Genomic DNA, 56,492 nt, shown 5'->3' with positions numbered 1-56,492 from the left:
CGGCGCCAAGGTGCTGGTCGCGGGCGCGGCGGCTGACAGCATCGCGCAGGCGGCCGGCGGCTGGACGCTGACCTGGCAGGGCGGGCGCGAACTGGGCAACGAAATGTTTCCGGGCGCGACCTCGATCTGGTCCGGCATCGAAGCCGCTTCCAGGGCCAGTGGCGGCGAGGCCATGCTTTCGCCCGATGGCAGCTTCACCGAAAAGCCCGATGTTGCGATCGTGGTGTTCGGAGAGGATGCCTATGCCGAATTCTACGGCGACCGGAAGAACACCGTGTTCCGCGATGCCGAGGGGCTGGACCTGCTCAAGCAGTTCAAGGCGAAGGGCGTGCCGACGGTTGCCGTGTTCCTCTCCGGCCGCCCGCTGTGGGTGAACCGCGAGCTCAACGCCGCTGACGCTTTCGTTGCCAGCTGGCTGCCCGGCGGCGAAGGCGCGGGCGTGGCCGATGTGCTGTTTGGCCAGCACGAGGCAAGCGGGCGGTTGTCATTCAGCTGGCCCGCCGCGTGCAACGGCCATCCGGTCAACGGCCCTGAAGGGGCGTTGTTTGGGCGGGGATATGGCCTTGCCACTGGCCAGGTCGGCGGCATGGCGACGCTCAGCGAGGTGTGCGACTTCCTCGTCGAAGCCCCGGCGAGCGACTGGTTCGCCACAGGCCGTCTCTCTCCGGGCATTACCGCCACCGCCGGTGGCGCCGCGCTGCCGAACCTGCGCGGTGAAGCGAACGGGATCGCGGCCAAGGGACTCGACCGGACGCGGCAGGAAGATGCCCGCGCGATCACTTTCGCCCCCGGCGCTTCGCTGACCCTGACAGGCGACGGCAAGGCCAAGGGCGCGTTCGTTGTGCAATACGATCTCGCCGCCAGCCCGACAGCGCCGGTCACGATCAAGGTCGGCGACACCGTGCTCGACGTAACGGCGAACTTCGCGGTCAGCGGCGGCAAGGGCTGGCGCGAAATGGTGCTGACCGGCGCCTGCGTGCCCGAAGACGCCAATAGCCTGACGATCACATCCGACGGGCCGATCGCGCTGAGCGTGTCGGGCGTTGCCCGCTCGCAGTTGCCGCAAGGGACGGATTGCTCGTTCTGAGCGGTGTGCATTCGAATACAGATGGACGAAACGCACTGACGCGCTAGTCCGGTAGCGCCGCCAACAGAGCGGGAATTTGGGAGGATCAAGGACAATGGCACTGGCACCCGACATTTCGTCGAGCACTGATCCGTATCCGGTCGAAGAGCACGGCACGCCGATCGACGCACCGGGCCTGAACTATTTCGTGTTCGGCCTGTTCTTCATCTTCGGCGGGATCACCTCGCTCAACGACGTGATCATCCCCAAGCTGAAAGAGCTGTTCACGCTGAGCTGGACGGAAGCGATGCTGGTGCAGTTCTGCTTCTTCGCCGCCTATGCGATCATCGGCATTCCCGGCGCCAAGCTGGTCAAGAAGCTGGGCTATATGCGCGGTGCGGTGGCGGGGCTCTGCACCATGATCGCAGGCTGCCTGCTGTTCATCCCGGCGAGCCAGTTGGTCACCTATCCGCTGTTCCTGGGCGCCTTCTTCATTCTCGCCAGCGGCGTGGTGATCGTGCAGGTGGTGGCCAACCCGCTGATCAGCCTGCTTGGCCCGCCCCAGACGGCCCATAGCCGCCTCACTTTCGCGCAGGCATTCAATTCGCTGGGTACAACGATCTTCCCGATTGTCGGGGCAGCGGTGATCCTTGGCAGCCTCGCCAATGTCACCGCCGACCAACTCACCGGCGCAGAGTTGCAGGCCTATCGCGCCGCTGAAAGCGAGGCAATCTGGCAAGGTTATCTCGGCGTTGCCGTGTTGATCGCCTTGGTGGCGGCAGCGGTGTGGATGTTCCGTGACCGGCTCAAGGGCGAAAAGCACGAAGCGTCGAAAGGGCTGGCCGGGCTCGACCTGCTGAAGCGCAGCCGCTTTGGCTTCGGGGCCTTGTGCATCTTCCTTTATGTTGGCGGTGAAGTCGCCATCGGATCGGTCATCATCAACTACCTGTCGGAAGAGCGCGTCCTGGGCCAGCCCGAGAGCGTGATCGGCTGGATGATCGGTCTTTATTGGGGCGGCGCCATGGTCGGTCGCTTTATCGGATCGTATTTCCTGCGCATCATCTCGCCCGGCAAGATCCTCGCTTTCAACGCCATGGGCGCAATCCTGCTGATCCTGGTCTCGACCAACACTTCGGGCCAAATTGCAGCCTATTCGCTGCTGGCCGTTGGCCTGATGAACTCCATCATGTTCCCTACCATCTTCTCGCTGGCATGCGAGAAGCTCGGGCCGCGTGCGGCGGACGGGTCAGGCATCATCAACGTCGCGATCTGCGGCGGGGCGATCGTGCCCCTGCTTTATGGTGTCGTTGCCGACGCAACCGGCGGGAATCTTGCGCTGGCCATGGTTATTCCGGTAATTTGCTACGCCATCATCGCAGGCTTCGGGATCTTCGCGCGCCGACCCGCATAAGGCGATCTTCCAGTCGGCGCTCTGGGGGGAGCGCCGACACAACTGACGCCGGGGCCGCTGGGGGGTGGCTCCGGCGTTTTTGCTTAATCGCCGAACCCCTCTTCGAGGAATTTCAGCGCGCAGCCGGCCAGCATCGCCGTGCCTTTGGGCAGCGCGTTTTCGTCGACATGCATGCGGGGGCTGTGGATCGCGCAGCAACTGCGCCAGTCGACCCCCTCTTTGGCAACGCCGAGGAAGAACATCGCGCCGGGCACTTTCTCCAGCACATAGGAGAAATCTTCCGCCCCCATGATCGGGTCCGCCATATCGCGCCAGCCGGCTTCACCACCGATCCCGGTCGCGACCGCTTTACCCAAAGCTACTGCGCGCGGATCGCAGATCGTGACCGGGAAGCCGCGCGTTACGATGGTTTCGGCGGTGAGCCCATGAGCCCGGGCGACAAGATCAGCTGTCTCGCGCAGTAGTTCCTCCGCCTTGGTGCGGTGCTCCGGGCTGAGCGTGCGGATCGTGCCGGCCAGCATCACATCGTCAGGGATAACGTTGAAGGCGGTGCCGGCATGGATCTGAGTGACTGTGATAACCACCGCGCTCAGCGCATTGAAGCGCCGGGTCACCATCGCCTGGATCGCCCCGACCAACGCCGCAGCGCCTGGCACCGGATCGACGCAGTCATGCGGCATCGAGGCATGGCCGCCCTGCCCCTTCACGGCGATGGTGAACTGGTCGGCGGCGGCGAGCAGTGGTCCGGGCCGCCCGGCCAGCACGCCAAACGGTGCATTGGGCATGATGTGCAGCGCGAAGGCGGCATCGGGCAGCGGATCGATCAGCCCGTCGTCCAGCATGAAGCGTGCGCCGTGATAGCCTTCCTCACCGGGCTGGAACATGAAGTCCACCGTGCCCGAAATCTGCTCGCGCATGCCGCACAGCAGCCGCGCGGCCCCGGCCAGCATGGCGGTGTGGGTATCGTGCCCGCAGGCGTGCATTCGCCCCTCGATGGTAGAGGCGAATTCCAGATTGGTCTTCTCGTCCATCGGCAGCGCGTCCATATCGCCGCGCAGCAGCACCCGGCGCCCCGGCCGCGCACCTTCCAGCGTGGCCACTTGCCCGGTGGTCGATGGGCCTTCGCGCCACGTCAGCGGCAGGTCCGCCAGTGCGGCACGCACCTTCGCCATGGTCTTGGGGGTGTGCAGGCCCAGCTCGGGCTCGGCATGGATGGCGCGGCGCAGGGCAACGATCCCGTCGCTCAGGCCTTGGGCGGTATCAAGCAGGTCTTTGGTCAGCATGACAACCAATCTACCCTATTTGCGCGTGGGCAAAAGCGATTTTGTGGGCGCGCGCGCACGCGGTGTAACCGTGCCACGCCTGGCTGCGAAATGCAGCCGTCCCGCAGAATTTCCTAGTGCGACGTTATGGTTTACAGCTAAGCGCGATCCCTATGGCCGGTCCGATCCACGAATTTGCCCAGCTACCCCGCGCCCGGCACACGGGTAATTCCGTCTGGCGCGCGCGCCGTGCGGAGCGGCCCGAAGGCGCCACGCCCACAGTCGGGCTGATCTACAATCCGCGCAGCCATCGCAACAAGGGCCAGGATCTCGACAGCCGCATTTGCCCTGACGTGATCGTGGCGCAGCCCGGCCATCGTGACCAGCTTCCCGAAGCACTCGCTCGACTGGCCGAACGCGGGATTGACCTGCTGGTGATCAATGGCGGCGACGGCACCGTCCGCGATGTGCTGACCTGCGGCGATGCGATCTTCGGCGATGACTGGCCGGTGCTGGCGGTGCTGCCCAAAGGCAAGACCAATGCTTTGGCGGTCGATCTCGATGGCCCGGCGGAATGGACGCTGCAGGCAGCGGTCGATGCATTCGAGTATGGCCGCCGGATCAAGCGCAGTCCGATGGCAATCACGCCGCTCGACCAACCCGAAGCGCGGGTGATGGGTTTCATTCTCGGCGCGGGCGCCTTTACCTTGGGCACAAAGGCTGGGCAGAGCGCGCACAAGCTGGGCGCGTTCAACAGCCTAGCCGTGGGGGTCACCACCTTCTGGGGCATCCTGCAGGCGCTGTTCGGCACGCGCGCCAACCCGTGGCGGCGCGGAGCGCGGATGGATATCCGGCTCGCCCCCAACGGTGTCGCGCTTGAGCACAGCGGCCTGGGCGATCCGGCGCGGCGACAATTGCTGCTGGCTTCCACGCTCGAGCGCTTCCCCGCCGGGATCAGGCCCTTCGGCACGTTGCGCAATGGCCTCAAGCTGGCAGTCATGGATCAGGTCAGCCGCATGATGACGCTGGCCATTCCGGCAGTGCTGTTTGGCCGGGGGCCGCGCAACCTGCGCGAACGCGGCTTTCATCAGCTTGCCGCGACCGGGTTCGAAATCGAGCTGGACGATCAGTTCATCCTCGATGGCGAGGCTTTTCCGGCAGGTCGCTACCGCGTTGAGCCCGGGCCCGAAATCGAGTTCGTTGCGCCCTGAGGGCAGACATCATGCCTTCGCTTGTCGATCGTATCACCGAACAATCTGCCGCAGCCGTCCACCCGGCCGTAAGCGGTTTCGCCGCAGAGCTGGCGCAGGAAGCCGGTGCGCTGGCGGTGCTGTTCTATGGTTCGAACCTGCGCACCGGCTCGCTCGAAGGCGTGCTCGATTATTACGTGCTGCTGCCGGGCGAACAGCGCGAGAAGATCTGGCCGCGCGTCAGCTATCGCGAATGGGATCATGATGGCGTTACGCTGCGCGCCAAGATTGCCACCATGGCCATGGCTACGTTTGATGAGGCGGCGCGCGGCGAATTGCTCGACACCACGATCTGGGCGCGCTTTGTCCAGCCGAGCGCGCTGGTGTGGAGCAGCGATGAGGCGGCATGCGGGCAAGTCCTCGAGGCGATCGCGCAGGCGGCGCAAACAGCCGCGCGGCTGGCCGTGGCGCTGGGGCAGGCTTCGGGATCGGCGGAGGATTATTGGCGCGCGCTGTTCCGGGCGACCTACCAGGCCGAATTCCGGGTCGAGCAGCCGGGCCGCGAAGACAGCATCTTGGCGGTTAATGCCGCGCATTTCGATGGGCTCTTGCCACTGGCGCTGGCGGCGCAAGGCATTGCCTTCGCGCAAGACTGGTCTGCGATCACGCCTCAAATGGCTGAAATCGAGCGACGGCGAATCCTGGCCTGGTGGAAGCGTCGCCGCCGAATGGGCAAGACGCTCAACATCCTGCGGCTAATCAAGGCCAGCACTACGTTTGATGGCGCAGCGCGCTATGCCGCGTGGAAGATCGAGCGGCATACCGGTGTGCCGGTGGAACTCACGCCCTGGCGCGAGCGCCACCCGCTGCTCGCCGCGCCCGGCGTGCTGTGGCAGGTCTGGCGCGCGCAAAAGCGCACACAGGGGCGCGCCCGCTAGCCCGGCCCAGCTTACATATAGCGCATGTTGATCGTGATCGAGGTAACGCCTGGCCCCACCTCGAACGCGGTCTTGGTGTAGCTCGGCTTGCCAAGGTTGAAGATATTGATCGAGGGGTTGTTCGACATGCCGCCGCCATCCTTGGTGATGTCAGTCTTGCCATTGCCGTTGGTGTCATGCCGCACGGCGATGCCATAGGTGCCTGTGCGCGGCAGGGGGACGCAGAAGGTCATTGTGCCTTCGCGCGCGGGCGCTTCGATCCGGTTGATCCAGCGGCCCTTTTCAAGCCAGTCGGACTTGGTGCCGAGATAGCTTTGCACGCGAATGCGCCCTTCCGACGCATTGACCCCATTCACCGTTACGCGCACCGCGGGCCCGGCGCCGGGCGCGCATTTGCGCATGTCGTTGGAGACCTGCTGGCGATAGGGAATCGCTCCGGGTGCAGCACTGGCCGCAACCGTTGCACCGGCCACAGCCCCGGCTGCGGCGGCCAGCAGCATGCCTTTGCGGGCGAAATGGGTCTGCTTCAACATGGTGTCCTGGATTGATCCCTGAAGGCTGCGATAGCCGCAGCCATGACGATTACGCCAGCGATTTGCACGAAAACGGCTGAATTGCGGCTGAATTGGGCGCAAAGCCGCGCTTAATCCGCGCCAACCGTGCAAAGCAGCGCGGCGCGTGTGGAAAAGGATCGAGCGCCGCTTGTGGCAACCGCGCCCGCGGCTCTAGTGGAAGCATTCGCGCGATCCGAAAGCACAGCATGGCGGCACCGCTCATTTCCCCTTCGATCCTCTCGGCCGATTTTGCCCGGCTGGGCGAGGAAGTGCGCGCGATCGACGCTGCCGGGGCGGACTGGATCCATGTCGATGTGATGGACGGGCATTATGTCCCCAACATCACGATCGGCCCGATGGTGGTGAAGGCGCTGCGGCCGCACAGTGCCAAGGTTTTCGACGTGCACCTGATGATCTCGCCGGTCGACCCCTATCTTGAGGAATTCGCCGAGGCGGGCGCGGACATCATCACGATCCACCCCGAGGCTGGCCCGCATGCGCATCGCACGGTGCAGGCGATCAGGGCGCTGGGCAAGAAAGCGGGCGTGTCGCTCAACCCTTCGACCCCGGTCGAAGTGCTCGACTACCTGATCGGCGATATCGACCTGGTACTGGTGATGAGCGTCAATCCCGGCTTTGGCGGTCAGAGCTTCATCCATTCGCAGCTCGACAAGATCCGCAAGATACGCGCCATAATCGATGCCAGCGGGCGCGACATCCACCTCGAAGTCGATGGCGGGGTCAATGCCGAAACCGCGCGATTGTGTGTCGAAGCGGGGGCCGATGTGCTAGTCGCCGGTTCGGCCACCTTCAAGGGTGGGCCCGATTGCTACGCCACCAATATCGCGGCGTTGAAAGGGTTGGGCTGATGGACGCGCTGCTCTCCGGCCAGAACGAGACCAAGCCCGAAGAGGACCTGTTCGGCGAAATCCAGCACGATGCACCTGCCCTGCCGCTGGCGCGCGGCGCGGCCGAGCCGCTGGCCGAGGGTGCGGGCGAAGCTGCCATCGCTCCGCTGGGCGAATCGCGCGCGCTCGTGCTCAGCGATTTTGTGCCGCCCAAGGCCGATTTCAGCGCGCGGCTCCTGCGCATTGCCTATCGGCTGGGGGTTGGCGGCGCAACGCTGACCGCGCCCTTCCGCAAGCCGGCCCGCATGCGCCTGCTGGCCACGGTCGAAACGCCGCTGATGGGTGACCGCGCCGCCGGGATGGCGCTGCGCGCGGGGCATTTCGTGATCAGCGGGGCCAAGGCGCCGATCGCCGAGATCGAATACGCCTCATCCTCGCGGCTCGCTCCGCCGTTCGAGCGCGTGATCCACGGCTTTGCCTGGCTGCGTGACCTGGCGGCGGCGGGCTTGCGCGAACAATGCCTCGACACGGCCGAACGAATCGCCAGGCTGTGGCTTGACGCCAATCCGAAGCCGGGCAAATGCGCTGCGTGGCAGGTCGAATATGTCGCGCAGCGGCTGATGGCCTGGCTGGTCTACGCGCCGCTGGTGCTGTCGGGGCAGGACGGCAAGCTGCGGCCACGCATGCTGGCGGCAATCGACGAGACCGCACGCTGGCTCGATCGCGAAGTGCGCCGCAGCCCCGATCCGCTGGGTGCAGTGCTTGGCTGGGGCGCGATCACCGCTGCGGGCCTGCTGCTGCCGCAAGGCAAGCCGCGCCGCCTCTATGGCGAAGCGGGGCTGATCGCCGCGCTGGGCGATCTGGTGGGCGAGGATGGCGGCGCATTGTCGCGCAGCCCGCTCGCCCAGACGGACGTGATCGCCATGCTGACCGATCTCGAGGCGTGTTATCGTGCGGTTGGGCGCGATCAGCCGGCCTCGCTCGGCCTGATGCGTGAATTGCTGGTGCCGCCACTCCTGGCGATGCGCCATGGCGATGGCGGGCTGGGCAGTTGGCAGGGCAATGGCGCCACTCGGGCAGACCGGGTGGCTGCGCTGATCGATGCTAGCGGGGTGCGCACGCGCCCGCTGAAGGAAGTGCGGCACTGGGGCTATCACCGGCTCGCCGGTGGCAAGACGGTGGTGCAGCTTGATGCCGCACCGCCACCGCGTGCCAAGCATGCCCGGTGGGGCTGCGCCTCCACGCTCGCGTTCGAAATGTCGGACGGGGCGCATCGGCTGATCGTCAATTGCGGCGGAGCGGCGCTCGCCGGTGGGCAGGTTCCGGCGCGGATCGAGCAGGGGCTGCGCGCCACTGCCGCGCATTCGACGCTGGTGCTCGACAATGCCAATTCCACCGCCGTGCTGCTGGGCGGCAAGCTGGGCAAGGGCGTCGAGCAGGTCGAGGTCGAGCGAGGGGAAATGTCCCGCGCAGGTGGCGAGATCCAGCGGGTCGAAGCGAGCCATGACGGCTATGTCGCCCGCTATGGCCTGAAGCATCGCCGCATCCTGATGTTGCGCGGCGACGGCAGCGAACTGCTGGGCGAGGATATCCTGGTGCCCGCAGCCAAGAAGGGCCAGCGCGGCAAGGTCGGTTTCGCGATCCGGTTCCATCTGGGGCGCGGGGTCGAAGCACGGCTCTCCGAAGACCGGCGTGGCGCCAGCCTGATACTTCCTGACGGCGGCCTGTGGCAATTCCGGCTGGGCGGCAACGACCACGGCGCCGAGGTCGAGATCGAGGAAAGCATGTGGGTCGATGGCGACGGGCGCCCGCATGCCATCGAACAGCTGGTGATCCAGGGAATGGTATCGCGCGGCGGGGGGCAATTCTCCTGGCTGCTCAAGAAAATGGGGTAAGTTCCAAAGTGGCGGATGTGGCGATCAAGCGGGCACTGCTCTCGGTGTCCGACAAGAGTGGATTGGTGGAACTGGGCCGGGCGCTGGGCGCGCGCGGGGTTGAGCTGGTGTCGACTGGCGGCACGGCCAAGGCCTTGCGCGAGGCGGGGCTGGACGTGCGCGACATTTCCGAGCTGACCGGCTTTCCCGAGATGATGGACGGGCGGGTCAAGACGCTCCACCCCAAGGTCCATGGTGGCCTGCTGGCGGTGCGCGACAACCCGGAACATGCCGCCGCCATGGCCGAACATGCGATCGGCGCGATCGACCTGGTGGTGGTCAACCTCTATCCCTTCGAAGCGACGGTTATGCGTGGGGCAGAGCGCGACGAAATCATCGAGAATATCGATATCGGTGGGCCCACTATGGTTCGCTCCTCGGCGAAAAATCACCAATTCGTCACCATTGTGACCGATCCGGCCGACTACGCTCAACTGCTGGGCGAGCTGGAGGCGCATGATGGCGCGACCTCGCTCACTTTCCGGCGCAAATGCGCGGCCAAGGCCTTCGCTGCCACCGCCGCTTATGACAGCATGATCAGCCAGTGGTTCGCCTTCGCCGACCAGCAGCAGCTGTTCCCGGATTTCCTCGCGGTCAATGGCAAGGCGCCAGTGGTGCTGCGCTATGGCGAGAACCCGCACCAGCAGGCGGCGCTTTACACGCCTTCGGGCCCGCATGGGCGCGGCATTGCGCAGGCCGAGCAGCTGCAGGGCAAGGAGCTGTCCTACAACAATTACAACGATGCCGATGCCGCACTGGAGCTTTGCGCCGAATTCGCCGGGCAGGATCCCGCGGTAGTGATCGTCAAGCACGCCAACCCTTGCGGGGTGGCGCAAGCGGGCTCGTTGGCTGAAGCCTGGGAAGCTGCGTTGCAATGCGACAGTGTGTCGGCCTTCGGCGGGATTGTGGCGGTCAACCGCGAGCTTGACGGGGCGACCGCGGAAGAGATCGCCAAGATCTTCACCGAAGTGGTGATCGCGCCCAGCGTGTCGGACGAAGCGCGCGAGATTTTCGCGAAGAAGAAGAACCTGCGCCTGCTGACTGTGGGCGAACTGCCCAACCCGCGCCGGGGCGGCCTGATGGTCAAGCCGATCACCGGCGGGCTGCTGGTGCAGACGCGCGACAATGGCGCGATCAGCGAGGCTGACCTGAAGGTCGTGACCAGGCGCGCGCCGACTGCGCAGGAACTTAAGGACTGCCTGTTCGCCTGGACCGTGGCGCGCCACGTGAAGTCGAACGCGATCGTCTATGCCAAGGACGGCGCAACTGCGGGCATCGGCGCAGGGCAGATGAACCGCCGCGATTCCAGCCGCATCGCCGCGATGAAGGCGGCAGAAGCGGCCGAGACCTATGGCTGGGATCAGGCGCGCACTGTCGGCAGCGCGGTCGCCTCGGACGCGTTCTTCCCCTTCGCCGACGGTCTGCTGGCTGCGGCGGAAGCAGGCGCAACCGCGGTGATCCAGCCGGGCGGCTCGATGCGCGATCAGGAAGTGATCGACGCAGCGGACGAAGCGGGCCTCGCGATGGTCTTCACCGGGATGCGGCACTTCCGGCACTAGTTCTGTCCTACCGCTTCGCTACTTGAGGACGTGATGTCTTGCGAGCGCGCCTGCGAGGGCGCGCAGTAGCGCTCTGACTGCCGTGATCGAAAAGCAAACGGCGAGCGATTAGCGAACCGCAAGGGCGACTGCCCGCCCGGAGCGATGCGACCTTCAGGTCACGTGAGCGAGGATTTCGCGCGCCCGGACGGGCGTCGCGGAAGGATCAAAACCGGCGGAGCCAGGATTTTGATCTTAAAATAGCATGCGCGCAATTATGCCCTGGCGCGCCGGTCACCCCGCCGCCCGGATGCGTACCCGCACCGCATAGCCACAGGCCTTCCACTGGCGTGCGGTAGCTGCCTGCACCGAGCGCGGGCCGCGCGGCCCACAGCTGGTCCAGGCTCATCCGCCCATGGAAGATATCGCCGTGCCACAGCCCGAACTTGGCTTCGAGCGCGCGCGGGGTGTGGACTTGCTTGTGTAGCACCAGTGCGCGGAAGCCCGGGGCGTGACGCTCGATCACGTCGAATACCGCTTCCACCGCAGCGTCCTCTTGCTCCTCGGGCATATCCGGGTCGACATGCTGGCAGAACAGGCTGGCGACATGCTGGCCGGGCGGGACAAGGCTGTCATCGACCAGGCTCGGGATCAGCATCTCGACGATCGGCTGGGCGCTGAAACCCTGTTCGCGCGCGTCGCGCCAGGCCCGGTCCATATAGTCGAGCGAAGGCGCCATGATGATGCCTGAGCGCAAATGCGCATCCCCCTCGGGCGCATGGCGGAAATGCGGCAGGCCTGACAGCGCGACATTCATTCTGAGGCTGCCCGACCCGCCGCGATAGCTCGCCATCGCGCGTGCGAAATCCGCTGGCACGGCCTCGCGCGGCACCAGCCTGTCGAACAGCGGCTTGGGCCCCATGTTGGAGATGATCCGCCTAGCGCGCAATTCCTCGCCGCCCGCCAGCCGCACCCCGACTGCCCTGCCCCCTTCAACCAGCACCTGCTCGACTGGCGCGCCGGTGCGGATGTTTACACCCAGCTCGCGGCAGGCCTCGCCCATCATCCGTGTGATCGCGCCCATCCCGCCGATCACATGGCCCCAGGCGCCCTTCTTGCCGTTCACCTCGCCGAACACGTGATGCAGCAGCACATAGGCGCTGCCGGGCTCGTCAGGCGAGGCGTAGTGGCCTACGCAGGCATCGAAGCCGAATGCAGCCTTGACCGGGTCGCTCTCGAACCAGTCGTCGAGTACTTCGCGCGCCGAACGGGTGAACAGCTGCCAGACCTGCCGCTGGCGCTCGGTCGAAAGTCTTGCAAGGCCGCGGGCCTGCATGGCGGCATCCACCAGCGATCGCAGCCCTCCCTTGGGATCGGGCGGTGCCTTCAGCGCCAGCCCGCGCAGCACCTCTGCCGCATCTTCCAGCATATCGAAATATTCGGGCAAACGTTCGGCATCGCGGGTTGAAAACCGTGCTGCCTGTGCCTGGCTTGCTTCAAGTCCGCCACCCATCAACAGATAGTCGCCATCCAATGGCAGGTAATTTGACACCGGCCGCTCTATCACACGGTAACCGCGCTCTATCAGGTGCATATCGGCGATTACTTTGGGTTGCAGCAGGCTTACAGTGTAGCTCGCGGTCGAATTGCGAAAGCCGGGCGCGAATTCCTCGGTCACCGCCGCGCCGCCAATCACCTCGCGGGCCTCACAGATCGTTACCCGCATCCCCGCCCGCGCGAGGTAAAAAGCGCAGGTCAGCCCGTTGTGGCCGCCGCCGATGATGATCGCATCGCTCATTTCACCAGCCTGTAACCACATCCCGCCGCAGCGCGAATAGACATTTCATGAAAGCCGTGTTCACCGCGCCTCAATTGATGGGGGCTAACACGGCCCAGACTGCAAACCTATTCTGATTCGCGAGCGTTAACGCCATGGGCCTGTTCAAATCCGACCTTTACCGCAGCTTCGGCATCGGCTTCCTGATCGGCGCACTGATGGTCGGTGCAAGCCTTGCCCCCAGCCTGACGGCGGATATCGCCACCCCGGCCAAGGCCGCTGCGGTGGAGACGCAGGCTGAAGGCACCGCTGACACCCTCTGATGCGCATTCGCTTAGCCTTGCTTGCTGCTGCCGGCGCCCTGGCGCTCGGCGGGTGCCAGATCGCGTCTGCCGCCACCGAGAAAGTGGTCGAAGCGCCCGCAGCGACGGTCAAGGCTGAGGAGCCGGACAAGCTGCGCGTGGCGATCTTCGCTGGCGGCTGCTTCTGGGGCGTCGAAGGCGTATTTAGCCATGTAAAGGGCGTGAAAGCGGCGGTGTCAGGCTTTCACGGCGGCACGGCGGCCACGGCCAGCTACAACCAGATCGTGACCGGGCTGACCGATCATGCAGAGTCCGTGCGGATCGTCTATGACCCAACCGAAGTGCGCTATGACGAGCTGCTGCAGATCCTGTTCTCCGTCGTTGCCGACCCCACGCTGAAGAACCGCCAGGGCCCCGATGTCGGTGCGCATTATCGCAGCGCGATCGTGCCGATGAACAAGGAGCAGGCGCGCGTTGCCCGCGCCTATCTCAAGCAGCTTGGCGCATCGGGCCTGTGGGACAAGCCGATCGTGACGACGATCGAGCCCTACAAGGCTTTCTATGAAGCCGAAGACTATCACCAGGACTTCATGGCCCACAATCCGCGGCACGGTTACATCGTGCGGTGGGACAAGCCCAAGGTGGAGGCGCTAGCGCGGCTTTATCCCGAGCACTACCGCGCGAGCTTCCTGCGCGACCACCGCTAGGGCGAGCGGCGCCGCGGGGAGTAGCGCGCGCGGCCTTCCCATCCTATATGGCGGTCATGGCCAGTCATTCTCATGCCCATCACGAACATTCCGGCACCAGCCTGATCGATGCCGCCCGGACCTCGCTGACCGGGGCGGGTGAGCAGTGGACCGGCATGCGCGAAGCGGTGTTCGCCGAGCTGGCGCGGCACGATTGCCCGGTGTCGGCCTATGACATCGCGGACAATCTCTCACGCGAGCGTGGCCGCCGCGTGGCGCCGAACAGCGTCTACCGCATCCTCGACCTGTTCGTGTCGAACAACCTCGCCTTGCGGGTCGAAAGCGCCAATGCCTTCCTCGCCAATACCCATCCCGGCTGCGAGCACGACTGCATCTTCATGGTCTGCGACGAATGCGGGGAAGCGACCCATGTCGACGATGACGAGGTGTCGCAGCGGGTGCGCGGCCTGGCCCGCAACCGCGGCTTCGATGCGCGCCGCCCGATCATCGAAATTCGCGGCACCTGCGCCAGCTGCAAAGGTTGATCGCCGAGAGCGCCCCGCGTTCATCGACAGGCTTGTTTTTCGCGTGTAAGCCCCTGATTCATGAGTCACCCACCGCATACACCACTGCTCGACAAGGTCACCTATCCGGCCGATTTGCGGCAGCTAGAGAAATCCGAACTGCACCAGCTCGCTGACGAGTTGCGTGCGGAAATGATCGACGCCGTCGGCACGACTGGCGGGCACCTCGGCTCGGGCCTCGGTGTGGTCGAACTGACCGTGGCGATCCACTATGTCTTCAACACGCCCGAAGACCGGCTGGTGTGGGACGTGGGCCACCAGTGCTATCCGCACAAGATCATCACCGGTCGGCGTGACCGGATTCGCACCCTGCGCCAGGGTGGTGGCCTCAGCGGCTTCACCAAGCGCGCCGAAAGCGAATACGATCCCTTCGGCGCGGCGCACAGCTCGACCTCGATCAGCGCGGCGCTGGGCTTTGCGGTCGCCAACAAGCTGCAAGGCCAGCCCGGGCGCGGCATCGCCGTGATCGGCGACGGCGCGATGAGCGCCGGCATGGCCTATGAAGCGATGAACAATGCCGAACAGGCCGGCAATCGCCTGGTCGTGATCCTCAATGACAATGACATGTCGATCGCGCCGCCGGTGGGCGGCCTCTCGGCCTATCTCGCGCGGATGGTTTCCTCGAGCGAATATCTCGGCCTGCGCAACCTCGCCTCGCGCATTTCGAAGAAACTCAGCCGCCGCGTCCATCATGGGCTCGAGAAGGCAGAGGAATATGCCCGCGGCATGGTGACCGGCGGCACTTTGTTCGAAGAGCTGGGCTTCTATTACGTCGGCCCGATCGACGGGCACAATCTCGACCACCTTATCCCGGTGCTGGAGAATGTGCGCGACAGCGAACAGGGCCCGGTGCTGGTCCATGTCGTCACCACCAAGGGCAAGGGCTATGCCCCGGCTGAAAACAGCGCCGACAAGTATCACGGCGTTGCCAAGTTCGATGTGATCACCGGCGAACAGAAGAAAAGCGCGGGCGGACCGCCGGCCTATCAGAACGTGTTCGGCGATACGCTGGCCAAGCTCGCGGAAACCGATCCGCGCATTTGTGCGATCACGGCCGCCATGCCTTCGGGCACGGGGGTTGACCGTTTTGCCAAGGCGCATCCGGATCGCAGCTTCGATGTCGGCATTGCCGAACAGCACGGGGTGACCTTCGCCGCCGGGCTGGCCGCGCAAGGCATGCGGCCCTTCGCCGCGATTTACTCGACCTTTCTCCAGCGCGCCTATGACCAGGTCGTGCATGATGTCGCGATCCAGAACCTGCCGGTGCGTTTCGCGATCGACCGTGCCGGGCTGGTCGGTGCGGACGGCTGCACCCATGCCGGCGCGTTCGACATCACCTATCTCGCCACGCTGCCCAATATGGTGGTGATGGCCGCGGCGGATGAGGCCGAACTGGCCCATATGACCTATACCGCCGCCGAATATGACGCGGGGCCGATCGCCTTCCGCTATCCGCGCGGCAATGGCGTGGGCGTGGAAATGCCCGAAGTTCCGCAGTTGCTGGAGATTGGCAAGGGCCGCGTGGTCCGCGAAGGCAGCAAGGTCGCAATCCTGTCACTGGGTGCGCGGCTGGCCGAAGCGCTCAAGGCCGCCGACCAGCTCGATGCCAAGGGGCTGTCAACCACGGTGGCAGACCTGCGCTTTGCCAAGCCGCTCGACACCGATCTGATCGAGCGCCTGATGCGCACCCACGAAGTCGTGGTGACGGTGGAAGAAGGTGCGATCGGCGGGCTGGGCGCGCACGTGCTGACCTTCGCCAGCGACGAGGGCCTGACCGATGGCGGCCTCAAGGTGCGCACCATGCGCCTGCCCGATGTGTTCCAGGACCATGACGATCCCTACAAGCAGTATGACGAGGCGGGGCTCAACGCACCTCAAATCGTCGATACCGTGCTGAAGGCGCTGCGACACAATTCAGCGGGCGTGGAAGAGGCGCGGGCTTAGCGCGCCGTAACACTGCCGCCCGTCAACTGCCCTTCGCCTTCTCGATCGCCTGCTTCATTTGCGGACGGGCGCCTGCCCAAGCAAAGGCGTCACATTCCTCCGCATCCTTCACCTCCCATCTGGCGGGTCTGGCCTGGGACCAGCAGACTCGCTTGATCGCTGCTTTCACACGCTTTTCCATCGCGGCTTTGCCTTTGGGGGTTGTGAGGTCGAGGTCTGCGATACGCACAACCTGAGTCACCGGCTCGGTGCCTTCCGGGAGCGGCATCTTGCCAGTGATGACAATCTCCGGCTCCTGAGCGGTTGCCGGCAAGGCGAGCGCGAGCAGGCCGGCCACAGTAAGGATCGCCGTTGCGTGTTTATAGCTCTTCATGTCGTATACTCCTGTACTTGCGTCAAACGCGGATCGACGTTGGCCCAACCGCGTAGCCTCCGGTCGACGATGAACATCGACCGCAGCTGCCTTTGCTTCACCGCCTATTCCGGATCTTCCCTCGCCACCTGTGGGGTGACGAAGGAGCCGGAGGCTGGCATGGAAAGGATGAAAGGACCTGCCGATCATGTCATTGCTTCAGATCAAATTCGCCGGCCACGTCACCACGCTGACCATCAACCGGGCCGAGAGCATGAACCCGCTCGGCCAGGCGGGGGACGGCGACGCCTTCACCGCTGCCTGCGATGCAATCAACCGCGACCTCAATGTCCGCTGCGTGATCCTGACCGGCGCCGGGCGCGCGTTCAGCGCGGGCGGTGACATCAAGGCGATGAAGGCGCGTTCGGGCAGTTTCGGCGGCACTCCGCCGGGCATCTCGGACAGCTATCGCGACAATATCCACCGCATGCTGCGCGCGCTTTACGGCTTGCGCGTGCCGCTGATTTCGGCGGTCAATGGCCCCGCGATCGGGCTCGGCTGCGATGTCGCCTGCCTCGGCGATATCCGCATTGCCAGCGAGAGTGCGAAATTCGGCGTGACCTTCCTCAAGCTGGGCCTGATCCCCGGCGACGGCGGCACCTGGATCCTGCCACGCATCATTGGCGAGGCGCGCGCGGCCGAGCTGTTCTACACCGGCGACGTAATCGACGCGACAACCGCGCTCGACTGGGGCCTGGTCAGCCGGGTGGTGCCGCAGGAGGCGCTGATGGAGGAGGTTGAGGAGCTCGCGCGCAAGGTCGCCGCCATGCCGCCGCACGCGCTGCGCCACGCCAAGAACCTGATGCGGCAAGGGCGCGAGGTGAGTTACGACACCGCGCTGGAACTTGCGGCCAATGCCCAGGCGCTGATGCACCTTACCGATGACCATATGGAAGGCGTCGACGCGCTGATCGAAAAGCGCGCGCCCAGCTTCAAGGGCAGCTGACCCGGTTCAGGCTTCAGGCAGCGACTGCACCACTTCGCGGCTGATGTATTCGATCGCGGGCGGAGCGGGTGCGGCGACCGGCTCTGCGACCGGCTCCGCGATCGGCTCGACCGGCGCAGGTTCAACCGGCGCAACCGGCATTGGCGCCACAGGCTCCGGCCCCGCCATGATCGCTTCGATGCTGCAATCGCGCGGCGGCGGGCGGTTCTTGAGTGCGGCGATGTCCGCCTCGCGCTGGCACAGATAGCTCTCGCGCATCGCGTAATAGGGATCGTCGCTATTGTTGATCTGCGTGATCCGCTCGTCGAACTTGATCCGGTATTCGAGCGAATTCACCGTGAAGGCCGGGATCGCGTAATAGGGGGTGTTGAACGGCTTGCCGATGGCAAAGGGCAGGATCGACTGGTCGATCCCGGTGCCGATCAGGTCGCGCAGCGTGGTCGCGCCGACCAGCGGCACCACCAGGAACGGGCCAGGCCCCACACCGTAATAGCCCAGCGTATTGGCGAAACCGTTGCGGCGGTACGGCAGCTTGAACGGTTCCTTCTTGGCGACGTCGAACAGCCCGGCGACACCAACCGTAGTGTTGATGGCAAAGCGCCCCAGCGTTTCGATCGCCTTGCCGGGCTTCAATTGCAGCAGGAAGTTGAGCGCGTTGACCGGCTCCATCAGGTTCCGGAAGAAATTCCTCAGTCCCTTGCGCACCGGGCTGGGCAGGTCTTCCTCGTACACCTCGGCGATCGGAGCAACCACGGCCTGGTCCACCTTCTGCGTAAGCTCGAAGGTGGCCGCGTTGACGTTTTCCAGCGGGTCCTTGAGCGGCTGGCGATTTTCGGCGGTGACAACGATGACATTGGGATCGCCTGGCGCCGCGCTATCCTGCGCTTGCACCTCAGCCTCGGTTGGCGCGGCTTCGCCTGCTTCATCGACGGAAGGAGCCGGTTGGGCGGGCGGCGGCGCCTCTTCCTCCGGCTGCACGGCCGCGTCCTGCGCTGCCAACGCGGTAAGGGGCATTTGGGGGGTAATCGCCAGCGGTGACGCGGTAGCCACCATCGCCGCCGACGCGAGCGCAAATGTCATGTCCAACCTTTCTGCCCCGCGTGCCAGCCTGTGCATGTTGTTGGCGCAGAAGGCAAATAAAAGGTTACGCCGTCACCGAATAACATTCGCGCCGGTTGCAGTTGCGCCACGCGTCAATTCTCTTAACGCAGCGGGATTCCGGTTAGAACCAGCGCCAGACACCCGCCGGTATCCCGCCGAGCAGCAGGTGCGCCCAGCTTAGCCCGGCCCAAAGTGCAAGGCCCGCCACCCACGGAAACGCGCCCGCCGACGCGAGCTTGCTCCATCGCGGCCAATAGCTGGTCCTGCTTTCCCATTCGGCCCAGGCCTCGCCCATCAGCGCGCGCTTCTTGCGATCCTGCAAGTGCGCGCCGACCAGCGCCAGGAAGCCCATGGCGAGCGCGGTGATCACACCGCGCAGGTTCCACCACAGCACGATATGCGACAGCGCCCACATGCCGAACCCCCACATCATCGGGTGGCGGGTGACGCGGAATACGCCCTTCGGCTCGGCCCGCGCCTGCTTCTCCGCCGCCGGCGTTGGCATGGCAGGATTTCCGGCGAAGGATCCGGCGAACAGGACCAGCGCTGGCAAGGTTAGCAGTGTGGCGGCGATCCAGCCGATTTCGCCCGAGCCACCAAGGTCGGCCGAGGGCGCAGCGGTATAGGCCGCATAGACCCAATAGAATGTCGCGAAGCTGACCGCCGTATAGGCGAGGCTGAAGCCGCCCTCGCGCAGCAGCTTGACCATTGGCGCGCGCAAGGGATGCGACATGGCGAAATGCGACCCGACGAAGGCGACATTCGCCGCGACCAGTTCAACTATCGTATTGTCCATGCTTTATCCTCCCGCGAACGAGAAAGCATAGTAAGTTGCAATAAGCAACTAAATTCCGATATTGCTACCAGTCGTACGCCTTGGGCAGGTCGCTTTCATCGAGGTCGCGATAGCGATCGCGCAGGCGCGTCTGGTGGTTTTCAAGCGGTTGCTCGATCCCGTCGATAAATACCCGCATGGGAGCACTCGACAGTTCAAGCGGGTCGCCGTCCCAGATCACCACGTCCCCCACCGCGCCGGGCTTCAGCACTCCGATCTTGCCGCGCAGCCCGAGCGCCTCGGCCGGGCGTGAGCTGATCGTCGCCAGGGCCTCGCCCCAGCTCAGCCCGGTTGCCCCCGGCATGCGTGCCAGCGCCACCAGGTTTCCGGCATATTGCGTGTAGTGATGGGTGTTTTCCAGCGTTGCCGCGTTGATCGAAACCGTCACCCCTGCTGCGCGCATCCGCCCGATATTGCTCTGGGTCGAAGCGATCTGCTCAAAGCGTTCGGGCAGGTCCTGCAAGCTCTCGGCGATAACCGGGATGCCGGATTTGGCGATCTCGCCCGCCACCAGCCAGCCTTCGGTGGCCCCTACCAGAACGAGGTCAAGCCGCGGGAACTCCTGCTTCAGCGCGAGCACAGCGCGGATGTCCGATGCACGGTGTGCCTCGATGAAGAACTGCTGCGCACCGGAAATGACCGGGCCCAGCGCTTCCGCATCGGCGCGGGTCAGGAGATTGTCCTCGCCGCTCCATTTGCCGGCTGCGAAATCGCGCGCTTCGCGCAGCGCGTTGCGCAATTCGGCATGGCTTGCCTTGCGGCTTCCGCCAGCGATCCGCGCCCCGCTTTCGGACAGGGTGACCATCTGGAACGCGCGCGCCTTCATCACCGGTTGCGGGTCTGCGCCCAGATCGATCACCGCGCCTTGCCCGGCGAAGATCGAATTGCTTGCTCCCGGGGTCACGACCGCCCGCGTGATCCCGTTGGCGCGCGCGACTTTCAGGTGCTGCGCTGCCGGATTGAGCGCGGGCACCACATCCAGCGCGGCGTTGAAACGGGCCGTACGGGCGCTGATGTCGTTGCTTTCCTGCACGCCATCGACATCGGCGAGCCCGAGGCTGGTCACTGCGGCGACCAGGCCGGGCGTCACCCAGCTGCCACTGCCGTCGATCACCGGTAGCGCTGGATCGGGCCGCACTTCGGTTCCGACCGCGGCGATCTTCCCGCCGCGCACGATCACCGTCGCGCCTTCGATCGGGGCGCTGCCGTCGCCCTTGGCAACGGTGGCATTGGTGATGGCGAAATCCTGCGCCATGGCGGGCGCGGCAAAGGCGAGAGCAGCAGCGGCTGCGAACAGCGAAGCGCGGATCATTTCACGTCTCCTTCGCCCTGCTGGCCCAGTTCGAAATCGCTCACCGGCCGCCGTTTCGGATCACTCGCATCGAACAGCAGTGCGCCGTCGACCCAGACCTTCTCCGGCCGTGAATAAACGCTCAGCGGATCGCCGTTCCACAGAACCACATCGCCCATCTTGCCCGGCTCAAGGCTGCCGGTCATCGCATCGATCCCCATCGCCTTGGCGGCATTCAGGGTGAACCAGCCGACCACCACGCCATCGGGAATGTCGATCCCGATGCGCTTGCCTGCGGCCTGCGCCTTCGCGGCCTCCTGGTTCAGCCGCTGGATGCCCTGGTCGCTGTCCGAATGGATGACGACGCATGCCCCCGCCTGCTGCAGCAGCGCGGCGTTTTCGGGGATGCCGTCATAGCTTTCCATCTTGAAGCCGTACCAATCGGCCCAGATCGCGCTGCACACGCCGTTTTCGCGCAGCAGGTCGCCGATCTTGTAGCTTTCGACCGCATGGTGGAAGGTGCTGACGCGGTATCCCATCTCCTTCGCCATATCCATCACCAGCGCCATCTCGTCCGCGCGATAGCAATGGTTGTGGACCAGGATTTCACCCTCCAGCACCCCGACGAGCGTCTCATTGGCGAGGTTGCGCTTGCGATCCTTGTCCGCGGCATAGGCCTTGGCGTCGAGCCAGGTCTGGCGGTTGACCGCGAAATTACCCATCCGGGTGGAGGGCATGCGGCCCTTGCCGCCATAAACGCGCTTGGGATTCTCGCCGCAGGCCATCTTGAAGCCATAGGGCGCGCCGGGGAACTTCATCCCCTGCACGGTGCGCGCAGGCACGTTCTTGAGCGTGACCGTGCGCCCTCCCATCAGATTGGCCGATCCGGGCAGGATCTGCAGCGCGGTGACCCCGCCATTCGCCAGCGCGCGGGTGAAGCCCGGATCCTGCGGCCAGACCGAATGTTCGGCCCAAACCTCGGGCGTGGTCGGATCGGTCGCCTCATTGCCATCCGAATGCGCATCGACCGATGGCGAGGGATAGTCGCCCAAATGGCTGTGAATGTCGATCACGCCGGGGGTCACGAACTTTCCGCGGGCGTCGATCACGGTGTAGCCAATGGTGTCGAGACCCGATCCGACCGCTTCGACCTTGCCGTCGCGCAGCAGCACGGTGGAATTGTCGAACTGCCGCCCGGTGCCGTCGAACACTGTTGCCCCAACCAGCGCGGTCGGCGCGCCGGGATAGGCGCGATAGGTACTGGGAAAGGGGTTCTTGTTGAAGTCGGCCTTGCTCGGCGGGGTGCCAGAGGGGCTCTTGGCGCCGGCATTGGCTCCACCGGTTGTGCTGCAGGCGGCGAGCGCCAACGCCCCGCCAAGCCCTGCGAGCGCGCGTATCACGCGTGACATTGTTGCTTCCCTTTCAGTTGCGACCAAACCTACGGAGCCCGCAGCGCGGGCCCCGCATTCAAATACCAATCAGGATGTGGGGCGCGACGCCGGGTGGACGCCGCCTTCCTGCGCTTCCAGCCCTGCTGCCGCAGCGCCTTCCAGTTCGTCGTCCTTAAGCGTGTCGAGATGCATCAGCCGCTTGATCAGCGGGCTGATGACAATCACCGCTACGCCTACGCCAACCGTGATCCAGCCGATCTGGCTATAGACCGCGAGCACGGTTTCCTTGGCCGCGCCTTCGCCCGATGCGGCCTCCGAACCGGTGGCCGCAGCGATCAGGCCCGCCACGAAATTGCCCGTCGCCGAAGCGAAGAACCAAGTGCCCATGATCAGCGAGGCCATATGCGCGGGCGCCAGCCGGTTCATCGCCGACAGGCCTACCGGTGATAGGCACAGCTCGCCGGTGGTGTGCAGCAGGTAGATCAGGAAGATGAAGATGACCGGAGTCATGTTTTGCATACCGACTGCATTCGCGCCGAAGACCAGCACCAGGAAGCCCGCGCCGAGCTGGATCAATGCGAGGCCGAACTTGGCCGGGGTCGAGGGCTCCAGGCCTTTCTTGCCGAGCCAGGTCCACAGGCCAGCGAACAGCGGCGCCAGCATGATGATGTAGATCGGGTTGATCGACTGGAAGATCGAAGCGGAAACGCCTGCGCGGTCGACATAACGATCCGTGAACAGGTTGAGGCTGGATCCGGCCTGTTCGAACAGTGCCCAGAACAGGATCGACCCGATGATCAGGAACATCGCGGCAAAGATGCGGTCGCGGTCATGCCCGCCGATCTTGATTGCTTGCCAGATGACATAAGCAACCAGCAACCCGCCAAACACGCCGAGAATGCCGCCCACGATCGCCTGGTTCTGCACCAGCCACCAGGTCACAGCCACAGCTGCGAACCCAACGATGTAAAGGAACCACTCGAACTTCATGCCCATATAGGGCGCTTCGAGTTTCTCCGGCACGGTGCTTTCGCCTTTGCCCAGCAGCAGCGGCTTGAACACGATGAACACGACGAGGCCCAGCAGCATGCCGATGCCCGCTGCGCCGAAGCCATAGGCCCAGCCATAGGTCTGGCCGAGGTAGCCGGCGATGATCGTGCCGACCGCCGCGCCCACGTTAATGCCCATGTAGAAGATGGTGTAGGCACCATCGCGGCGGATGTCCGTGCGCGGATAGAGCTGCCCAACGATCACCGAGATATTGGCCTTGAGGAAGCCTGAGCCGACGATGATGAAGGCCAGCGCCGCCCAGAACACATTGATCATCGGGTTGGCTTCGTGCCCGACCGCCGTCTCGCCCTCGAACGCCATCAGGAAGTGACCGATGGTGAGCAATACGGCGCCGAAGAGTACCGCCTTGCGCTGACCGAGATACTTGTCTGCCAGATAACCACCCAGCACCGGCGCGATGTAGACCAGCGCGGTGTACGCGCCGTAGATCACGCTCGCCTTCTCGTCGTTATAGAGCCAGTGCTGAGTCAGGTAGAAAATCAGCAGCGCGCGCATGCCGTAATAGGAAAAACGCTCCCACATCTCGGCAAAGAACAGCACGAACAAACCCTTGGGATGTCCGGCGAATTCGGCTTTTGACGATGTGACAATGGTCGCGCCGCCAATCAGCAGCAGCACGAGGAATGACGCCGCCACGGCGACGATGATTTCTTCAAGCGACACGAAGGTCCTCCCCAAACTTCCCTGAGCGCAGCCGCAGCCGCGCAAATATGACGCGCACCCTAGCGGCTCGCTCGCAAGTGTGAAGCTTTAGTTTCAGCGGAAACCGGCCTCTTCCAAGCCGTTCGTCGAAAAGTCGGGAACTTGACGCGCATGGCTGTATTATGGCACTGAAGCACCGAATGCGAGGAATGCCATGAGCCAAAGCCGCCCTGTCTATCTCAAGCTGCGTGACCAGATCGCCGCCGCCATAATCGAAGGCCGCTATCGCGAGGGCGACATGCTTCCTTCGGTGCGTGCGCTGGCAGCGGAAGAAGGGGCCAATCCGCTCACCGTTGCCAAGGCCTACCAGCAATTCCAGAACGATGGCCTGGTCGAGGTGCAACGCGGGGTCGGCATGTATGTGGTGAAGGGCGCCGCCGAAAAGCTGCGCAGCCGCGAACGCGAGCGCTTCCTGGCTGAGGAGTGGCCCGAAATCCGTGCGCGGGTCGATCGGCTGGGCCTGAAACTGGCGGACCTTGCCGAACAGGCCTGATCCGCTGCCGGACTGTTCCAGCACGCGACAATTCCTACAAAAATTTGCGCGCCGCGCTTGCAGGAAACGCACCACTCTGTCACGATAGCCTTGGAATTGAGGCGTTTTCGGGTCGCAGCGGCGCTCAAGTCCATTTGGGGTACGTCCAGCCTGTCCTGACGGGCCGGGGCGTGCTGCTGGGAGGCGCGAATGATAAGATCAGAATTGCTCCAGGCGCTCCATCGGGACAATCCCGAGCTGCGGGCCGAAGAGGTCGAACAGGTCGTCGACATTTTCTTTGACGAAATCGCCGAGAGGCTGGCCGAAGGCGGGCGCGTTGAATTGCGTGGCTTTGGCGCTTTCTCTACCCGTGAGCGCGAAGGCCGCACCGGCCGCAATCCGCGCACTGGCGAGACGGTTGATGTTCCGGCCAAGCGCGTGCCCTATTTCAAGCCCGGCAAGGAAATGCGCAAGCGCATCAACTAGCGCTTCATTGCCAGCGCTGCATTCCCGCGTTGCGATGGCACGCCGCCACAGCTAACACCCGCTCCGGCTTTGGCAGCCAGCGGGTGTGGCGGAATGGTAGACGCCGGGGACTTAAAATCCCCTGACCTTTGGTCGTCCGGGTTCGAGTCCCGGCACCCGCACCAAATCCAGCGAATTAGCTTCGTTTTAACCCGTAGTGGGGCATCGAGTACCTTGTAACCATGGTCGCCCTATGACTTGCAGGGCGGCCAGGGGCGGTCGTGGGCACAAGGGTTTGGCGCGATGGATTCAGCGGCGTTCATGCCGATCGGTGAACCGGATACGGTGGCGACGCCCGATTTGCGGCGCGCGCACCGCTATTCGCTGCTCATCCGCCCCGCAAAACTCGTCTGCTCCGAAGGCGAATTCGTGTGTGTCTTGCGCGACGTTTCGGCCAACGGGGTCAGCGCCCGGCTGTTTCACCGCCTGCCTGCGGTCAGGGAATTCACGCTAGAGTTGCAGGATGGCCAGGCATACCAGGTGGAACGGGTGTGGGAGCGCGACCGCGAGGCCGGGTTCAAGTTCACCGGCGAAATCGATCTGCCCCGGCTGATCGGTGAGATGGGGGCACATCGCAAACGCGGGCTGCGCCTGTCGCTGAATTTCCCGATTACGGTCACCACCGGGACGATGCGCACCATGGCCACGGTCGAGAACATCTCGCAGCAGGGGGCCCGGTTCGAATGTGACGAACGGCTGGCGATCGACCAGAGCCTCAGGATCGAAGGGCGGCGGCTGCGGGAAACGCGTGCGAAAGTGCGCTGGCGGCGGGGCAATCATTATGGCGTGGTGTTCGACGACACCTTTTCGCTGGCGGACTTTGCCCTGGTAATGGTGCGCTTGCAGGCGCCCAACCTGCTTGTCTGACGCAACCGGACCGGGAGGTCAGGCCGGGCGGAAATCCAGTGCCAACCCGTTGATGCAGTGCCGCTGCCCGGTCGGCTTGGGCCCGTCGCTGAAGATGTGACCCAGATGCCCGCCGCAATCGGCGCAGTGCACTTCGGTGCGCGGATAGCCGATCTTGTAATCGGTCGAAGTGCCCACCGCGCCCTTGTCGATCGCCGCCCAAAAGCTGGGCCAGCCGGTCTTGCTGTCATATTTCGTGCGCGAGGAATAAAGTTCGTTGCCGCAGCCGGCGCAGACGAAGGTTCCGCTACGCTTTTCGCTATTGAGCGGCGAGCTGTAGGGCCGCTCGGTCCCCGCTTCGCGCAGGATCCGGTACTCGTCCTTGGTCAGCCGTTTGCGCCACTCGGCTTCGCTCAGGCTGATCGGGAAGCTCCTGGCCTCGGCCGGAGACGATCCGCAGGCGGCCAGCACAGGGATAGCTGCGCCGGCACTGAGCCCCACCAGGAGCTGCCGTCGACTGGCAATAGGGCCGTTCATCGGATTTCGTCTCTCTGCTTCGTAAGCCACATGACTATATACGGACGAGCGGCAGCAAAGGTTTCATCACATCAGAATTCGGTGATTTCGACCTCGAGCTTGCGGAAGCCGTGGACGAAGTTCGCCCGCACCCGCTCCACGTCGCCCGCGACATGCACGCGCATCCGGCGTTTATGCAGCTCTTCGAGCAGAACCCGCAGCTGCAGTTCGGCCAGGCGCGCGCCCACGCAGCGATGGATGCCATAGCCGAAAGCGATATGGCGACGGGCATTCTCGCGCGTGATGTCGAGCTTGTCGGGGTTGTCGAACACTTCTTCGTCGCGATTGGCAGAAAGATACCACAGGACGACCTTGTCGCCCTTCTTGATCTGCTGACCGAAAACTTCGGTATCTTCGGTGCAGGTCCGGCGCATATGCGCCAGCGGCGTCTGCATCCGCAGGATTTCCTGCACCGCATTGGGGATCAGCTCAGGCTGGTGCTCGAACAGCTTGCGCTGGTCGGGGTTCTTGTCGAGCTGGTAGATAATCCCGCTCATGGAATTGCGCGTGGTGTCGTTGCCGCCCACGATCAGCAGCACCAGATTGCCCATGAATTCCTGCGGGCTCATCTGGTTCATGGCATCGGAATGGATCATCATCGAAATGAGATCGTCGCCCGGTTCCTTGTCATGCGTGCGCTCGATCCACAGCGATTGGAAATAGGCCAGCATCTCCTGCAGGATACCCCAACGCAGCTCGTCAAGCTCGCGCACGGTGGCGAGTTCGGTGTCGCCCGACCAGTCAGACCAGAAGGTCAGCAGGCGGCGGTCTTCCCAGGGAAAGCCGAACAGGATTGCCAGCATGCCGGTGGTGAGCTCGATCGAAACCCGGTCAACCCAGTCGAATACTTCGCCGCGCGGCAGGGTATCGAGCAGTTCGCCAGTGCGCTGGCGGATTTCGCCTTCCATCTCGGCCATGCCGCTGGGGGTGAACTTGGGCGCCACCGTGCGGCGCTGGCCGGTGTGCTGCGGCCGGTCCATCGCGATGAACATCGGAAGCTCGCGCCGCTCCATCCCGCGCTCGGCCAGCTGTTCCTCGGTCAGGCGTTCCAAGATGGTGATCCCGCCATATTCCCAGCTTGACGAGAATGTCTCTGGCAGGGCTTCGATATGCTGGATCGCCTTGTGGCTCACCACCGCCCAATAGGGGCCGAACGGGCTTTCCGGAATGTAATGCAGCGGGCCTGCTGCGCGCATTTCCCTGAAGATCGGGTGCCAGGTGTTCTCGTAATAGATGTCGCTGCGGCTAACGTCCCACTTGTGCGTATGGACCAGGCGGTCGTCGGGATGGGTCTTGAGATGCTCGCGCAGCGCCTCATAGGCAGTAGGCGACCTGCGGACCTGCGGACGTTCCGGGGCGATCGAAGCCATCATTCTCTCCACTTCGTGCGACTCTGGGTGGCCGCTTCCAAACTGTTTGCGCCATCCTGCCCCTATTTACAGCCTTGTCAATAGTGGGTTGCGAATTGGAACCTATCTTGCCGCTCCCGCTGAAAGCAGGCCGAACAGGCGACGCTTGCCCGGTGCGTGCCCCGCACCGCCGGATTTCATCACCCGCTTGCGGAACAGGGTCGAACCACCCTTGACGATCAGCAGCACCATCAGCGCCTGCCAGGCCAGCGCCGCCGTATGGACCCACAGCGTCTCCTGCATGGCGGCCCGCGCCAGCATGGCAAAGGGCGAGCTCAAGGGGAAAGCGACCGCGAACAGTTCGATCGGCGTACCCGGCTGGGTGATGGTGAAGGCGGCCAGGAAGAACACCATCAGCTGCATCATGGTGACCGGCATAGACAGCGTCTGCACTTCGCGCACCGTGGCGGCCATCGCGCCGATAGTCAGGAACAACGCGCCCAGAAGCAGGTAGGCCATGGCGAAATAGAGCAGGCCCAGCAGCGCGAAAAGCGGCCAGCCCACCGCTGGCTCAGGAAGGTTCTCGGGGCTGAATCCGGTCGATGCCGTAATCGCCTCGCCGCCCAGGGTCCACAGGCCCAACCCGACTGTGCCCCAAACGCCGATACCCACCAGCGACACCGCCAGCATCGCAAACAGCTTGCCCAGGAAAACCGAATCCATCGGGATTGCGGCAGCCAGGATTTCGATGATCTTGTTGGCCTTTTCCTCGACGAGATTGGACAGCACCATGCCCGCCAAGAGCATGGTCAGCAGGAACAGCATCGTCTGCGCCGCCTGTGCGGTGCGGATGCGTTCATTCCTGACTGTCGCGGCGCTGGTTTCGACCAATTGCGTGTCGATGGCGGGTAGCGGATCGGGTTTGGCCGCGCGGGCATCGCCGACTAGCAGCGCAACCGGACCTTGCCAGCGCAGCACTTCACCGCTGGTGCCGACCAGCGTGGGTTCCGCCAGAGAGCCAGCCAGGATTGCCGCGTAATTGCCACGCTTCTGTTCAAGGAAGCTGCGCGCGTCGAAATCCGGTTCGGTCAGGGCTTCTGGCACTTCCACAAGGACCGGCAGATTACCGCCCAGCCGCGGTCGCAATCGCTCTTGCGCCGCGAGCATGGCCGCATTCTCCGGCGCGGACATGGCGAGTCCCACCTCCAGGCTCAGCGTGTCGCGCTGCACCTGGCCGCCGATCCCGCCGGCCAGCGCACCGACGAATACCGGGAACAGCGGGCCAAGCAGGAAAAAGAAGAATGACCGGCTGAACAGCACGGCCACGAAGTCGCGCCGGGCGATGACCCATGCGGCCTGCAGTCGCGACAGCCGCGACTTGGGATGGGCGGCGTCGCTCATCGCTGGCCTCCTGCGTGATCGGCGGCCGAATCCTCGGCCAGGGCGCGGGCCGCAGCCTCGCCGGCAATATGGACGAAGGCGTCATGCAGCCCGGCCCGCTCGATCGATAGTGAAAGAATGCCCGCATCGCCTTCGATCAGCTGGCGCAGCAAGGGCTCGATCCCGCTGGCGGGCAAGGGGAACATGAAGAAATCGCCTTCGCGGCGCGTGTCCTTGGGAAGCGCAGCCATCCAGGCCCCTTCGCGCGCCCGGGTCTCCAGCCGCACCTGCGCCGGGATGCGGTCACGCGCGGCCTCGACGCTACCGGCATAAGGCACTTTGCCCCCGGCGATGATCGCCACCCCTTCGCACAACCGCTCGGCATGGTGGATCACATGGGTCGAGAAGATCACCGTCACCCCGTCTTCGGCCAGCGCGCGGATCATGCGTTCCAGCTTGCCCTGGTTGATCGCGTCGAGGCCGCTGAACGGTTCGTCAAGCACCACCAGCCGCGGCTGGTGCACCAGCGTCCCGAGCAATTGCACGGTCTGCGCCATGCCTTTGGACAGCTGGCGGATCTGCCGCTCTGCGGCATGGCCCAAATCGTGCCGCTCCATGAGCTCGCGCCCGCGCCGACGCCCTTCGGCCAGCGGCAGCCCGCGCAGGGCGCCCATGAAGGCGATGGCTTCGATCGCCTTCATCGCCGGATAGAGCCCGCGTTCTTCCGGCAGATAGCCGATCTCGCGAGCGATATCGTGCGGCCGGTCATGTCCGAACACGCGGCGCACACCTTCGTCGGGATCGATAATGCCCAGCAACATGCGCAGCGTGGTGGTCTTGCCCGCGCCATTGGGGCCAAGAATGCCGTAGATCGCGCCTTCGGGCACGCTGATGTCAACGCCATCGACTGCCAGCGTGCCGTCAAACCGCTTGACCAGCCCGCGCGCCTCGATCGCCAGCGGGCGCGAGGTGTTGCTGCGATTGCCCGGCCGCGCCTGATCGCTTACCGCAAGACTTCCAACTGCTGTATCCATAGTGCCCAGTTAACTGTCAGGGCTAAACGGGAGCAACCCCAAGCGTGGTTAACGCCGCAACAAATGGCGAATTGAAGGCGCGGCTGGAGGCAGAGGCGCGGCGGCTGGGCTTTGCCGCTTTCGGCGTGACCTTGGCACAGGACGATCCGCTGGTCGGGCGGCGCCTCGACGAATGGCTGGGCGAAGGCTGCCATGGCTCGATGGAATGGATGGAGGCGCGCAGCGATGTGCGGCGCGGGCCGCAAGCGATGTGGCCAGAGGCGAAAAGCGTGATCGCGCTTGGGATGAGCTATGCTCCGCAAACCGATCCGCTGGCGCTGGAAGCGCATCCGGACAAGGCGCGCATCTCCCTCTACGCCCAAGGCCGCGACTATCACGATACGGTGAAGAAGGCGCTCAAGGCCTTGGCGCGCTGGCTGGTCGCTGAAGTGCCGGAAGCGACGCTCAAGGTGTTTGTCGACACCGCGCCGGTGATGGAAAAGCCGCTGGGCCAGGCGGCGGGCCTCGGCTGGCAGGGCAAGCACACCAATCTCGTTAGCCGCGCCCATGGCAGCTGGCTGTTCCTCGGCGCGATTTACACCACGGTCGAGCTTCCCCCCGACGAAGCGCATGACGATCGCTGCGGATCGTGCAATGCGTGCCAGGTCGCCTGCCCGACCGATGCCTTTCCCGCGCCCTACCGGCTCGATGCGAGGCGCTGCATCTCCTACCTCACGATCGAGCACAAGGGGCCGATCCCGGAGGAATTCCGCGCGGCGCTGGGCAACCGTATCTATGGTTGCGACGATTGCCTGGCGGTGTGCCCGTGGAACAAGTTCGCCTCGGCTGCGCAGGCGCATCGCGACTTCCTGCCGAAAGAGGAACTGGTCGCGCCGCCTCTGGCAGAATTCCTCAGCTTTGATGATTCTGGCTTTCGGGCATTTTTTGCAGGATCGCCGATCAAGCGGATCGGGCGCGACCGGTTCATTCGCAACTGCCTCTACGCTGCGGGCAATAGCGGGCAGGTTGAATTAATTGTGCAGGCAGAAAAACTGCTTTTGGACCCTAATCCGATCGTCGCCGATGCTGCCCGATGGGCAGTCGAGCGGCTCAGAGCAAATCCTTGAGCGGCACTTCCGGGTCCGCCAGCAGGTCCAGATCCACTTCGCCGATTTCGCTTTCCAGCAGCTTGCGGCCCTGGACGTAATCCCTGGTGTTGTTGACGCAGTCGAAAGCGATCGGTTTGCCTTCCTTCAGATAGACCACGCTGAACTTGCGGCTCGCCGGATCGCCGCGCACCAGCGTCTGGTCGTAGTCGATTGAAAGCCCGGCCGTTTGCAGCTTGAGATCATACTGGTTCGACCAGAACCAAGGCAGTGCGTGATAGGGCTGCTTGTCGCCCATGATCGCGCGGGCAACCGTGTTGGCCATGTCATTGGCATTCTGGACTGATTCGAGCCGGATCACCGCTTGGTCAGCGAAAGGGTTGGCGTGCGCCGCGCAGTCGCCAATCGCAAACACATCGTCGAGCGTGGTGCGGCAATAGATATCGACATCGACCCCGTTCGATCCGGCGGCGCCGGCGGCGATCAGCGGACCGACTGCGGGGACGATCCCGATGCCGACTATCACCGCATCGCAGGGGATTACTTCGCCATCGCTCAGCCTTACGCCAGTAACTTTGCCACTATCGCCCTCTATCGCCTCTACGGCGGTTTCGAGCCGCAGATCCAAGCCATGCGCGCGGTGCTCGGCCTCGATGAAGCGCGACAATTCCTCGCCCGCGACCCGCGCCAGCACGCGCGGCAGCGCCTCCAGCAGCGTCACTTCGCAATCGAGCTTGCGCAGCACCGCAGCCGCTTCCAGCCCGATATAGCCGCCGCCGATCACGACGAAGCGCCGTGCGCCTTCATCGAGCTGCGCCATGATCGCATCGACGTCGCGTTTGTCGCGCACCGCGTGCACACCCTTCAAACTGGCGCCGGGGCAAGAGAGGCGGCGGGGATCGCCGCCGCCGGCCCAGATCAGCTTGCGATAGCCGATTCGCGATCCGTCGTGCAGCACCACTTCATGCGCGATCGGATCGACTTCGGTCACCATCGCGCCGAGCCGCATGGCGATGCCCTTGTCTGCCCAGAACTGCGCGGGACGGATCATGATTCGTTCGAACGGCTTGTCCCCGGCGAGATATTCCTTCGACAAGGGCGGGCGCTCATAGGGCGGCTCGCTGTCGCGCCCCAACATCAGGATGCTACCCTCGTGGCCCGCCAGGCGCAGCGCGATCGCCGCCTGCGCCCCGCCGTGGCCCGTCCCCACGATCACGACATCTGCTTTGTCCATGGCGCCAGTGGCTCGCCGCAAATCGGCGCGCCGTCAAGTGCCAGAGTTAGGGCGTCAGCCTAACGGTCTAGCAGGTTGCGCGCCTGGATCGCGACTTGCGCCAGCACCGCCGGCGCCACCGGAGACTGCATCTGCGCGCGATCGATCATGCGCCGGAATTGCGTGACAGCATCGGCGCGCTGGTCGAGCCATGACTCGACGGCAGTTTGCGGGCCGGGTTTGCCCTTGCAGTTGCGGCGCAGGAAATCGAGCCGCATGTGCTGGAAATCCCTTGCCAACCCGTTGACCAGCAAGCGTTCCCACGGGTCCGACGGGGCCATATCTTCGGCCGTCTGCTGTGCCCAGTCGAGCCCCAACCGCGCACCGAGCGTGATAAACGCCTCTGTCAGCGGCTTGGCCCCGATCCCGCTATCGCGCGCGAGCCCTGCCAGCCCGATTGAGCCATCGGTGTCGAACAGGTGAGCCACCTTCCCGGCGAGCGCACGCGGTGCGCCCTGGTTGACGAAATGGTCGCTTAGCTGCTTCGAGCGTTGGCGCACGGCATCGGACAGGAGCCCGTCAGACGCCGCCTCCAGCTGGGCGATGCCCTTGCCCAGGCTCTTGATCGCCTCGCTCGGCGAAAGGCCCGCCCCGCCATAACGGATCAGGTCGGCGATATGCGAACTCATCGCCGCCGCGGCGCGCTCCAGCAAGGTCAGGCGCGCGGTTTCCGGCATGTCGGCGGTTTCGAGATCCTGCCAGATCTGGCGCATGCCGAGCAGGTCCTCCACCGCGACAAAGGCCGCGCCGATCTGGGCCAGGCCCACGCCTTCTTCCTCGGCCAGTTCGAAGGGATGGATCAGGCCCAGCCGGTTGATGATGCGGTTGGCAAGCTTGGTCGCGATCAGTTCGTCGCGCAGGCGGTGGCCAAGGATCTGCTTGCGATAGCCGTCCTGCACCGCTTGCGGGAACGCGCCGATCAAATAGGGCTCAAGTGCCTTGTCCTTGACCAGCTCGCTTTGCTCGATCGCATCCTGCAGCACCAGCTTCGCGGACGAGAGCAGCACGGCCAGTTCAGGGCGGGTCAGGCCCTTGCCTTCGCCGGCGCGGCGCGAATAGGTTTCGCTATCGGCCAGCCCTTCGGTCTTGCGGTCGAGCGCGCCCATCTCCTCAAGCTTTTCGATCAGTCGCGCATGCGACGCAGTTTTTTGTGCGCCGTCCATTTGCGCGATCGATAGTGCCAGCGCCTGCAAGCGGTTGTCTTCGAGCACGATCCCGGCGACCTCGTCGGTCATGTCTTCCAGCAGCTTGTTGCGCTTCTTCTCAGGCAGCGAGCCCGACTGCTGCGCCGCCGCCAGCGCGATCTTGATGTTGACCTCATTGTCCGAGCAGTCGACGCCTGCCGAATTGTCGATGAAGTCGGTGTTGATCCGCCCGCCATTCAGCGCAAAGGCAATGCGCCCGGCCTGGGTCACGCCCAGGTTCGCGCCTTCGCCGATCACCTTGGCGCGGACATCGCCGGCATCGACCCGCAGTGCGTCATTGGCCGGATCGCCGACCTGCACATTGTTCTCGGATTCTGCCTTGATGTAGGTGCCGATCCCGCCGAACCAGATCAGGTCTACCGGGCTCTTGAGGATAGCGTTGATCAGCGTATCCGGATCGACCTCGCTAGCGACGATGCCGAGCGCGTCACGTGCCTGCTTCGACAGCTTGATGCTCTTGGCGCTGCGCGGGAATACCCCGCCGCCCTTCGAGATCAGGTCGGATTTGTAATCTTCCCAGCTCGATTGCGGCAAATCGTAAAGCCGCTGCCGTTCCTTCCAGCTCTTCGCCGGATCGGGATCGGGATCGATGAAGATATGGCGGTGATCGAAGGCGGCGACCAGCTTGATCGCTTTCGACAGCAACATGCCGTTGCCGAACACGTCGCCCGACATGTCGCCGCAGCCGACTACGCGGACCGGCTCGCTCTGCACGTCGACGCCCATTTCCAGGAAATGCCGCTGGACGGAGACCCACGCCCCCTTGGCGGTGATGCCCATCGCCTTGTGGTCATAGCCGTTCGAACCGCCACTGGCGAAGGCATCGCCCAGCCAGAAATCCTTCTTCTGGGCGATGCCATTGGCAACGTCGGAGAAGCGCGCCGTGCCCTTATCGGCGGCCACCACGAAATAGGGGTCTTCGCCATCAAGGATGCGCACGCCATCGGGGTGGACGACCTTGCCCTTCACGATATTGTCGGTGACCGACAGCAGCGTGCGGATAAAGATTTCGTAGCTGGCCTGGCCCTCTTCCGCCCATGCCGCACGGTCTTTCTGCGGCGAAGGCAGCTGCTTGGGATAGAATCCGCCTTTCGCACCCGATGGCACGATCACCGCGTTCTTGACCTTTTGCGCCTTCATCAGGCCAAGGATTTCGGTGCGGAAGTCGTCGCGCCGGTCGGACCAGCGCAGGCCCCCGCGGGCGATCGGCCCCGCGCGCAGGTGAATGCCTTCGACGCGGCGCGAATAGACCCAGATCTCGCGCCACGGCACCGGCTTGGGCAGGTTCGGGATCAGCGCGGAATCGATCTTGAACGCCAGTGCTTCCTCGCTTGCCGGGGCAAAGGCATTGGTCCGCAGGATCGCCTCGATCAGCGCCTGGTAGAGCCGCAGCAGGCGATCGTCATTGATCGCGCTGACTTTGGCCAGGCCTTTACGGATGCCATCACGCGCCGCTTTGGCAGCCTCTTCGCGATCGCCCTTGAACGCGGGATCGTGCCGGGCGCACAGCAGCGCGATCATCTCGCGCGTCACTTGCGGGGCATGGCCCAGTGCATCGACCACGGTGTAGATGGTGAAGCTCATCCCAGTCTGGCGCAAGTAGCGATAGAAGGCGCGCAGCCAGTTGGCCTCATGCGCCAGCAGGCCGGTGCCGGTCACCAGCCGGTTGAAGGGGTCGTCCTCATGCTCGCCGCTCAACACCGCGGCAATGGCATCCTCGATAATGTCGGCCCGGCTGAGTAAATCTTGCGCGTTTTCGCCTTCACCGAGCGCCAGGGTGAAATCGTGGATCGTGCCCAGTTCACCGCCTTCCAGCGAGGTCGGCAGTTCGGTCAGGACGCGAAAGCCGAAATTCTCCAGCGCCGGGACCGCATCGGACAGCGGCAGGGCGCCGTGCTGCTGGTAAACTTTCAAGCGCAGCCGATCGGACGGATCGCCTGGCAAGCGGCACAGGCGTACATCGCGTTCGCGGCTGTCATTGGCCACCAGCCGCCGTAGCCGGCAGATGTCGATCGCGGCTTCATGCGCTCCGTAGTCGGTGCGATAATATACCGGGAAAGCAGGGGCATAGCGCGCCGCGATGGCGGGGGCGCGTGAAGGCTCGTCAAGCTCGGTCAGCTGTCGCTCGACTGCTTCATTCCAGCCGCGCAGCATGTCCTGCAATTCGGCCTCCAGCGCACTTTCGTCATGCGCCTGTTTGGCGCTGCGGATATCGAGCACGAAGCGCAGCATGGCGAGATTTCCGCCCTCGACTTCGAGGCTCCAGTCGAGCAGCTCGGTTCCCTCATTGCGGGTCAGCATCGCTTCGATCCGCTCGCGCACCTGGGTCGAAACCATGTCGCGCGGGAACCAGACGAAGGCGAAGACGTGGCGGGCCAAGGGCGCCTCAACCAGCACCAGCCGCGGGCGCGGCCGGTCAACCAGGCTCATCATCGCCGTCGCCAGCCGTTCGGCGTCGTCATGCGTGGCCCCAACCAGCAAATCGTGCGGCAGCGCAGTAAACGCGTGCACCAGCGCCTTGTCGGCATGGCCGCCGGGATGGAAGCCGAGCCGTTTGGAAGCTTCCGACAAGGTATGGCTCAGGCGTGGCACCTTGTGCGGCGGGCTGGCGAGCGCAGCGCTGGTCCAGACGCCTGCATGGATCGACAGCGCAACCAGCTTGCCGTCTTCGCGCAGTGGCACGATGAACAGGTCCAGCGGCACGCGCCGGTGCACATTGGAAACGCGGTTGGCCTTGACGATCAGCAGGTCGGATGGTCTGCCCGCGCGCTCTTCGCTGTCGAACCAGGCGAAGGCGCGATCATAAGAGTTGTCCGCTAGCAGCTGGCGCGCGCTCTTGCGGCAGATACCCAGAATTTGCGCAAGGCTGCCGTCGCGTTTGCGGGTCAGGTGGCCCAGCTGGGTCAGCATGCCGGTGTTGAACCATTCGAGCAGGGCGCCGTTTTCCTCGTCGGCCAAGCGCTTGGCATCTTCCGCCATGGCTGCCTGCAGCTTCGGCCAGTCCTGTACCGCCGCGCGCACATCGCCCAGTGCGGTGCGCAGGCGCTTTTCGAGCTCGCGCCGCTGGCGCGCATCGCAGCGCTCGGTCTCGATATAGATCATCGATTCGCGGGCCGCGGCTTCGGCGTCTTTGCCTTTGGGCACGCCAGTCAGCTTACCGGCCTTGTCGCGTGTGACCGGCACGATCGGGTGGACCAGCCGGTCGATCGACAGCCCCTGCGCCGAGATCGTCGCCGCAATCGAATCGACCAGGAACGGCATGTCGTCATTGATGATCGCGATCCGCAGGAAGCGCCGGTCGCCTGCGATCGAGACCATGCCCAGCGCTGAACGGTCCGGCTCGCGCGCGGCGGCCGTGTCCAGCACAAACTGCGCTGCTTTCTTGAGCGATGAGGGGGAGAAGGGCGTGTCGCCCGGCAGGATCGATTGCCGCATCTGACGGGCAATTTCCTGCACCATGGTCTCGCTGGCGGATTTGCCGCCGGAGGTTGCACCGGTCTTGGAAGCCATATTCCTGCTATCCCTGCGCGTGTAATTTTGTTCTGTTATCGTGTAGTAATCATTCGCCGATAGGCGCATGGCCGGGCGCCTGCAAGCGAAGAACCGTCACGCTTCGACGCATGCCTGCACCGGTTCCAGTCCTACACAGGTTCGCGGGCGAGTGCACTGACTTTCCCTTACGGATTAGCGCGATGACTGCGTTGCGGCGGCTAAAGCCCGAGCGCCTCGGCGGTCAGCTCAAGCGAGCGGATGCGCGCTTCGGGATCATAGGTGGCGCCCGCTGCGATGATTTCGTCGGCGCCGGTTCGTTCGATGAACGCCTTGACCTTGGCGCGGACGCTGGCGGGGCTGCCCACAGCGGCGGCCTGGCCCAGATGATCGAGCATGGCCTGCGCCGGGGCGGGCAGGGTGTCGCGATACCCCTCTATCGGCGGCGGCAACTTGCCGGGATTGCCGCTGCGCAGGCGCACGAAGCTTTGCTGCTGGCTGGTGGCGAGCAATTCGGCCGCTGCGTCGGTCTCGGCCGCGAAGATGTTCATCGCCACCATCACATGCGGCTTGTCGAGCGCCTCGGAAGGTTCGAAGTCGCGGCGATAGAGCGCCAGCGCGGTATCGAGATGATCGGGCGCGAAATGCGCGGCAAAGGCATAGGGCATGCCCAATCGGGCCGCGAGCTGCGCGCCGAACAGGCTTGAGCCCAGCATCCAGAATTCGACCTGGGCGCCGCGGCCGGGCGTTGCGGAAATCGGCAGATCGACATCGCCGGTGATCAGCGCGCGCAGCTCCAGCACATCCTGCGGGAACATCTCGGCGGCCTGGTGCAGATTCTTGCGCAGCGCCCGCTGCAATTCGGGGCCAGCTCCCGGCGCACGGCCCAGCCCCAGGTCGATCCGCCCGGGGAACAGCGCGTCGAGCGTGCCGAACTGCTCGGCGATCTGGAACGGTGTGTGATTGGGCAGCATGATCCCGCCCGATCCGATCCGGATGGTGCTGGTGGCATTGCCGATATGGGCGAGCACGACCGAGGTGGCGCCGCCTGCGATCCCCTCCATCGCATGGTGCTCGGCCACCCAGAAGCGCTTGTAGCCGAAGCGCTCGGCAGCCTTGGCGAGGTCGGCTGCGGCCTGCATCGCCTCGGACACCGTCCCGCCTTCGCGCACCGGCACGAGATCGAGCACGGACAGTTGCGTCATGGCTGCGGCGCGCTTTCCGGCGCAGGCCCAAGCTGGTCGAGATAGCGCTGCGCGGTTGCCGCCTCATCGCTGTCCGGCGCCAGTTCGATGACCGATTGCCAGCTGGCCCGGGCCGCTTCTTCACGTGCGCTGAGGATCGCAATGACGCCGGCTTCGAGGCCGATTGCCGGGTCGAGCGGGGCTAGCCGCGCGGCCTCCTCGATCTGTGACTGAGCCTCGGGCAAGCGGTCGAGCCGCCGCAGCAATGTTGCTGAAAGCAGCCGCGTTTCCGCATCCTCCGGTTGCAGGTTACGCGCTTCGGCAAGGGCGGCCTCGGCCGCTTCCAGCTGGCCGCTGCCAACCAGCGCGCGGGCGCGGTCAAGCGCGATCAGCGCCTGCATGGTTCCCGCCCCGGAAGCGGCGGCATCGTCGCGCGCCCCATCAAGCAGTGCCAGCGCGCCACCAAGGTCGCCCGTCACCAGCGCCGCATTGCCTGCCATCGCACCGAAGCGCGCCCGCAGTCGGCGATCTTCCGCCGGCGTTTCCTGTAGCGCGGCGGTGAAGGCCGCGCGCGCCTCTTCCCAGCGCTCGAGCCGGGTCGAGGCGAGGCCGAGGCAATGGTTGGCGAGCACGCGCTCTTCGCCCGAGGTCGTGTCGCGCCTTATCTGCGCCTGTACATGCGCGCGGGCGGGGTCCTCGTCGAGCTGTGCGAGGCATTCCCCGAGCCAGCCGCTTGTCTCGGGCGCGTCAACGATCGTGCTTTCGCGCGGCGGCCGGTCCTGCACTTCCGCGGAATAGTCCGGCACCGTCATATTGCTGGGATCGGGCACGGCCTGCATCGTCAGGGGAAGGAGAATGGCGGTGAGTATCATCGGGGGGGTCCTAGTCGAACAGGCTCCAGGCCTGGCGCAGCAAGAGGGCGATATCCTGCTCGCGCGACAAGCGGTGGTCGCCGTCCTTTACCAGCGCCACCTGTATGTCGTCCGAACGAAGCGCTTTGCACAGGCGCAGGCTGATTTCCCACGGAACGTCTTCGTCGCGCTGGCCATGGATCAGGCGCACCGGGCAGGTCAGGGCAATCCCCGCACCCAGCAGCAAGTGTTGCTGCGCGTCCTGCCAGAAATGCGCATGGGTTGGGGTCGGCTCGGGGCCACAGGGATTGTCTTCATAAATCGTTGCGCCTGCAGCGAGCTGCGCCTTCTGTTCATCCGCATAGCCCCAGTCGGCGAAATCGGGCGCTGCCGCGATACCCACCAGCCCGGCCAGTCGTTCCTTGAGGGCCAGGCCGACCAGCAGCATCAGCCAGCCGCCCATCGAGGACCCGATCAGGATTACCGGCCCTTCGATTTGGGCTTCGATCAGCGCGAGAACTTCGTCGCGCCATCGGCTCAAGCTGCCTTCTGCGAAATCCCCGCTGCTCTGCCCGCAACCCGAATAGTCGAGCAGCAGGCAGGCGCGGCCTTCGTTACGTGCCTTTTCGAAGCCGGCGGTCGCTTTCCCTCCCGCCATGTCGGACATATAGCCGGGCAGGAACACCAGCGCGGGGGCAGTGCCGGGGGTGTAGCGGAAGGCGATCCGGCGCCCGTCGTCGATTTCGTGAAACTGCACATATTCCATGCCCGCGTTCATGCCCGCCACCGGCACGGCTTGCAATCAGTCTCGGCTGAATATCTCCTCGATCGCAAGTCCGAACACATCGGCAATCTTGAAGGCGAGCGGCAGCGAAGGGTCATAGCGGCCAGTCTCGATCGCGTTCACGCTCTGGCGACTGACCTCCAGCCGCTCGGCCAGGTCCTGCTGGCTCCAGTTTCGCTCGGCGCGCAGCACCTTGAGGCGGTTTTTCATGCGCAGGACCCGGCCGTGCCCATGGTCAGCTTATTGTAAAGCGCGCCCACGCCCAGTCCTATGAACCAGAAGAAGGCCGCGCCGAAGCCTCCATTGCCCGGAGGCACCAGTTCGAAGTTCTGGAGGAACTCCCACACCGTCATCACGGTCAGGCAAAAGCCTGTGGCCACCATGCATTGGCGCACGATCAGCAAACGGATGAATTCATCGGTCTCCTCGATGATGAAACGCATCACGGCCCAGAACACGCCGATGATCGGCAGGGCCGGGGCGATCGCAAGCGTCCAAGCAGCCGGGCCGCTTACCAGCCCGTGCTTGAACAGCCAGACCGCAGCAAACAGCGCCAGCACGTAAACGGTCATCAATGCCGCCAGCCGACGGCCATAACGCCGTGCCGCCGGACTCCATCGCCGGGCCATCGTCAGCACCTTCCGGCGCAGCGGCCGGAGCGGCTCAACCAGGCTGACGGGAACAGAGCCAGGAGGGCGACGGGAGCGTATTGCGCTGCCTCTTCCGGAATAATGTCGAGAATGGCGAGCACGGCGATGCCGAGCATTGTGCTGGCCAGCAGCACGGCCTTGTAGATTTGCGGCATGGTCAAGCTTCCTTTCAACTATGGAAAGGGCACTTGTCATTGATTCGCTCGAGTGTCAAGTACACTTTCCAAACTGGAGTGGGACCTTTCCCATTTGGCTCGAACGAGGATGCGGTACCTTGCGGCGATGTCTCATCAACCAAAGCGGGATCGGATGACCACTGCGATCAGGGTAATGACATCGCAAGACCTTGCGCCTATATGGCGGGGCATGGCGCAGAAGCGGACCACCACGATCACAACTACCACCTCGGATATCCGGGGGCGGTCGGTCGTGCGCTAACAGCCGATCCGCCACCCGGTTTCGGGTGGCGCTGGTGTCAGCCTCCCGAAAATTTGCGAATTCACCGACACCGCTCTTCAAGCGCGCGCGGCTCTGTGCCATGGGCCAGCGCAAGTGAAACGGATGAGACGATGACGGAACTGCTCAAGATCAGCCTGCCCGATGGCTCGGTGCGCGAAATGGAACGGGGATCGACCCCGGCGGATGTCGCCGCTGCAATCGGCCCCGGCCTTGCCAAGGCGGCGCTGGCTGCGCGTGTGAATGGAGAATTGCGCGACTTGGATCGACCCTTCGAAGGCGATGCCGAGCTGGCACTGGTCACTGCGCGCGATGAGGCGGATGCGCTGGAACTGGCGCGGCACGACTATGCCCATGTCCTTGCTGAAGCAGTGCAGGCGCTGTGGCCCGGCACGCAGATCACCTTTGGCCCGGCGACCGATGACGGCTTCTATTATGACGTGATGGCACCCGCCAGCCGCGCGCCCTTCAGCATGGATGATCTTCCCGCGATCGAGGAAAAGATGCGCGAGATCATCCGTGCCGACAAGCCGCTCCGCCGCGAGGTGTGGTCGCGCCAGCAACTGATCGACAAGTGGCAGGCCGAAGGCGAGAGCTTCAAGGCTGAATGGGCGCAAGAACTGCCCGAGGGCGAAGAACTGACGGTCTACTGGTCGGGTGACGACTGGCTCGACATGTGCCGCGGCCCGCACCTGCCCTCCACCGGCAAGCTCGATCCGCAAGCCTTCAAGCTGATGCGTGTCGCGGGTGCCTATTGGCGCGGCGACCAGCGCAATGCGCAGCTGACGCGAATTTACGGCACCGGCTGGCTCAACAAGAAGCAGCTCGATGCGCACCTGCACCGGCTGGAGGAAGCGGCCAAGCGCGACCACCGCAAGCTGGGCCGCGAGATGGACCTGTTCCACCTGCAGGAAGAGGCGCACGGCAGCGTCTTCTGGCACCCGCATGGCTACAAGGTGTGGCGCGAGCTCGAGGCCTATATGCGCCGCGCGATCGACGCCGCCGGCTATCAGGAGGTCAAGACCCCGCAGGTCATGGACGCGCGCCAGTGGGAGCAGTCCGGCCATTGGGGCAAGTACCGCGAGAACATGTTCGTCATCCCCGACGAAGTGCCCAACACCGAGGATGAAGGCCCGTTGGTGTCGGACGATGCCGACTGGATGGCGCTCAAGCCGATGAACTGCCCGGCGCATGTGCTGATCTTCCGCCAGGGCATCAAGAGCTATCGCGACCTGCCGCTGCGCCTTTACGAAAACGGCTGCTGCCATCGCAATGAACCGCACGGCGCGCTGCACGGGTTGATGCGCGTGCGCCAGTTCACGCAGGATGATGCGCATATCTTCTGCCGCGAAGACCAGATCGTCGAGGAAGTGCGCAAGTTCTGCGAACTGGCTGACCGGATCTACCGGGACTTCGGCTTTTCCTACCAGATCAAGCTCGCGCTGCGGCCCGAGCAGCGTTACGGCTCCGACGCGGACTGGGACAAGGCCGAGGCTGAACTGCGCCAGGCGGTGATCGACGCCGGCCTTGCAACCAAGGAATATGGCTGGGAAGAGCTGCCCGGCGAAGGCGCTTTTTACGCACCCAAGCTCGAATGGCACCTCACCGACGCGATCGGCCGCACCTGGCAGGTCGGCACGATCCAGTCCGACCGCGTGCTGCCCGAACGGCTTGACGCAAGCTACATCGGGGAAGACGGCGAGAAGCACCGACCGGTGATGCTCCACCGCGCAATCTTCGGGTCCTACGAGCGTTTTATCGGCATCCTGATCGAGCATTTCGCCGGGCGCCTGCCGGTTTGGCTGGCGCCGGTCCAGGCGGTGGTAGCGACGATCGTATCCAACGCCGATGGCTACGCCAAGGACGTGGTGGCCAAGCTCGAGACGGCCGGAATCCGTGTCGACAGCGATCTCAGGAACGAGAAGATCAACTACAAGGTGCGCGAACACAGCCTAGCCAAGGTTCCGCATCTGCTGGTGGTGGGCAAGCGCGAGGCCGAAGAAGGCACGGTCGCCGTGCGCACCCTGGGCGTCGAGCACCAGAAGGTGATGAGCGTCGAAGAAGCGATCGCGATGCTGGAAGAAGCGGCAACGCCGCCGGATCTGGCCTAAGTCAGAAAGGAAGAGTCAGAAAGGAAGCGCGCGGCCGGCGGCGATAAGTGCCACGGCGCAAGAGCACACGATCGTCGATCGCAGCACTTCCATCCGGGCCTCTGCGACTTTGTGTGCCCACTCGGCCGCGCGCGTAAGGGTAATGACTTTGGACATGGCGCCAATTGTCGCGCCGAAATCCTAACGGGTCGTTAAACTGGCTCTAGGGCAGGCATTTGCTGGCTGGCGCAGTGGAATCCGCCGCCGCCCGCAAGCACGGCCTCGCCCGGCAGGCCAATCGTGTCGCGATCAGGGAATAGCGCGGCAATCGCCGCTACGCCTTCGGCATCATGCGGCGAGCCGAAGGTCGGCACTACGACCAAATGTGTGGTGATCGCAAAATTGACATAGCTGGCCGGTTCGATTGTTCCATCCCGTTCGATAAGGCCCGGCGAGGGTATTTCGTACAGCTTTAAGCCTGCTTCAAGGATACGCGCCTTCGCGTCGGCATAAATCGCGGCGTTGGGGTCATCAGTGCCCGTGGCGCGCGGCAAGACCACTTCCCCGGGCGCCACAAAGCGCACGAGATTGTCGACATGCCCGTCAGTATGGTCGTTGATAAGCCCACCGCCCAGCCAGATGACTTGTGTGAAGCCGAGGTCCCGCGCCAGTCGCGCCTCGATCTCGCCGCGTGATAACTGCGGGTTACGATTGGGGTTGAGCAGACATTGCTCGGTCGTCAGCACGATCCCCGTGCCGTCGCCATCGATCGCCCCGCCTTCAAGGATCCAGTCGCTCTCGACCACCGGCAAGCCGGCATCGCCGGCCAGCTCTGCGCCGATCGTCTGATCGCCCGGCATCAGATATTTGCCGCCCCAGCCGTTGAAGCAGCAGCGCAGCGCGCTTCCGTCAGCGCGCACTAGCGGCCCCGTATCGCGCAGCCAGATATCGCCATAGACGCGCCGCTCCAGAGTGACCGCGCCTGACACCAGCTCGCGGGCACGCGCTTCGTTGGCCTCGTCGCGCACCAGCAAGCGCACTTCCTGCCCGCTCTCCGCCACGGCGCTGGCGAAAGCGGCGATCTGCACTTGCGCGGGTTCCAGCCAGCCGGGCCATTCATCGGCCAGGTGTGGGAAGCCGATCCACAGCCAGTCCTGCGGAGCCCATTCGGGCGGCATCAGGATGTCAGCCATCGACCGGTTACCCCTTTCCTCAGCGCAGCCGGACTCAGCAGCCGGTGTCGGCGGCGGCGCAGGATTCGTCGCGGGTTGCGCGGAATTCGTCGCCGTCGTTCCAGTTGGGCCAGCTGGTGCTCATCGCCATCATCCGGCCAAGGCGATACATCAGCTGCAGGTCGGCCATCACGCCTGACCAGTCCCAATTCTCGTCGAACTCGTCTTTCGGCCCGTGATAGCGGTTGGCGCGATAGTCATCGGCCAGCGCCTTGCCGGCCTCCTTGCCGCCTTCGATCAGGTCTTGCCCGCCGTCGAGATACAGCATCGGCACGCCCAGCTTGGCAAAGGCGAAATGATCGCTGCGATAGTAGTAGCCTGCTTCCGGGCTGGGGTTGGGAGTGGCTACGCGGCCGTCCGCGACCAGTGCCGCTTCAAGGAACTGGTCAAGTTGCGACTTGCCTGGGCCCACCACAGTCACGTCCTTGGCCGGCCCGGCCATGTCGAAGGCGTCCATATTCACCCCGCCCACCGTTTGCGCCAGCGGGAAGACGGGGTTTTCGGCGTAGTAATGCGCGCCGAGCAGGCCCGATTCCTCAGCGGTCACCGCCAGGAACACCAGGCTGCGGTCAGGCGCCCCAGCCTTGGCATGCGCTTCCGCCAGTGCGACCAGCGCCGCCGTGCCGGTGGCGTTGTCCACCGCGCCGTTGCAGATATCGTCGCCGTCGGGCGCGGGCGTGCAGCGGCCCAGATGGTCCCAATGCGCGGTGTAAAGGACATATTCGTCAGGCCGTTTGGCGCCGGGCAGAACCCCGATGACATTCTTTGACATGAATGTGCGGATATCGTTCTGGAAGCTGGTCGAGGCGGTGAAGCCCAGCGGCACCGGCTTGAAGCCCTCTTGCTTTGAAGCGGCGCTCAGTGCGTCGAGATCCTGCCCCGCAGCGGCCAGCAATTCGCGCGCGACTTCCTTCTGGATCCAGCCGTTCATCAGCGTGCGCGGCGGCGCGTTGTCGCCATACTGGGGATAGGCTTGCGCGCCCGACCAGGAGCTCTCGACCACGTTCCAGCCATAGCTTGCCGGTTCGGTGTCATGCACGATCAGCGCGCCCGCTGCCCCCTGCCGCGCCGCCTCTTCGAACTTGTAGGTCCAGCGCCCGTAATAGGTCATCGCTCGGCCGTTGAACGGACCGGTCAGGCCCGGCGTTTCCCAGTCGGGATCGTTGACCAGGATCACCACCGTCTTTCCCTTGACGTCGACGCCATCGTAGTCGTTCCAGCCACGTTCGGGAGCGTTGATGCCGTAACCGACGAACACCAGCTCGCTATTGGCCAGCTGGGTTTGTGCGTCCTCGCGATAGGTCACGCCCACCCATTCGCTGCCGAAGTCATAGACCAAGTCGGTCTGGCCATTGGTGATGGTGAGCGGCGCGAAATTCTTGCCGGTGATTTCCACCAGCGGCACATCCTGCACCCACGACCCGTTGTTGCCCGGCTGAAGGCCGGCAGCAGCGAATTTCTCGCTCAGCAGGGCGACGGTCAGCTCTTCCCCCTTGGTGCCGGGCATACGGCCTTCGAACTCGTCGGATGCAAGCTTGCGCGTGACATCGACCATGGTTGCCTGCGAAATGTCGCCATTGGCGACTTCGGGAATGTCGAGCGCGGCCTCGCCGCTCATGCCGTTGCAACTAGCCAGCAGCAACGATGCGCCAGCAAGGCCGATCATCGATCTGATCATCAGGGGGTATCCTCTTCCAAAGTACGTGCGGCGCCTCCCTTTGCAGAGGAGCGACGCCGGGGCAAGCGCCGCCGCGCTTGCGAAGTGCCGCGCTCGCAGGCAGGGAGCAGGCATGGCAAGCGAGTGGCATCACGCATTGGCGCGGGCGCGGGCAGAGGCGCCTTTCCTTGCCCGTGTGCTCGAGCGCCAGCCACAGCTAGCCGCGCTGCTCGAAGCAGGCGAAGGCGAGGCTGCACTTGCATGGGCGCGCAGCGCAGGCGAGAATGCGCCTGACCTTGGCGTGGCGCTACGGCGAGAGCGCCTGGCATATGCCACGGCACTGGCAGTGGGCGACCTTGCCGGGGCGTTCTCGCTGGAACGGGTGATGGCGGAGCTTTCGTCGCTGGCCGATCGGGCGCTCGATCGCGCGATCGCTGAAGCGATCACGCGCCGGGTTGAGGCCGCCGAACCGCGCGGGATGATCGCGCTGGCGCTCGGCAAGCATGGTGCAAACGAGCTCAACTATTCCTCTGATATCGACCCGGTCCTGCTGTACGACCCCGAAACGCTGCCCCGCCGCGAGCGCGACGATCCGGGCGAGGCAGCGCAACGCTATGCCCGCGAAATCGTACGGCTGCTGAGCGAGAATACGGAGGAAGGCTATGTCTTCCGGGTTGACTTGCGCCTCAGGCCGGCCAGCGAGGTCAGCCCGCTGGCAATTTCGTGCAATGCTGCGTTGACGCATTACGAAAGCCTCGCGCTGGCGTGGGAGCGCGCCGCCTTCATCCGGGCGCGTGCGGCGGCAGGCGACTTGACCGCTGGCCAGCGCTTCCTCGAAGCTCTGCGGCCTTTTGTGTGGCGCTCCAGCCTCGATTTCGGGGCGATCGACGAAATCCGCCGCCTGACCGCGCGCATCCGATCGAACTACACCGGCCCCAAAGAAGTCGGCCCCGGCTTCAACCTGAAGCATGGCCGCGGCGGCATTCGCGAAGTGGAATTCTTCGCGCAGACGCACCAGCTCATCCATGGCGGGCGCGATCCCTCACTGCGGCTGCGCGGCACGCGGGCGGCGCTCGATGCACTGGCGGCGGCAGGGCGGATCGAGGAGGAAGAAGCGACCATGCTGGGCGAGGCCTATGACCGGTTGCGCGTCGTCGAGCACCGGTTGCAGATGGTGAATGACCAGCAGACGCATGCCCTGCCGGCGGGTGGCGCGCTCGATGCCGTGGCCCGGCTGGACGGCTTGGCCGATGGCGCGGCGCTGGTGGAAGAATTGCGCGACGTGACCGGGCGGGTGGCTCAAAGCTATGATCGACTGCTGGGAATCGGCAATGCGGCTGAGCCGGTCGAGCCTGCGCCTGCCCCGATCGCGCAGCGGCTGGCTGCCCTGGGCTTTGGCGATCCCGAACGTCTGGCAGAGCGGATCGCGGGCTGGCGCGACGGGCGCTACCAGTCGCTGCGCTCCGCTGCCGCGCTAGAGGCGTTTGACGCCATGCTGCCGGCCTTGATGCAAGCGCTGGCGAAGGCGGATGACCCCGATCGCGCCCTGCTGCGCTGGGAGGGCGTGCTCGCGAACGCCTCCTCTGCGATCAATCTGTTCCGCCTGCTTGAAGCGCGACCAGGGCTGTTCGACCAGCTGATGGCAGTGCTGACACTGGCACCCACATTGGCCGAGGAGCTGGGGCGGCGGCCCGAACTGCTCGACACGCTCATTGACGCCAGTGCGATCAACCTGCCGGGCGACGTCGAAGCGATTGCTGCCCGCATGCAGGCTGGCGATGCCGGGCGCGATTACGAGCGCCAGCTTGACCGGATCCGCATCGTCACCGGCGAATTGCGTTTCGCATTGGGCCTGCAATTGATTCAAGCCTTGCATGACCCGCTCGATATCGCAGCCGCATTGTCGCGCACGGCGGAGGCCGGGCTGAATGTCGCCCATGCTGCCGCCTGCGAAGAATTTGCACGCAAGCACGGCCGGATTGCCGATAGCGAACTGCTGGTGCTGGGATTGGGGCGGCTGGGCGGCGGCGCGCTGACCCATGCCAGCGATCTCGACATCATCTTCCTGTTCAGCGGCGAGACCGGCGCCGAATCCGATGGCGACCGGTCGCTGGGCGGAACGCATTACTATAACCGGCTGGCCCAGCGCGTGAGCGCGGCGCTGTCGGTGCCAACCGCACATGGCGCCCTGTACGAGATCGACACGCGGCTTCGCCCCCAGGGCGCGCAGGGGCCGCTCAGTGTCACGCTCGATGCCTTTGCCAAATACCAGCACGAAGCGGCGTGGACCTGGGAGCACATGGCGCTGACGCGGGCGCGGGTACTGGTCGGCTCGCCCGAGGCACGGGCGCAGCTTGAGCACATTATTGCAGCTGTCCTGACCAAACCGCGCGACCCGGTGCAGCTGCGCGAAGACGTGCTGAAAATGCGCAGCGAGATGGCGCAGCACAAGGCGCCCGGCGGCCCGCTCGATGCCAAACTGCTCCGCGGCGGCCTGGTCGATCTCGAATTCGTGATACACTTCCTCCAGCTGCGCGACGGGGTGGGGATGGAGCCTGACCTCGCCAAGGCGGCGGATGCTCTGGTTGCGTCCGGTCTGCTACCCGACAATATCCGGCCAGCGCAGGATCTGATGAGTCGGCTGCTGGTAGCAGGCAGGCTGCTCTCCCCGGACCTCGCTGAGCCGCCGCCAGCTGCCGCTGCGGCACTGGCGCGTGCCTGCCGATGCGAAACCTATCCCGCGCTGCTGCGTAGTTTCAGCGAAGCGCGCCATGCGGTTGCCGCGGCATGGCAACGAACCTTCGGATTCGAACTGGAGATCGATCAATGACCAAATTCCCAGGCACCGGCGACACCCTGCCCGACATCGCGATGGCGACCCCCGATGGCGGGACTGTGAAGCCTTCCGACTTCCGCGGTCAGAAGCTCGTGCTGTTCTTTTACCCCAAGGACGACACCCCGGGCTGCACTACCGAGAACAAGGATTTCTCAGCCCTGGCCGGCGAATTTGCCAAGGCCGGGGTGGCGCTGCTTGGGGTAAGCAAGGATCCGCCCGCCAAACACGCGAAATTTATCGCCAAGCATGGGCTTACCGCCCCGCTTGCGAGTGACGCGGAGCAAGGCGGCCTGTCCGATGCGCTCGGCATCTGGACTGAGAAGCAGATGTACGGGAAGACCTATATGGGCATGGTCCGCACCACCTATCTCGTCGGCACAGACGGCAAGATCGCCCAGGTCTGGGACAAGGTGAAGGTCAAGGGCCACGCCGAGGAAGTGCTCGCGGCCGCGAAGGCGCTCTGATCGGGCGATGCAGAGCGTCGCCTCCGCCATCCGTGCGGCGCTGCTAACCGGCGAACCGCGCGCCAAGTGCTTCGCCACGCGTGAAGTTGCGCGGCGCTGGCGCCGGGGGAACTGGCGTGGAGCTTCGACGAGGCAATGCCTGACGAGCCCGCCCGTCCCGCCCGGCCCGAGTTGCTTCCGCCAAACCGTATGCCCAAGCGCGGCAAGGGCGGGTCGGAGCGTGGCCGGATCGCCCTGTGGCACAGCCTCGCGCATATCGAATTCGTCGCGATCGACCTCTCGTTTGACATGGCGGGGCGATTCGGCGCGGAAATGGGGAAGGAATTCGTTTCGGATTTCCTAGGCGTCGCCGCCGACGAAGCGATGCACTTTGCGCTGCTAGCCCGCAAACTGCACAGCCTGGGCAGCGATTACGGCGCACAGCCCGCGCATGGCGGGTTATTGCAGGCAGCGCACGAAACGCGCCATGACGTCAGCGCCCGGCTCGCAATCGTGCCGATGGTGCTGGAAGCGCGCGGTCTTGACGTCACGCCGGCTACGCTTGAACGCGTGCGTGCGCAGGGTGACGAGCACGGAGCGCGAATCCTTCAACGAGATCCTTGACGACGAAATTCGCCACGTTGCGATTGGCACCAAGCATTTTCTTGCCCGGGCAGCGGCTGCGGGCGATTCTCCGCAAAAATGCTGGCAGGACCTCGTTTTGCGGCACTTCCGCGGGGCGGTTAAGCCACCGTTCAACGACTCGGCGCGTCTCGCTGCCGGTCTGTCGCGAGACTTCTACGCCGGTATTGCTTCGTAAATTTTTAGCCGGTTAACCCAGCATCACAGAAAGGCGGTCGGTTTTCAGGACTGCTCAAGCAGACGGCGGGAGCCAGAAGCTCCTTCGGGTAACGCAAATGAAAATGGCAGCTTCGCAACAGGGGCTGCGTTGAGGAACAGGCATTGAGCGGATCGCGTTTCACACACTATTGCAAGCGGGTGGGCCTTGCGCTCGCCGCTGGCTGGATGACTGTTGCGGCCGCCCCGGTGCTCGCCAACACGAATTCCGCAGCCGTCGATATTTCGGACACCGTGCGCCAAGCTCAGGACGATTCGCTGGTTGCCGGCGATCAGGGCTTCCGCCAACTGTTCGCCAGCTGGGAAGCGCTTGAAACCCGCGGCCCCAATACCGGCACGATCCGCCCGGCCATCTCAGTGCCTTCGCGTATGCCGCTCGACGGTGCGCGCCTGACTAGCGATTTCGGCATGCGGACCCATCCGGTTCTCGGCGGTCGCCGCAACCACAAAGGTATCGACCTTGCCGCGCCGACCGGCACGCCGATCTATGCCACGGCTGACGGCATCGTCGGCCGCGCCGAGTGGTTTTCCAGCTACGGCCTCTATGTCCAGATCGATCATGGCGCCGAACTTGAAACCCGTTATGCGCATATGTCTCGCCTGGCCGTTGCCGAAGGCGAATGGGTCAACAAGGGTGACATCATCGGTTACGTCGGATCGACCGGCCGTTCGACCGGCCCGCACCTGCATTACGAAGTTCGCATTGCAGGTATTGCAGTAAATCCAATCCCGTATATGGTGGAATCTCCGGTCCAGCAGCGCTTGGCGGCACTGGGCCAGCAGGATTCGGACGGCGGTCAGGGCGGCGAGTAAGGCGCCCAAGAGTTTCCCGCCTGGAAGCGGGTTCGGACAGAGGAGAGGATGTCCGACAATGGCGGCGGGTTATCCCGCCGCCTTTTTTCTTGTCCCCACGCCTGCTGTCGGCCATTTCTCTTCGCAAAGGAGAGAGGACACCGATGCACCCGATACAGCACGCCCAAACGCGCCCTGACGATCCCGCCGTTATCATGGCCGGAAGCGGAGTAACCATCACGTTTGGCGAAATGGAGGCTGAAGCGAACCGGTTTGCGCATTTATTGCGCGCGCGCGGCTTCAAGCCGGACGATGCCTTTGCCGTGCTGCTGGAAAACCGGATCGAATATTTCACGCTGATCTGGGGATCGCAGCGCGCCGGCACCCTGCTGGTGCCAATCTCGACCCGCCTGACCGCACCGGAAATCGCCTATATCCTGCACGACAGCGAAGCTAAGCTGCTGATCACCTCGCGCGCGTTCGCTGGCGTGATGCCCGCCGTGCGCGCCGCCTGCCCGGATCTACCCGTGCTGGTGATGGATGGCAGCGGCGAAGAGGATTTCGCGGCAGCGCTCGCGGACCAGCCTGCCACGCCAATTGTAGATCAAAGCGCCGGTGTGGTGATGCTCTATTCCTCGGGCACAACCGGGCGGCCTAAGGGCATCCGGCCCAAGCCGCCTGAGGATCCCGATCCGCAGGCGCCGGTGCCGCTGGTGGCGCTCGCCAGTTTCGGGGCGGGCATGCCGGGTGACGGCAGCATGATCTATCTTTCGCCTGCCCCGCTCTATCATGCGGCGCCGATCGGCTGGTGTTCGACGGTGCACCGGCTGGGCGGCACGATTGTGGTGATGGAAAAGTTCGATCCCGAGGCCGCGCTCGCGGCGATCGAGAAATACCGCGTGACCGACAGCCAATGGGTGCCGACGCACTTCGTGCGCATGCTCAAGCTGCCGCCGGAAATCCGCACGAAATACGATCTCTCTTCGCATCAGCGCGCTTTGCATGCGGCAGCGCCTTGCCCGGTCGAGATCAAGCGCGAGATGATCGAATGGTGGGGTCCGATCGTCAACGAGTACTACGCCGGATCGGAAAGCATCGGCATGACCATGGTTCGCTCGCCGGACTGGTTGGCGCATCCCGGAACGGTTGGCCGCGCGATCTACGGAAAGCTGCATATTTGCGGCCCCGATGGCGAGGAATTGCCCGCTGGCCAGGACGGTTTGATCTATTTTGAAAACGAGATCCTGCCGAGCTATCATAAGGACCCGGAAAAAACCGCCGAAGCCATGCACCCCAAAGGCTGGATGACGCTGGGCGATATCGGTCATGTCGACGAAGAAGGCTTCCTCTACCTGACCGACCGCAAGAGCCACATGATCATCTCCGGCGGGGTCAACATCTACCCGCAGGAGATCGAGAACCTGCTGGTCACGCATGACAAGGTGATGGATGCGGCAGTGATCGGCGCGCCTGACCCCGACCTGGGCGAGAAGGTGGTGGCGGTGGTCCAGCCGGTCGACATGGCTGAGGCCGGTGAAGCGCTGGAGCAGGAACTGCGCGCCTTCCTCGAACCGCAGCTGGCACGGATCAAGATGCCGCGGCTGTTCGATTTCCGCCCTGACCTGCCGCGCGAAGCCAACGGCAAGCTCTACAAGCGCGAACTGCGTGACGAATATGCCGCCAAGGCGAAAGAGAACGCCTGATGCCGGGCCGGGCAGTCCTGCCGCCCGACATCGCGCGACAAGTGATCGATCCGCATGCCTATGCTGAATGGCACGGGCTGCTTGATACGTTTGACCGGCTCCGCATTGAAACGCCGGTGGCGCGGGTCGAGCCCGATGACGGGAAGCTGTTCGATCCGTTCTGGCTGGTAACCCGCTATGACGACGCGATGCGGATTTCGAAGGACAACCAGACTTTCCTCAACAATCCGCGCCCGGTGGTGTTCAGTTTCCGCCAGGCGATCGAATTCAGCCGCAAGGCCACCGGCAGCAACATGCTGGTCGATTCGCTCGTGGTGTTCGATGCGCCGATCCATCCGAAATACCGGCGGCTGACGCAAGACTGGTTCATGCCGCGCAATCTTCAGCGGATCGAAGCGGAGATCCGGGCAATTGCCGCCAGAACCGTCGACCGGATGATTGCGGCCGGCCCCGAAGTGGATTTCGTGAAGCTCGTCTCGGGCCCCTATCCGCTGCATGTGGTGATGCAGATCCTGGGCGTGCCGGAGGAAGATGAGCCGCGCATGCAGATGCTGACCCAGCAGCTGTTTGGCGGGCAGGACAAGGATCTTTCGGGCAGCGGGCTCGACAAGATGACACCGGAAATGGTCGTCCAGCTGGTTGCCGGCGCGGTGCAGAATTTCGAGGACTATTTCGCCGGGATCACCGCCGATCGCCGCGCCCGTCCGAGTGATGATCTCGCCAGCATCATCGCCAACGCCACTGTCGATGGGGCGCCGCTGCCACCGCGCGACATGGCCGGATACTATATCATCGTCGCGACCGCCGGGCATGACACCACCTCGGCCTCCACCGCGGGTGCGATGATGGCGCTGGCGCAGGACCCCGAGCAGTGGGCGCGGGTCAAGGCGGACCGGTCATTGCTGCCGGGCATCGTCGAGGAGGCGATCCGCTGGACCACACCGGTGCAGCATTTCATGCGCACGGCGGCTGAGGATATCGAACTGGGCGGCCAGCAGATCAGGGCGGGCGACTGGCTGATGATCAATTATGTCGCGGCCAATCACGATCCGGCGCAGTTCGACAATCCGCGCAAGTTCGATGCGGCGCGCTCGCCCAACCGGCACCTCGCCTTTGGCGCCGGCGCGCATCAATGCCTTGGCCTGCACCTGGCGCGGATGGAAATGAAGATACTGTTCGAAACCCTGCTCGACCGGATCGAGCGTATCGAACTGGCGGGCGAGCCGAAACGCGCGACCTCGACCTTTGTCGGTGGGCTCAAAAGCCTGCCGCTGCGATTCGCGGCGAGCTAGCGCGCCAGCAACCGCGTGGCCATCGCCCGCACGTCCGCGCCGATATCCTCGCGCTCCAGCGCCAGCGCCAGCGTCGCTTCGACGAAGCCCAACTTGCTGCCGCAGTCATAGCGCTTGCCGTCAAAGGTTACGGCGTGGAACGGCTGGGTGCCGATCATCTTCGCCATCGCGTCGGTCAGCTGAATTTCGCCGCCAGCGCCTTTTTCCTGCGCTTCGAGCACCCGCATCACTTCGGGCTGGAGGATGTACCGGCCGGAGATTATCTTGTTTGACGGCGCCTGGTCTTGCCGAGGCTTCTCGACCAGCCCCTTTACCTCGGTCAGCGCGCCGTTTTCAGCACCGGGGTCAATCACGCCGTAGCTGGACACTTCCTCGCGCGGGACGTCGAGCACGCTGATCAGATTGCCGCCGACCTGGTGATAGGCATCGACCATCTGCTTCATGCACCCGGCGCCATCCTTGTGCGCGATCATCAGCTCATCCGGCAGGAAGATCGCGAACGGTTCGTCGCCCACAATTGCGCGGGCGCACCAGATCGCATGGCCCAGCCCCATCGGCACCTGCTGGCGCACTGTGATGATGTCACCCGGGGTGGCGCGGGTCGGCCCGAGCACACCCAGATCCTTGCCGCGACCGCTCATGGTGGTTTCGAGTTCGAACGCCATGTCGAAATGCTCGACGATCGCCGTCTTACCGCGCCCGGTGACGAAGATCATCTGCTCGATCCCCGCTTCGCGCGCTTCATCCACGGCGTACTGGATCAGTGGCCGGTCGACGATCGCCAGCATTTCCTTGGGGATAGCCTTGGTAGCGGGCAGGAAGCGGGTGCCAAGCCCGGCAACCGGGAATACGGCTTTCTTGATCGGTTTGGGCAAGGTCATATCCCAGTCGTAGATAGACGAAATCTCTTCGCGTCAACTGCGATGCTATGATTGCGGCCCTGTGACAGTTGCGGCGCGCGGCGAATGGGTTAAATGCCGCTAATGGACAAACTCGTTATCCGCGGCGGCAACCGGCTCGAAGGGACCATCCCTATTTCCGGTGCCAAGAATGCCGCGCTCACCCTGATTCCCTGCGCTTTGCTGACGGAAGAACCGTTGACGCTCAGGAACCTGCCGCGCCTTGCCGATATTGACGGATTCCAGCACCTCATGAACCAGTTCGGGATCACGACGGTGATCCAGGGCACGCGGCCAGAGGATTTCGGCCGGGTGATGAGCCTAGAGGCGCCGCGGATCACCTCCACTGTCGCGCCCTACGACCTCGTGCGCAAGATGCGCGCTTCGATCCTGGTGCTCGGGCCGATGCTGGCGCGCATGGGCGAAGCGACCGTGTCGATGCCGGGCGGCTGTGCGATCGGCAACCGGCCGATTGACCTGCATTTGAAAGCGCTCGAAGCCTTCGGCGCGCAGATCGAGCTGGCCCAGGGTTACGTCCGCGCGATTGCGCCCGATGGCGGCCTGCCCGGCGGCGAATTCGACTTTCCCGTGGTCTCCGTCGGCGCGACAGAAAACGCCGTAATGGCGGCGGTCCTTGCCAGTGGCACTTGCCGCCTGTTCAACGCCGCGCGCGAGCCAGAGATCGTCGATCTGTGCAATTTGCTGGTGGCGATGGGCGCGGAAATCGAAGGGATCGGTACGTCCGATCTTACCATCCATGGGGTCAAGCGGCTGCATGGCGCCACCTATCGCGTGATGGCGGACCGGATCGAAGCAGGCTCCTATGCCTGTGCCGCGGCGATCACCGGTGGCGAGGTGACGCTTGACGGCGCGAAGGCGGACGAAATGGCGGCGACGATCCACGCGCTACGCAATATCGGCGTCGAAGTGGAAGAGGGGAACAAGGGCATCCGCGTTCGCGCCAATGGCCCGCTCAAGGCGACCAATCTCACCACCGCGCCCTATCCCGGCCTCGCCACTGACATGCAGGCGCAGCTGATGGCGCTGCTCTGCAAGGCGCAGGGCACCAGCGTGCTCAAGGAAACTATCTTCGAGAACCGCTATATGCACGTGCCGGAGCTATGCCGCATGGGGGCCGATATCGAGACCGAGGGACGCACCGCGATCGTAAAGGGCGTCGAGCGTCTCACCGGCGCGGAAGTCATGGCCACCGATCTTCGCGCGTCGTTCAGCCTGGTTCTGGCAGGGCTCGCTGCCGAAGGCGAGACGACTGTGCGGCGGCTCTATCACCTCGATCGCGGGTACGAGCGGCTGGAAGAAAAATTGCAGCTGGTGGGCGCGGATATCCAGCGCGTTGGCGACGACTAGCTTTCACCTCGGCTGACCAGCCAGATCCGGATTGCGCCGGCCAGGCCGCATGGGTTTGCCGCGCGAATTCGCTCCTCGTCGATCCGCGCTACCAGCGCATTGATCGCGACCCCTTCCGCTGCAGCGGCGTCGCGCAGCATGTCCCAGAACAGCGGCTCAAGGCTGATCGAGGTCTTGTGGCCTTCGATCTGGACCGAGCGTTTGACGGGCGGGTGATAGGGGGCAGCCATTGTTATTCGATAGCCGTTCAACCCTGCCCACGGATACGAAAAATTTGGGGTAGAGCCATCGCCGCTTGCGCCTTAGACCCCGTGTGATGATTGTGGATGCACTGACCGACAAGGAGAAGGAGACGCTTCGCCTGCTGCTGCGCGGGCACG

At 64.5% G+C, this 56,492-nt stretch carries 49 protein-coding genes, 1 tRNA gene and 1 pseudogene (2 of these 51 cut by a window edge); 26 read left to right on the top strand and 25 right to left on the bottom strand.

Annotated elements, in window-relative coordinates; genetic code table 11:
* Window positions 1-1,087: the 3' portion of a glycoside hydrolase family 3 protein gene (locus G6N82_RS08255; protein WP_241255254.1), read on the top strand. It extends 926 nt beyond the left edge of the window; 1,087 of the gene's 2,013 nt are visible here — the last part of the coding sequence; its start codon lies off the left edge, out of view; it ends in the stop codon at window positions 1,085-1,087.
* 94 nt (window positions 1,088-1,181) lie between these two features.
* Window positions 1,182-2,477, top strand: coding sequence for a sugar MFS transporter (locus G6N82_RS08250; RefSeq protein WP_165195492.1), 1,296 nt, complete (start codon window positions 1,182-1,184; stop codon window positions 2,475-2,477).
* Between the two features lie 83 nt (window positions 2,478-2,560).
* Here G6N82_RS08250 and G6N82_RS08245 read toward each other — a convergent pair whose 3' ends face one another.
* The gene (locus G6N82_RS08245; RefSeq protein ID WP_165195490.1) at window positions 2,561-3,760 is read right to left on the bottom strand and encodes a M20 family metallopeptidase; all 1,200 of its coding nucleotides are present in this window, start codon (window positions 3,758-3,760) and stop codon (window positions 2,561-2,563) included.
* A 152-nt stretch (window positions 3,761-3,912) separates the two neighbouring features.
* On the opposite strand from G6N82_RS08245, the gene G6N82_RS08240 reads away from it, so the two are divergent.
* Both G6N82_RS08240 and G6N82_RS08235 read left to right on the top strand, forming a co-directional pair.
* Window positions 3,913-4,950: a diacylglycerol kinase family protein gene (locus G6N82_RS08240; RefSeq protein WP_165195488.1), complete on the top strand. Its 1,038-nt coding sequence runs from the start codon at window positions 3,913-3,915 to the stop codon at window positions 4,948-4,950.
* A gap of 11 nt (window positions 4,951-4,961) precedes the next feature.
* The gene (locus G6N82_RS08235; protein WP_165195486.1) at window positions 4,962-5,867 is read left to right on the top strand and encodes a hypothetical protein; all 906 of its coding nucleotides are present in this window, start codon (window positions 4,962-4,964) and stop codon (window positions 5,865-5,867) included.
* Window positions 5,868-5,878: 11 nt separating this feature from the next.
* On the opposite strand, the gene G6N82_RS08230 is transcribed toward G6N82_RS08235, so the two are convergent.
* The gene (locus G6N82_RS08230) at window positions 5,879-6,400 is read right to left on the bottom strand and encodes a DUF2141 domain-containing protein (protein ID WP_241255040.1); all 522 of its coding nucleotides are present in this window, start codon (window positions 6,398-6,400) and stop codon (window positions 5,879-5,881) included.
* A 227-nt stretch (window positions 6,401-6,627) separates the two neighbouring features.
* On the opposite strand from G6N82_RS08230, the gene rpe reads away from it, so the two are divergent.
* From rpe to purH, 3 genes are read left to right on the top strand one after another with little or no spacing between them, the layout of a single operon-like run.
* Entirely contained in the window at window positions 6,628-7,290 is a 663-nt protein-coding gene (rpe, locus tag G6N82_RS08225) for a ribulose-phosphate 3-epimerase (RefSeq protein ID WP_165195484.1), read from the top strand.
* On the top strand, window positions 7,290-9,164 hold the full coding sequence (locus tag G6N82_RS08220; RefSeq protein ID WP_165195482.1) for a heparinase II/III family protein: 1,875 nt from the start codon (window positions 7,290-7,292) through the stop codon (window positions 9,162-9,164). Before rpe ends, G6N82_RS08220 begins: the two co-directional genes overlap by 1 nt.
* Window positions 9,165-9,172: 8 nt before the next feature.
* Complete coding sequence (gene purH / locus G6N82_RS08215; RefSeq protein ID WP_165195480.1) at window positions 9,173-10,762, top strand: bifunctional phosphoribosylaminoimidazolecarboxamide formyltransferase/IMP cyclohydrolase; 1,590 nt, start codon at window positions 9,173-9,175, stop codon at window positions 10,760-10,762.
* A 205-nt stretch (window positions 10,763-10,967) separates the two neighbouring features.
* Here purH and G6N82_RS08210 read toward each other — a convergent pair whose 3' ends face one another.
* Complete coding sequence (locus tag G6N82_RS08210) at window positions 10,968-12,539, bottom strand: NAD(P)/FAD-dependent oxidoreductase (protein WP_165195478.1); 1,572 nt, start codon at window positions 12,537-12,539, stop codon at window positions 10,968-10,970.
* Window positions 12,540-12,673: 134 nt separating this feature from the next.
* On the opposite strand from G6N82_RS08210, the gene G6N82_RS08205 reads away from it, so the two are divergent.
* From G6N82_RS08205 to dxs, 4 genes are read left to right on the top strand one after another with little or no spacing between them, the layout of a single operon-like run.
* Window positions 12,674-12,841 carry a hypothetical protein gene (locus G6N82_RS08205; RefSeq protein WP_165195476.1) on the top strand — a complete coding sequence of 56 codons (168 nt, stop codon included), beginning with the start codon at window positions 12,674-12,676 and terminating at the stop codon, window positions 12,839-12,841.
* Window positions 12,841-13,527 carry a peptide-methionine (S)-S-oxide reductase MsrA gene (msrA, locus tag G6N82_RS08200; protein WP_165195474.1) on the top strand — a complete coding sequence of 229 codons (687 nt, stop codon included), beginning with the start codon at window positions 12,841-12,843 and terminating at the stop codon, window positions 13,525-13,527. Before G6N82_RS08205 ends, msrA begins: the two co-directional genes overlap by 1 nt.
* 56 nt (window positions 13,528-13,583) lie before the next feature.
* Window positions 13,584-14,051 (top strand): transcriptional repressor, encoded by a 468-nt coding sequence (locus G6N82_RS08195; protein WP_165195472.1) that lies wholly within the window; start codon window positions 13,584-13,586, stop codon window positions 14,049-14,051.
* A 60-nt stretch (window positions 14,052-14,111) separates the two neighbouring features.
* Window positions 14,112-16,034, top strand: coding sequence for a 1-deoxy-D-xylulose-5-phosphate synthase (gene dxs / locus G6N82_RS08190; RefSeq protein ID WP_165195470.1), 1,923 nt, complete (start codon window positions 14,112-14,114; stop codon window positions 16,032-16,034).
* A 22-nt stretch (window positions 16,035-16,056) separates the two neighbouring features.
* On the opposite strand, the gene G6N82_RS08185 is transcribed toward dxs, so the two are convergent.
* Window positions 16,057-16,407 (bottom strand): UrcA family protein, encoded by a 351-nt coding sequence (locus tag G6N82_RS08185; RefSeq protein ID WP_165195468.1) that lies wholly within the window; start codon window positions 16,405-16,407, stop codon window positions 16,057-16,059.
* A 187-nt stretch (window positions 16,408-16,594) separates the two neighbouring features.
* Between G6N82_RS08185 and G6N82_RS08180 the strand changes: the two genes are divergently transcribed.
* Window positions 16,595-17,392: a crotonase/enoyl-CoA hydratase family protein gene (locus G6N82_RS08180; protein ID WP_165195466.1), complete on the top strand. Its 798-nt coding sequence runs from the start codon at window positions 16,595-16,597 to the stop codon at window positions 17,390-17,392.
* Window positions 17,393-17,398: 6 nt separating this feature from the next.
* Here G6N82_RS08180 and G6N82_RS08175 read toward each other — a convergent pair whose 3' ends face one another.
* The 5 genes from G6N82_RS08175 to G6N82_RS08155 form a co-directional block, all read right to left on the bottom strand.
* Window positions 17,399-18,472 carry a VacJ family lipoprotein gene (locus tag G6N82_RS08175; protein ID WP_241255039.1) on the bottom strand — a complete coding sequence of 358 codons (1,074 nt, stop codon included), beginning with the start codon at window positions 18,470-18,472 and terminating at the stop codon, window positions 17,399-17,401.
* A gap of 142 nt (window positions 18,473-18,614) precedes the next feature.
* Complete coding sequence (locus tag G6N82_RS08170) at window positions 18,615-19,289, bottom strand: NnrU family protein (protein WP_165195464.1); 675 nt, start codon at window positions 19,287-19,289, stop codon at window positions 18,615-18,617.
* Between the two features lie 64 nt (window positions 19,290-19,353).
* Window positions 19,354-20,640 carry an amidohydrolase family protein gene (locus G6N82_RS08165; RefSeq protein ID WP_165195462.1) on the bottom strand — a complete coding sequence of 429 codons (1,287 nt, stop codon included), beginning with the start codon at window positions 20,638-20,640 and terminating at the stop codon, window positions 19,354-19,356.
* On the bottom strand, window positions 20,637-22,028 hold the full coding sequence (locus G6N82_RS08160; RefSeq protein ID WP_165195460.1) for an amidohydrolase: 1,392 nt from the start codon (window positions 22,026-22,028) through the stop codon (window positions 20,637-20,639). The genes G6N82_RS08165 and G6N82_RS08160 overlap by 4 nt, the downstream gene beginning before the upstream one ends.
* 69 nt (window positions 22,029-22,097) lie before the next feature.
* Entirely contained in the window at window positions 22,098-23,699 is a 1,602-nt protein-coding gene (locus tag G6N82_RS08155) for a peptide MFS transporter (RefSeq protein WP_241255253.1), read from the bottom strand.
* A 238-nt stretch (window positions 23,700-23,937) separates the two neighbouring features.
* On the opposite strand from G6N82_RS08155, the gene G6N82_RS08150 reads away from it, so the two are divergent.
* From G6N82_RS08150 to G6N82_RS08135, 4 genes are all read left to right on the top strand, one after another.
* Window positions 23,938-24,276 (top strand): GntR family transcriptional regulator, encoded by a 339-nt coding sequence (locus G6N82_RS08150; RefSeq protein ID WP_165195458.1) that lies wholly within the window; start codon window positions 23,938-23,940, stop codon window positions 24,274-24,276.
* Window positions 24,277-24,465: 189 nt separating this feature from the next.
* Entirely contained in the window at window positions 24,466-24,741 is a 276-nt protein-coding gene (locus G6N82_RS08145) for an integration host factor subunit beta (protein WP_165195456.1), read from the top strand.
* Between the two features lie 79 nt (window positions 24,742-24,820).
* A tRNA-Leu gene (locus tag G6N82_RS08140) sits at window positions 24,821-24,905 on the top strand.
* Between the two features lie 118 nt (window positions 24,906-25,023).
* On the top strand, window positions 25,024-25,647 hold the full coding sequence (locus tag G6N82_RS08135; RefSeq protein ID WP_165195454.1) for a PilZ domain-containing protein: 624 nt from the start codon (window positions 25,024-25,026) through the stop codon (window positions 25,645-25,647).
* Window positions 25,648-25,665: 18 nt separating this feature from the next.
* On the opposite strand, the gene msrB is transcribed toward G6N82_RS08135, so the two are convergent.
* From msrB to G6N82_RS08115, 4 genes are all read right to left on the bottom strand, one after another.
* A complete protein-coding gene (gene msrB, locus G6N82_RS08130) occupies window positions 25,666-26,163 on the bottom strand; it encodes a peptide-methionine (R)-S-oxide reductase MsrB (RefSeq protein WP_165195452.1) in 498 nt (165 codons plus the stop codon).
* A 71-nt stretch (window positions 26,164-26,234) separates the two neighbouring features.
* Window positions 26,235-27,572, bottom strand: a complete 1,338-nt coding sequence (locus G6N82_RS08125; protein WP_165195450.1) for a cytochrome P450 — start codon at window positions 27,570-27,572, stop codon at window positions 26,235-26,237.
* Between the two features lie 102 nt (window positions 27,573-27,674).
* Window positions 27,675-28,952, bottom strand: a complete 1,278-nt coding sequence (locus G6N82_RS08120) for an ABC transporter permease (RefSeq protein WP_165195448.1) — start codon at window positions 28,950-28,952, stop codon at window positions 27,675-27,677.
* Window positions 28,949-29,965 (bottom strand): ATP-binding cassette domain-containing protein, encoded by a 1,017-nt coding sequence (locus G6N82_RS08115; protein ID WP_165195446.1) that lies wholly within the window; start codon window positions 29,963-29,965, stop codon window positions 28,949-28,951. Before G6N82_RS08115 ends, G6N82_RS08120 begins: the two co-directional genes overlap by 4 nt.
* Before the next feature lie 44 nt (window positions 29,966-30,009).
* Between G6N82_RS08115 and queG the strand changes: the two genes are divergently transcribed.
* A complete protein-coding gene (gene queG / locus G6N82_RS08110; RefSeq protein WP_165195444.1) occupies window positions 30,010-31,071 on the top strand; it encodes a tRNA epoxyqueuosine(34) reductase QueG in 1,062 nt (353 codons plus the stop codon).
* Here queG and G6N82_RS08105 read toward each other — a convergent pair.
* From G6N82_RS08105 to G6N82_RS08070, 8 genes are all read right to left on the bottom strand, one after another.
* Window positions 31,055-32,284: an FAD-dependent oxidoreductase gene (locus G6N82_RS08105; protein WP_165195442.1), complete on the bottom strand. Its 1,230-nt coding sequence runs from the start codon at window positions 32,282-32,284 to the stop codon at window positions 31,055-31,057. The two genes, queG and G6N82_RS08105, sit on opposite strands and share 17 nt — an antisense overlap.
* A gap of 59 nt (window positions 32,285-32,343) precedes the next feature.
* Window positions 32,344-37,038, bottom strand: a complete 4,695-nt coding sequence (locus tag G6N82_RS08100; protein ID WP_165195440.1) for an NAD-glutamate dehydrogenase domain-containing protein — start codon at window positions 37,036-37,038, stop codon at window positions 32,344-32,346.
* Window positions 37,039-37,238: 200 nt separating this feature from the next.
* Window positions 37,239-38,222 (bottom strand): LLM class flavin-dependent oxidoreductase, encoded by a 984-nt coding sequence (locus tag G6N82_RS08095; protein ID WP_165195438.1) that lies wholly within the window; start codon window positions 38,220-38,222, stop codon window positions 37,239-37,241.
* Entirely contained in the window at window positions 38,219-39,073 is an 855-nt protein-coding gene (locus G6N82_RS08090; protein WP_165195436.1) for a tetratricopeptide repeat protein, read from the bottom strand. Before G6N82_RS08090 ends, G6N82_RS08095 begins: the two co-directional genes overlap by 4 nt.
* 10 nt (window positions 39,074-39,083) lie before the next feature.
* A complete protein-coding gene (locus G6N82_RS08085) occupies window positions 39,084-39,818 on the bottom strand; it encodes an alpha/beta hydrolase (protein WP_165198075.1) in 735 nt (244 codons plus the stop codon).
* A gap of 36 nt (window positions 39,819-39,854) precedes the next feature.
* On the bottom strand, window positions 39,855-40,046 hold the full coding sequence (locus tag G6N82_RS08080; protein WP_165195434.1) for a helix-turn-helix transcriptional regulator: 192 nt from the start codon (window positions 40,044-40,046) through the stop codon (window positions 39,855-39,857).
* A complete protein-coding gene (locus tag G6N82_RS08075) occupies window positions 40,043-40,465 on the bottom strand; it encodes a hypothetical protein (RefSeq protein ID WP_165195432.1) in 423 nt (140 codons plus the stop codon). Before G6N82_RS08075 ends, G6N82_RS08080 begins: the two co-directional genes overlap by 4 nt.
* Window positions 40,466-40,467: 2 nt before the next feature.
* Window positions 40,468-40,641, bottom strand: coding sequence for a hypothetical protein (locus tag G6N82_RS08070; RefSeq protein WP_165195431.1), 174 nt, complete (start codon window positions 40,639-40,641; stop codon window positions 40,468-40,470).
* 414 nt (window positions 40,642-41,055) lie between these two features.
* Between G6N82_RS08070 and thrS the strand changes: the two genes are divergently transcribed.
* Complete coding sequence (gene thrS, locus G6N82_RS08065) at window positions 41,056-43,053, top strand: threonine--tRNA ligase (protein WP_165195429.1); 1,998 nt, start codon at window positions 41,056-41,058, stop codon at window positions 43,051-43,053.
* 191 nt (window positions 43,054-43,244) lie between these two features.
* Here thrS and G6N82_RS08060 read toward each other — a convergent pair whose 3' ends face one another.
* Together G6N82_RS08060 and G6N82_RS08055 are read right to left on the bottom strand one after the other, a co-directional pair.
* Window positions 43,245-44,225, bottom strand: a complete 981-nt coding sequence (locus G6N82_RS08060; RefSeq protein WP_241255038.1) for an agmatine deiminase family protein — start codon at window positions 44,223-44,225, stop codon at window positions 43,245-43,247.
* A gap of 34 nt (window positions 44,226-44,259) precedes the next feature.
* A complete protein-coding gene (locus G6N82_RS08055) occupies window positions 44,260-45,942 on the bottom strand; it encodes a M28 family metallopeptidase (protein ID WP_165195428.1) in 1,683 nt (560 codons plus the stop codon).
* A 112-nt stretch (window positions 45,943-46,054) separates the two neighbouring features.
* Here G6N82_RS08055 and glnE point away from each other — a divergent pair, with 112 nt between their 5' ends.
* From glnE to G6N82_RS08025, 6 genes and pseudogenes are all read left to right on the top strand, one after another.
* The gene (gene glnE, locus G6N82_RS08050; protein ID WP_165195426.1) at window positions 46,055-48,751 is read left to right on the top strand and encodes a bifunctional [glutamate--ammonia ligase]-adenylyl-L-tyrosine phosphorylase/[glutamate--ammonia-ligase] adenylyltransferase; all 2,697 of its coding nucleotides are present in this window, start codon (window positions 46,055-46,057) and stop codon (window positions 48,749-48,751) included.
* Entirely contained in the window at window positions 48,748-49,221 is a 474-nt protein-coding gene (locus G6N82_RS08045) for a peroxiredoxin (protein ID WP_165195424.1), read from the top strand. The genes glnE and G6N82_RS08045 overlap by 4 nt, the downstream gene beginning before the upstream one ends.
* A 7-nt stretch (window positions 49,222-49,228) precedes the next feature.
* Window positions 49,229-50,020, top strand: a pseudogene (locus G6N82_RS08040) (ferritin-like domain-containing protein).
* A gap of 206 nt (window positions 50,021-50,226) precedes the next feature.
* Window positions 50,227-50,871 (top strand): M23 family metallopeptidase, encoded by a 645-nt coding sequence (locus tag G6N82_RS08035; RefSeq protein ID WP_165198071.1) that lies wholly within the window; start codon window positions 50,227-50,229, stop codon window positions 50,869-50,871.
* A 143-nt stretch (window positions 50,872-51,014) separates the two neighbouring features.
* Window positions 51,015-52,553: an acyl-CoA synthetase gene (locus G6N82_RS08030; RefSeq protein ID WP_165195423.1), complete on the top strand. Its 1,539-nt coding sequence runs from the start codon at window positions 51,015-51,017 to the stop codon at window positions 52,551-52,553.
* A complete protein-coding gene (locus G6N82_RS08025; RefSeq protein ID WP_165195421.1) occupies window positions 52,553-53,845 on the top strand; it encodes a cytochrome P450 in 1,293 nt (430 codons plus the stop codon). The genes G6N82_RS08030 and G6N82_RS08025 overlap by 1 nt, the downstream gene beginning before the upstream one ends.
* Here G6N82_RS08025 and galU read toward each other — a convergent pair.
* Window positions 53,842-54,726 carry a UTP--glucose-1-phosphate uridylyltransferase GalU gene (galU, locus tag G6N82_RS08020; RefSeq protein ID WP_165195420.1) on the bottom strand — a complete coding sequence of 295 codons (885 nt, stop codon included), beginning with the start codon at window positions 54,724-54,726 and terminating at the stop codon, window positions 53,842-53,844. The genes G6N82_RS08025 and galU overlap by 4 nt on opposite strands.
* A 102-nt stretch (window positions 54,727-54,828) precedes the next feature.
* Between galU and murA the strand changes: the two genes are divergently transcribed.
* Window positions 54,829-56,112: a UDP-N-acetylglucosamine 1-carboxyvinyltransferase gene (gene murA / locus G6N82_RS08015; RefSeq protein ID WP_165195418.1), complete on the top strand. Its 1,284-nt coding sequence runs from the start codon at window positions 54,829-54,831 to the stop codon at window positions 56,110-56,112.
* Here the strand turns inward: murA and G6N82_RS08010 are convergent.
* The gene (locus G6N82_RS08010; RefSeq protein ID WP_165195417.1) at window positions 56,109-56,342 is read right to left on the bottom strand and encodes a ribbon-helix-helix domain-containing protein; all 234 of its coding nucleotides are present in this window, start codon (window positions 56,340-56,342) and stop codon (window positions 56,109-56,111) included. The two genes, murA and G6N82_RS08010, sit on opposite strands and share 4 nt — an antisense overlap.
* Before the next feature lie 92 nt (window positions 56,343-56,434).
* Here G6N82_RS08010 and G6N82_RS08005 point away from each other — a divergent pair, with 92 nt between their 5' ends.
* A protein-coding gene (locus G6N82_RS08005) for a DUF4019 domain-containing protein (RefSeq protein WP_241255037.1) crosses the window boundary here: on the top strand, window positions 56,435-56,492 show its beginning. Its footprint extends 692 nt past the window's final position; 58 of the gene's 750 nt are visible here — the first part of the coding sequence; it begins with the start codon at window positions 56,435-56,437; its stop codon lies off the right edge, out of view.

Source organism: Altererythrobacter sp. BO-6 (genome assembly GCF_011047315.1).
Taxonomy (GTDB): Bacteria; Pseudomonadota; Alphaproteobacteria; order Sphingomonadales; family Sphingomonadaceae; genus Erythrobacter.
The sequence above is the reverse complement of the archived record's forward strand: the minus strand, read 5'-3'. Positions and strand labels throughout refer to the sequence as shown.

What these genes read in the sequence shown, in the direction of transcription:
- G6N82_RS08100 (WP_165195440.1), bottom strand. Translation starts at nt 37,038, where the DNA reads ATGGCTTCCAAGACCGGTGCAACCTCCGGCGGCAAATCCGCCAGCGAG.
- G6N82_RS08120 (WP_165195448.1), bottom strand. Translation starts at nt 28,952, where the DNA reads ATGAGCGACGCCGCCCATCCCAAGTCGCGGCTGTCGCGACTGCAGGCC.
- glnE (WP_165195426.1), top strand. Translation starts at nt 46,055, where the DNA reads ATGGCAAGCGAGTGGCATCACGCATTGGCGCGGGCGCGGGCAGAGGCG.
- G6N82_RS08010 (WP_165195417.1), bottom strand. Translation starts at nt 56,342, where the DNA reads ATGGCTGCCCCCTATCACCCGCCCGTCAAACGCTCGGTCCAGATCGAA.
- G6N82_RS08055 (WP_165195428.1), bottom strand. Translation starts at nt 45,942, where the DNA reads ATGATCAGATCGATGATCGGCCTTGCTGGCGCATCGTTGCTGCTGGCT.
- G6N82_RS08150 (WP_165195458.1), top strand. Translation starts at nt 23,938, where the DNA reads ATGAGCCAAAGCCGCCCTGTCTATCTCAAGCTGCGTGACCAGATCGCC.
- G6N82_RS08185 (WP_165195468.1), bottom strand. Translation starts at nt 16,407, where the DNA reads ATGAAGAGCTATAAACACGCAACGGCGATCCTTACTGTGGCCGGCCTG.
- G6N82_RS08060 (WP_241255038.1), bottom strand. Translation starts at nt 44,225, where the DNA reads ATGGCTGACATCCTGATGCCGCCCGAATGGGCTCCGCAGGACTGGCTG.
- dxs (WP_165195470.1), top strand. Translation starts at nt 14,112, where the DNA reads ATGAGTCACCCACCGCATACACCACTGCTCGACAAGGTCACCTATCCG.
- G6N82_RS08115 (WP_165195446.1), bottom strand. Translation starts at nt 29,965, where the DNA reads ATGGATACAGCAGTTGGAAGTCTTGCGGTAAGCGATCAGGCGCGGCCG.
- G6N82_RS08160 (WP_165195460.1), bottom strand. Translation starts at nt 22,028, where the DNA reads ATGTCACGCGTGATACGCGCGCTCGCAGGGCTTGGCGGGGCGTTGGCG.
- rpe (WP_165195484.1), top strand. Translation starts at nt 6,628, where the DNA reads ATGGCGGCACCGCTCATTTCCCCTTCGATCCTCTCGGCCGATTTTGCC.
- G6N82_RS08175 (WP_241255039.1), bottom strand. Translation starts at nt 18,472, where the DNA reads ATGACATTTGCGCTCGCGTCGGCGGCGATGGTGGCTACCGCGTCACCG.
- G6N82_RS08075 (WP_165195432.1), bottom strand. Translation starts at nt 40,465, where the DNA reads ATGGCCCGGCGATGGAGTCCGGCGGCACGGCGTTATGGCCGTCGGCTG.
- G6N82_RS08165 (WP_165195462.1), bottom strand. Translation starts at nt 20,640, where the DNA reads ATGATCCGCGCTTCGCTGTTCGCAGCCGCTGCTGCTCTCGCCTTTGCC.
- G6N82_RS08220 (WP_165195482.1), top strand. Translation starts at nt 7,290, where the DNA reads ATGGACGCGCTGCTCTCCGGCCAGAACGAGACCAAGCCCGAAGAGGAC.
- G6N82_RS08025 (WP_165195421.1), top strand. Translation starts at nt 52,553, where the DNA reads ATGCCGGGCCGGGCAGTCCTGCCGCCCGACATCGCGCGACAAGTGATC.
- G6N82_RS08105 (WP_165195442.1), bottom strand. Translation starts at nt 32,284, where the DNA reads ATGGACAAAGCAGATGTCGTGATCGTGGGGACGGGCCACGGCGGGGCG.
- G6N82_RS08240 (WP_165195488.1), top strand. Translation starts at nt 3,913, where the DNA reads ATGGCCGGTCCGATCCACGAATTTGCCCAGCTACCCCGCGCCCGGCAC.
- G6N82_RS08205 (WP_165195476.1), top strand. Translation starts at nt 12,674, where the DNA reads ATGGGCCTGTTCAAATCCGACCTTTACCGCAGCTTCGGCATCGGCTTC.
- thrS (WP_165195429.1), top strand. Translation starts at nt 41,056, where the DNA reads ATGACGGAACTGCTCAAGATCAGCCTGCCCGATGGCTCGGTGCGCGAA.
- G6N82_RS08085 (WP_165198075.1), bottom strand. Translation starts at nt 39,818, where the DNA reads ATGGAATATGTGCAGTTTCACGAAATCGACGACGGGCGCCGGATCGCC.
- G6N82_RS08135 (WP_165195454.1), top strand. Translation starts at nt 25,024, where the DNA reads ATGGATTCAGCGGCGTTCATGCCGATCGGTGAACCGGATACGGTGGCG.
- murA (WP_165195418.1), top strand. Translation starts at nt 54,829, where the DNA reads ATGGACAAACTCGTTATCCGCGGCGGCAACCGGCTCGAAGGGACCATC.
- G6N82_RS08080 (WP_165195434.1), bottom strand. Translation starts at nt 40,046, where the DNA reads ATGAAAAACCGCCTCAAGGTGCTGCGCGCCGAGCGAAACTGGAGCCAG.
- G6N82_RS08145 (WP_165195456.1), top strand. Translation starts at nt 24,466, where the DNA reads ATGATAAGATCAGAATTGCTCCAGGCGCTCCATCGGGACAATCCCGAG.
- G6N82_RS08095 (WP_165195438.1), bottom strand. Translation starts at nt 38,222, where the DNA reads ATGACGCAACTGTCCGTGCTCGATCTCGTGCCGGTGCGCGAAGGCGGG.
- galU (WP_165195420.1), bottom strand. Translation starts at nt 54,726, where the DNA reads ATGACCTTGCCCAAACCGATCAAGAAAGCCGTATTCCCGGTTGCCGGG.
- G6N82_RS08235 (WP_165195486.1), top strand. Translation starts at nt 4,962, where the DNA reads ATGCCTTCGCTTGTCGATCGTATCACCGAACAATCTGCCGCAGCCGTC.
- G6N82_RS08045 (WP_165195424.1), top strand. Translation starts at nt 48,748, where the DNA reads ATGACCAAATTCCCAGGCACCGGCGACACCCTGCCCGACATCGCGATG.
- G6N82_RS08250 (WP_165195492.1), top strand. Translation starts at nt 1,182, where the DNA reads ATGGCACTGGCACCCGACATTTCGTCGAGCACTGATCCGTATCCGGTC.
- msrB (WP_165195452.1), bottom strand. Translation starts at nt 26,163, where the DNA reads ATGAACGGCCCTATTGCCAGTCGACGGCAGCTCCTGGTGGGGCTCAGT.
- G6N82_RS08230 (WP_241255040.1), bottom strand. Translation starts at nt 6,400, where the DNA reads ATGTTGAAGCAGACCCATTTCGCCCGCAAAGGCATGCTGCTGGCCGCC.
- G6N82_RS08090 (WP_165195436.1), bottom strand. Translation starts at nt 39,073, where the DNA reads ATGATACTCACCGCCATTCTCCTTCCCCTGACGATGCAGGCCGTGCCC.
- G6N82_RS08195 (WP_165195472.1), top strand. Translation starts at nt 13,584, where the DNA reads ATGGCCAGTCATTCTCATGCCCATCACGAACATTCCGGCACCAGCCTG.
- G6N82_RS08180 (WP_165195466.1), top strand. Translation starts at nt 16,595, where the DNA reads ATGTCATTGCTTCAGATCAAATTCGCCGGCCACGTCACCACGCTGACC.
- G6N82_RS08070 (WP_165195431.1), bottom strand. Translation starts at nt 40,641, where the DNA reads ATGCCGCAAATCTACAAGGCCGTGCTGCTGGCCAGCACAATGCTCGGC.
- G6N82_RS08170 (WP_165195464.1), bottom strand. Translation starts at nt 19,289, where the DNA reads ATGGACAATACGATAGTTGAACTGGTCGCGGCGAATGTCGCCTTCGTC.
- G6N82_RS08245 (WP_165195490.1), bottom strand. Translation starts at nt 3,760, where the DNA reads ATGCTGACCAAAGACCTGCTTGATACCGCCCAAGGCCTGAGCGACGGG.
- G6N82_RS08125 (WP_165195450.1), bottom strand. Translation starts at nt 27,572, where the DNA reads ATGGCTTCGATCGCCCCGGAACGTCCGCAGGTCCGCAGGTCGCCTACT.
- msrA (WP_165195474.1), top strand. Translation starts at nt 12,841, where the DNA reads ATGCGCATTCGCTTAGCCTTGCTTGCTGCTGCCGGCGCCCTGGCGCTC.
- G6N82_RS08030 (WP_165195423.1), top strand. Translation starts at nt 51,015, where the DNA reads ATGCACCCGATACAGCACGCCCAAACGCGCCCTGACGATCCCGCCGTT.
- G6N82_RS08210 (WP_165195478.1), bottom strand. Translation starts at nt 12,539, where the DNA reads ATGAGCGATGCGATCATCATCGGCGGCGGCCACAACGGGCTGACCTGC.
- G6N82_RS08035 (WP_165198071.1), top strand. Translation starts at nt 50,227, where the DNA reads ATGACTGTTGCGGCCGCCCCGGTGCTCGCCAACACGAATTCCGCAGCC.